At 70.4% G+C, this 43,365-nt stretch carries 33 protein-coding genes (1 of these 33 running past the window's edge); 15 read left to right on the top strand and 18 right to left on the bottom strand.

Annotation, left to right across the window (positions count from 1 at the left end; translation table 11 throughout):
- Positions 1-194 precede the first annotated feature (194 nt).
- Complete coding sequence (locus tag MKD38_RS22695; protein ID WP_252680258.1) at positions 195-1,919, bottom strand: AMP-binding protein; 1,725 nt, start codon at positions 1,917-1,919, stop codon at positions 195-197.
- Positions 1,920-2,261: 342 nt separating this feature from the next.
- Between MKD38_RS22695 and MKD38_RS22690 the strand changes: the two genes are divergently transcribed.
- The 11 genes from MKD38_RS22690 (at position 2,262) to MKD38_RS22640 (ending at position 16,555) form a co-directional block, all read left to right on the top strand.
- Positions 2,262-2,957: a TetR/AcrR family transcriptional regulator gene (locus tag MKD38_RS22690; RefSeq protein WP_252680256.1), complete on the top strand. Its 696-nt coding sequence runs from the start codon at positions 2,262-2,264 to the stop codon at positions 2,955-2,957.
- 87 nt (positions 2,958-3,044) lie between these two features.
- Positions 3,045-3,413, top strand: coding sequence for a VOC family protein (locus MKD38_RS22685; RefSeq protein ID WP_252680254.1), 369 nt, complete (start codon positions 3,045-3,047; stop codon positions 3,411-3,413).
- Between the two features lie 128 nt (positions 3,414-3,541).
- Positions 3,542-4,339 carry a cell envelope integrity protein TolA gene (gene tolA, locus MKD38_RS22680; RefSeq protein WP_252680252.1) on the top strand — a complete coding sequence of 266 codons (798 nt, stop codon included), beginning with the start codon at positions 3,542-3,544 and terminating at the stop codon, positions 4,337-4,339.
- 201 nt (positions 4,340-4,540) lie between these two features.
- A complete protein-coding gene (locus MKD38_RS22675) occupies positions 4,541-5,101 on the top strand; it encodes a cysteine dioxygenase family protein (RefSeq protein ID WP_252680250.1) in 561 nt (186 codons plus the stop codon).
- A 56-nt stretch (positions 5,102-5,157) separates the two neighbouring features.
- Positions 5,158-5,616, top strand: coding sequence for an Lrp/AsnC family transcriptional regulator (locus MKD38_RS22670; protein WP_018004094.1), 459 nt, complete (start codon positions 5,158-5,160; stop codon positions 5,614-5,616).
- A 329-nt stretch (positions 5,617-5,945) separates the two neighbouring features.
- Positions 5,946-7,913, top strand: a complete 1,968-nt coding sequence (gene rpoD / locus MKD38_RS22665) for an RNA polymerase sigma factor RpoD (protein WP_252680248.1) — start codon at positions 5,946-5,948, stop codon at positions 7,911-7,913.
- 38 nt (positions 7,914-7,951) lie between these two features.
- Positions 7,952-8,533 carry a DUF2760 domain-containing protein gene (locus tag MKD38_RS22660; RefSeq protein ID WP_252680246.1) on the top strand — a complete coding sequence of 194 codons (582 nt, stop codon included), beginning with the start codon at positions 7,952-7,954 and terminating at the stop codon, positions 8,531-8,533.
- A 17-nt stretch (positions 8,534-8,550) separates the two neighbouring features.
- Entirely contained in the window at positions 8,551-10,398 is a 1,848-nt protein-coding gene (locus tag MKD38_RS22655; protein WP_252680275.1) for an Hsp70 family protein, read from the top strand.
- Positions 10,391-13,219: an Hsp70 family protein gene (locus MKD38_RS22650; protein ID WP_371925732.1), complete on the top strand. Its 2,829-nt coding sequence runs from the start codon at positions 10,391-10,393 to the stop codon at positions 13,217-13,219. The genes MKD38_RS22655 and MKD38_RS22650 overlap by 8 nt, the downstream gene beginning before the upstream one ends.
- 75 nt (positions 13,220-13,294) lie before the next feature.
- On the top strand, positions 13,295-14,068 hold the full coding sequence (locus tag MKD38_RS22645; RefSeq protein WP_252680244.1) for a protein-L-isoaspartate(D-aspartate) O-methyltransferase: 774 nt from the start codon (positions 13,295-13,297) through the stop codon (positions 14,066-14,068).
- A 66-nt stretch (positions 14,069-14,134) separates the two neighbouring features.
- Positions 14,135-16,555, top strand: coding sequence for a spermine/spermidine synthase domain-containing protein (locus MKD38_RS22640; RefSeq protein ID WP_252680242.1), 2,421 nt, complete (start codon positions 14,135-14,137; stop codon positions 16,553-16,555).
- Positions 16,556-16,585: 30 nt separating this feature from the next.
- Here the strand turns inward: MKD38_RS22640 and MKD38_RS22635 are convergent, their stop codons facing one another.
- The 13 genes from MKD38_RS22635 to MKD38_RS22575 all read right to left on the bottom strand — a co-directional run bounded on the left by MKD38_RS22635 (position 16,586) and on the right by MKD38_RS22575 (position 34,155).
- Positions 16,586-17,464: a class II glutamine amidotransferase gene (locus MKD38_RS22635; RefSeq protein ID WP_252680240.1), complete on the bottom strand. Its 879-nt coding sequence runs from the start codon at positions 17,462-17,464 to the stop codon at positions 16,586-16,588.
- Positions 17,465-17,606: 142 nt separating this feature from the next.
- Positions 17,607-19,304 carry an aspartate-alanine antiporter gene (aspT, locus tag MKD38_RS22630; protein WP_252680238.1) on the bottom strand — a complete coding sequence of 566 codons (1,698 nt, stop codon included), beginning with the start codon at positions 19,302-19,304 and terminating at the stop codon, positions 17,607-17,609.
- Between the two features lie 34 nt (positions 19,305-19,338).
- Positions 19,339-20,712, bottom strand: a complete 1,374-nt coding sequence (locus MKD38_RS22625; protein WP_252680236.1) for a BatD family protein — start codon at positions 20,710-20,712, stop codon at positions 19,339-19,341.
- Positions 20,713-20,723: 11 nt separating this feature from the next.
- The gene (locus MKD38_RS22620) at positions 20,724-22,385 is read right to left on the bottom strand and encodes a VWA domain-containing protein (protein ID WP_252680234.1); all 1,662 of its coding nucleotides are present in this window, start codon (positions 22,383-22,385) and stop codon (positions 20,724-20,726) included.
- The gene (locus MKD38_RS22615) at positions 22,385-23,452 is read right to left on the bottom strand and encodes a vWA domain-containing protein (protein WP_252680232.1); all 1,068 of its coding nucleotides are present in this window, start codon (positions 23,450-23,452) and stop codon (positions 22,385-22,387) included. Before MKD38_RS22615 ends, MKD38_RS22620 begins: the two co-directional genes overlap by 1 nt.
- Positions 23,439-23,954: a DUF4381 domain-containing protein gene (locus tag MKD38_RS22610; RefSeq protein ID WP_252680230.1), complete on the bottom strand. Its 516-nt coding sequence runs from the start codon at positions 23,952-23,954 to the stop codon at positions 23,439-23,441. The genes MKD38_RS22615 and MKD38_RS22610 overlap by 14 nt, the downstream gene beginning before the upstream one ends.
- Positions 23,951-24,973 (bottom strand): DUF58 domain-containing protein, encoded by a 1,023-nt coding sequence (locus MKD38_RS22605; RefSeq protein WP_252680228.1) that lies wholly within the window; start codon positions 24,971-24,973, stop codon positions 23,951-23,953. Before MKD38_RS22605 ends, MKD38_RS22610 begins: the two co-directional genes overlap by 4 nt.
- Before the next feature lie 20 nt (positions 24,974-24,993).
- On the bottom strand, positions 24,994-25,968 hold the full coding sequence (locus MKD38_RS22600) for an AAA family ATPase (protein ID WP_252680226.1): 975 nt from the start codon (positions 25,966-25,968) through the stop codon (positions 24,994-24,996).
- Positions 25,965-28,613 (bottom strand): fused MFS/spermidine synthase, encoded by a 2,649-nt coding sequence (locus tag MKD38_RS22595; protein WP_252680224.1) that lies wholly within the window; start codon positions 28,611-28,613, stop codon positions 25,965-25,967. Before MKD38_RS22595 ends, MKD38_RS22600 begins: the two co-directional genes overlap by 4 nt.
- 69 nt (positions 28,614-28,682) lie before the next feature.
- Positions 28,683-30,440: an arylsulfatase gene (locus tag MKD38_RS22590; protein ID WP_252680222.1), complete on the bottom strand. Its 1,758-nt coding sequence runs from the start codon at positions 30,438-30,440 to the stop codon at positions 28,683-28,685.
- 65 nt (positions 30,441-30,505) lie between these two features.
- Positions 30,506-31,579 carry an HAD family hydrolase gene (locus MKD38_RS22585; protein ID WP_252680220.1) on the bottom strand — a complete coding sequence of 358 codons (1,074 nt, stop codon included), beginning with the start codon at positions 31,577-31,579 and terminating at the stop codon, positions 30,506-30,508.
- A gap of 58 nt (positions 31,580-31,637) precedes the next feature.
- Positions 31,638-32,870, bottom strand: a complete 1,233-nt coding sequence (locus MKD38_RS22580) for a formylglycine-generating enzyme family protein (RefSeq protein ID WP_252680219.1) — start codon at positions 32,868-32,870, stop codon at positions 31,638-31,640.
- Between the two features lie 136 nt (positions 32,871-33,006).
- On the bottom strand, positions 33,007-34,155 hold the full coding sequence (locus tag MKD38_RS22575) for a BamA/TamA family outer membrane protein (RefSeq protein ID WP_252680217.1): 1,149 nt from the start codon (positions 34,153-34,155) through the stop codon (positions 33,007-33,009).
- A gap of 227 nt (positions 34,156-34,382) precedes the next feature.
- On the opposite strand from MKD38_RS22575, the gene MKD38_RS22570 reads away from it, so the two are divergent.
- A complete protein-coding gene (locus tag MKD38_RS22570; protein ID WP_252680215.1) occupies positions 34,383-35,339 on the top strand; it encodes a SphA family protein in 957 nt (318 codons plus the stop codon).
- Positions 35,340-35,535: 196 nt separating this feature from the next.
- Entirely contained in the window at positions 35,536-36,438 is a 903-nt protein-coding gene (gene yihG, locus MKD38_RS22565; RefSeq protein ID WP_252680272.1) for a 1-acylglycerol-3-phosphate O-acyltransferase, YihG family, read from the top strand.
- A 7-nt stretch (positions 36,439-36,445) separates the two neighbouring features.
- On the opposite strand, the gene MKD38_RS22560 is transcribed toward yihG, so the two are convergent.
- The 3 genes from MKD38_RS22560 to MKD38_RS22550 are packed head-to-tail and all read right to left on the bottom strand — an operon-like array spanning position 36,446 to position 39,840.
- Entirely contained in the window at positions 36,446-38,308 is a 1,863-nt protein-coding gene (locus MKD38_RS22560; protein WP_252680213.1) for an NAD(P)-binding protein, read from the bottom strand.
- Positions 38,309-38,315: 7 nt separating this feature from the next.
- A complete protein-coding gene (locus MKD38_RS22555; RefSeq protein WP_252680211.1) occupies positions 38,316-39,641 on the bottom strand; it encodes a c-type cytochrome in 1,326 nt (441 codons plus the stop codon).
- A 13-nt stretch (positions 39,642-39,654) separates the two neighbouring features.
- Positions 39,655-39,840, bottom strand: coding sequence for a DUF2970 domain-containing protein (locus tag MKD38_RS22550; protein WP_012352788.1), 186 nt, complete (start codon positions 39,838-39,840; stop codon positions 39,655-39,657).
- A gap of 158 nt (positions 39,841-39,998) precedes the next feature.
- Here MKD38_RS22550 and MKD38_RS22545 point away from each other — a divergent pair, with 158 nt between their 5' ends.
- Positions 39,999-41,414 (top strand): aminotransferase-like domain-containing protein, encoded by a 1,416-nt coding sequence (locus tag MKD38_RS22545; protein ID WP_252680209.1) that lies wholly within the window; start codon positions 39,999-40,001, stop codon positions 41,412-41,414.
- Here the strand turns inward: MKD38_RS22545 and MKD38_RS22540 are convergent.
- A complete protein-coding gene (locus MKD38_RS22540) occupies positions 41,411-42,889 on the bottom strand; it encodes a glycine betaine ABC transporter substrate-binding protein (RefSeq protein ID WP_252680270.1) in 1,479 nt (492 codons plus the stop codon). The genes MKD38_RS22545 and MKD38_RS22540 overlap by 4 nt on opposite strands.
- Before the next feature lie 230 nt (positions 42,890-43,119).
- Between MKD38_RS22540 and MKD38_RS22535 the strand changes: the two genes are divergently transcribed.
- A protein-coding gene (locus MKD38_RS22535; protein ID WP_252680207.1) for a LysR family transcriptional regulator crosses the window boundary here: on the top strand, positions 43,120-43,365 show its 5' portion. Its footprint extends 774 nt past the window's final position; only the first 246 of its 1,020 coding nucleotides appear in the window; it begins with the start codon at positions 43,120-43,122; its stop codon lies off the right edge, out of view.

Below are 43,365 nucleotides of genomic sequence, written 5' to 3'. Positions count from 1 at the left end.
TCGCGCGCGGCCGCGCCGCCGCCTTCGGCTAGCTTTGCGATCTTTTCCTGCAGGTCGGCAACCAGATCCTGCATTGCCTGCGCATTGGTCCTGAACGACTCGGAGCGGGCGTTCAGCTTGGTTTCAATTACCGCCATAGGGGCCTCGGGCAGTCGGTTATCGGTTGTGTAGGGTTTATCTGTCGGGCCCGGAGCTCAGGCCGTCCTGGATTCATCGAGGTTCAGTTCACGCACCATCTGGTCGCGCATCACGAACTTCTGCACCTTGCCGGTCACGGTCAGCGGCATCTCGTCGACAAAGCGGATATAGCGCGGAATCTTGTAGTGCGCGATCTGGTCGCGGCAGAACGCGCGGATCTCGTCTTCGGTGGCGCTCTCGCCCGGCTTCAGCACGATCCAAGCGCACACCTCCTCGCCATACTTTGGATCGGGCACGCCGAACACCTGCACCGCCTGCACCTTGGGATGGCGGAACAGGAATTCCTCGATCTCGCGCGGGTAGATGTTCTCGCCGCCACGGATCAGCATGTCCTTGACCCGGCCGACGATATTGCAGTAGCCCTCCTCGTCAATGGTGGCGAGGTCGCCGGTGTGCATCCACCCGTCGCGGATGGCTTCGGCGGTGCGGGCCTCGTCGTCCCAGTAGCCGAGCATGACCGAATAGCCGCGCGTGCACAGCTCGCCTTTCTCGCCCACCGGCACGGTGGCGCCGCTGGCGTCGACGATCTTGACCTCCAGGTGCGGCTGGATCCGCCCCACCGTGGTGGTGCGCTTGTCGAGCGGATCGGTGGTGCTGCTCTGGAACGACACCGGGCTGGTCTCGGTCATGCCGTAGGCGATGGTGACTTCTGACATATGCATCTGCGCCACCACGCGCTTCATGGTCTCGATCGGGCACGGCGATCCGGCCATGATGCCGGTGCGCAGCGAGGAGAAGTCGTAGTCGGCGAAACGCGGATGGTCCAGCTGCGCGATAAACATGGTCGGCACGCCGTGCAGCGCGGTGCAGCGTTCTTCGCTGACTGCGCGCATGGTGGCCTCGGGGTCGAAGGCCTCGCCCGGGAACACCATCGCCGCGCCGGTCGACACACACGCCAGCACCGACAGCACCATGCCGAAGCAGTGGTAGAACGGCACCGGGATGCAGAGCTTGTCCTGCTCGGAGAAGCGCATCGCCATGGCGATGAAGCGCGCGTTGTTGACGATATTGCGATGCGTGAGCGTGGCACCCTTGGGTGCACCGGTGGTGCCGCTGGTGAACTGCACGTTGATCGGGTCATGGCGGTCGAGCTGCACCGTGATGCGGTCGAGCTCCGCGCGCGCCACGCCGGCGCCGCGCGCCAGCACCTCCGCATAGCGGATCATGCCGGGGGTGTCGCCCTCGCCCATGCGGATCACCCAGCGCAGCGACGGCAGCCGCGCGGCCTGCAGCGCGCCCGGTGCGCTGGTGGCCAGTTCCGGCGCCAGCGCCTGCAGCATGTCGAGGTAGCGCGAGGTCTTGAAGGACTCGGCGGCGACGATGGCCTTGACGCCGACCTTGTTCAGCGCATATTCCAGTTCCGCCAGCCGGTACGCCGGATTGATATTGACCAGCACCAGGCCGAGCCGGGCTGTGGCGAACTGGGTCACCAGCCATTCCACGCGGTTCGGCGCCCAGATGCCGACGCGATCGCCCCGGGCCAGGCCAAGCGCGTGCAGCCCGGCTGCCAGCGCATCGATGGCTTCGGCAAACTCGCGCCAGTTCCAGCGCACCCCCTGCTCGCGAAAAACCACGGCCTCGCGTTCCGGGAACGCTGCCACGGTCTGCGCCAGCAGCGCCGGCACGGTCTGCTCGGACAGCGCAATGCTGGTGTCGCCACGGACATGCGACAGCCCGCCGATCGGCAGAATGGTGGAAAGCGGCTCTCCCTGCATCTTCATCGTTGTCTCCAAAGCGCTCGGTTTCGACTTGAGTTGAGCACAACTCAAGGTCACGAATATCGCCGGGGTGATTCACCCGTTCAGGGTTAACCCCGTGAAGCTGCTGTCAGTGCTGCCGGGTAACCGATCGGCTTCCGGTCTCGTCACATCGGAATGACGGAAAGGTATACGGCGCAGCCGGAAAATTCAACATTAATTTGAGGCTAACTCAACTTCGGGTCGAAATGGAGTACGATGTGACGGCATTGCGCCGCGACCGACTGGTCCGCGCAGCCGCAGTTCCGCGCCCTGCACCGGGTACGGCCTATCATTCGCGCTTTCGCCTGCCGGGGATCCGACATCATGGAAGACAACGCCGCCACCCGCCGGGTCCCGTCCGGTGCCAGGGCGGAACAACGCGTCCGCGACATCCTGCGCGTCAGCCGGGAGGTGTTCGCCGAACTGGGCTACGACAAGACCACCACCACCGAGATTGCCCAGCGCCTGGGCGTGTCCGAGGCCACGGTGTTCACATACTTCCAAAGCAAGCGCAAGCTGTGCGTGCGGGTCATCGAGGACTGGTACGACGAAATCATCGACGCGGTCGAGCGCGGCATGCCGCGCGATCAGAGCACCAGGGCCCAGCTGGCGTTCTACGTGAAGACGCACCTGCGCCTGTTCCTGATCCAGGGCACCGGGCTGTGCGCGCTGGTGCTGTCGGAAGGACGGGCCAAAGGTCCGGACCTGGGGCAGGAATTCGTGCCGCTGCAGCGGCGCTATACGGCACCGCTGATGGAACTGCTGGCGCGCGGCCGCGAACAGGGCGAGATTCGCGCCGACCTGCCGCTGAGCCTGCTGCGCTCCGCCATCCTGGGGCCGATGGAGCATATCCTGTGGGATGCCATCGCGCGCGAGCGCGAGGTCGATATCGACAAGACCGCGGCGGGCATGGTGGCACTCCTGTGGCCCGCGCTGCAGCCGGCGAATCTCGAACTGGAGGCGCTGCGCGCCTTCCACGGCGAAGTCGGCGCGGCGCTGAGGAAGCTGGACGGCGCCTGACCGGAGCGCCGGGCACCGCGCGCAAAATCCTTGTACGCTGGAGGCAGCGTTGTTCCCCGGCGTTGATCCAAGCACGGAGATTGCGACATGGCCATCCAGCTCAACCACACCATCGTCTTCTCTCACGACAAGCAGGTCTCGGCCGACTTCCTGTGCGAGGTCCTGGGCCGCCCGCCGGCCGAGCCGTTCGGGCCCTTCCTCGGCGTGGCGCTCGACAACGGCGTGACCCTCGATTTCATGGACGCGCAGGGCGAGATCGCCATGCAGCACTATGCCTTCCTGGTCAGCGATGCCGAGTTCGACCACGGTTTTGCGCGGGTCCGCGCGCACCAGCTCACGTACTGGGCCGACCCGTACCGGCACCGCCCCGGCGAGGTCAATACCGATGACGGTGGCCGGCGCATCTATTTCGAGGATCCCAGCAAGCACTTCCTCGAGATCTTCACCAGGGGCTGAAGCCGGCGCGGCCCTGCCGTGCCTTTGGCGAGACACCGGCAGGCGCCGCCCCTACCGTCCTTGCACTTGGTTGATGCGGTTGCGCCTCATAGAATGAAATGGCCTGGTTTCCGCCGCCTCCAAGGACCATGCAGACCGCCGCCTATCCCTACCAGCCCGTGCGCGAGCGGCGCACGCTGACCTGCTTCCTGCTGGCCCTGCTCATGCACCTGTTGCTGGGGGCCCTGCTGTACTACGGCGTGCGCTGGCGCAATGCCGTGCCCACCGGGGTCGCGGCGGAGCTGTGGGAGCCCGTCCCCGAGGCCACCGCGCCGGAACCTGTGGTCAAGCCCGCGCCGACGCCGCAGCCCGTCGAGGAGGAAGACGCCGATATCTCGCTGCAGGAAAAGCAGCGCAAGGCCAGGCAGGCCGAGCGCGAGGCTCAACGTGAGGCCGAACAGCAGCGGCAGCGCGAAAGCCAGGCCCGCGCCGACGCGGCGCGCAAGGAGGCGCAACGCAAGGCCGCGGAAGCGCAGCGCCAGGCCAGCAATGCCGAGCGCCAGGCCAGCAATGCCGAGCGCCAGGCCGAACTGGCGCGCCTGCGCGCGCAGGCGGGCGGTGCCGGCGCCGCGGCCAACACCGGGGCCGGCTCGGGATCGTCGGCCAGGCCGTCCTCGGGCTATGCCGAGCGCGTGCGCCAGCGGGTCAAGCCCAACATCATCTTCAACGAGGATGTCGCCGGCAATCCGGCGGCGGTGGTGGCCGTGCACATGGCGCCCGACGGCTCGCTGCTATCGACGCGGCTTGCCAAGTCCAGCGGCAATGCCGGCTGGGACAACGCGGTGCTGCGCGCGGTGCAGCGCTCCGACCCGCTGCCGCGCGACAGCAACGGCGTGGCGCCGTCCAACATCCTGATCACCTTCTGGCCCAGGGACGAGGGCGGCTAGGCCCTCGCCGCCCCAGGCCGCAACCGCGTCCCGTAGCGGGCGTTATCGCATCAACGGCGACCGGATAGAACAAAATTCCAATAACCTGGCCATTATAGGAATGGGATTACAATTCAACCCTGCCTGGAAGGACAAATTGCATGCCTGTGCTACCGCCGGTCCATATCATGAATAGACAAGAACAAGCCGACGAAGCCCGCCATGACGACCGCCTCCCCCATTACCGCCTCCCCTCTTGCCGCCCGGCCGGCCGGCGCCCCGCTCGACCGGCTGGCGCTCGACCTCGCCGACATCTTCAGCAACAGCGCGCGCCTGGTTGCCAGCCACATCGCGCAGCACCTGCCCGACACCGAAACGCTGCTGACGGCGTTGCCGCCGGGGGCCTTGCTGGGCTCGGCCGACACCTATACCCGGCACCTGGTCTACGGCGATCCGCTGGAACGCTTCTCGGCCATGGTGCTGGTCTGGCGCCCTGGCCAGGCCAGCCCGGTGCATGGCCACCGCACCTGGTGCGCCTATCGCGTGCTGCGCGGCACCCTGACCGAGCAGCACTACCGGTGGGATCCCGCCAGCCGGCACGCGCGCCATGCCAACACCGTCACGCGCAGCGCGGGCGATACCTTCAGCGTGCCGGGCGGCCTGCAGCATATCCACGCGCTCGGCAACGCCAGCGACGAAATCGCGGTTTCCCTGCATCTCTACGGGGTCAGCCGCGACCATATCGCGACCGGCGTGAACCTGCTGGTGCGCGCCGACCCCTAGCCGCCCCGCTGCGCGCCTGGTGCGGGCGCCCTTTCCTCCTCTGACCGCCACGCGCCATGGACCGCTACGACAAACAGATCCTCGCCCTGCTGCAGGAAGACGCCACCCTGCCGGTGGCGGAAATCGGCGAGCGGGTCGGCCTGAGCTCGACGCCGTGCTGGCGCCGCATCCAGAAGCTGGAGGAAGCCGGCCTGATCCGCAAGCGCGTGGCGCTGCTCGACGCCGGCAAGCTCAATGCCGGCGTCACCGTGTTCGTCTCCGTCCGCACCAGCCAGCACAACGTGAAATGGCTCAAGCAGTTCCACGGACTGGTGTCGTCGATCCCGGAAGTGACCGAGTTCTATCGCATGGCGGGCGACACCGACTACCTGCTGCGGGTGGTGGTGCCCGATATCGCCGCCTACGACCGCGTCTACAAGAAGCTGATCCAGGGCGCCGAGCTGGCCGACGTCAGCTCCAGCTTCGCGATGGAGCAGATCAAGTACACCACCGCGCTGCCCCTGGACTATGCCTGAGGCGGCACTTGGCCGGCCGTAGCGCGGCGGCCGGGCCGGCCGGCACTGGCAATTTCCGCCACAGCAGCGGCTTCTGCCGCGCTTTTCAGCGCTTGCTGTTGCAAATACCCCGCATTCCGGCAGACTAGCCGCCACGCATTCCGGGCCCGATACCTGCTGCGACGCAGCAATGGCTGTAGAATATGCGGCCCCTATTCAAACGGCCGCGGCGTACGGTTATCCGCCCCGCCCCCGCCGAACCCCACGCGAGCCTTGACAGCAGGTTGGAATCACGCGCGCCCTCGTGCGCACTGCCGTCGAAACGCGATGCACGAAGGAAACAGCAGTCAATGACAAGTGGCGCACAACGAACCGCAGCCAAAGCACGAGCAGCAGCAGTCAAGGACAACGGCCAGGCCAGCCCGGCCGCGGCAAACACTGATCCGTCGGCCGACGCCGCCGCGCGCAGCCAGCAGCTGCGCGCGCTGATCCAGCTCGGCAGGCAGCGCGGCTACCTGACGCACGCGGACATCAGCGACCACCTGCCCGAGAACTTCACGGATACCGCCGCGATGGAAAGCATCGTCGGCACCTTCGCCGAGATGGGCGTGAAGATCTACGAGCAGACCCCGGATGCCGAGACCCTGCTGCTCAGCGACGGCCCGGTGGTGGCCTCCGACGAGCAGGCCGAAGAGGAAGCCGAGGTCGCGCTGGCCACGGTCGATTCCGAGTTCGGCCGCACCACCGACCCGGTGCGCATGTACATGCGCGAAATGAGCTCGGCCACGCTGCTGACGCGCAAGCAGGAAGTCGAGATCGCCAAGCGCATCGAGGACGGCCTGAACAACATGGTCCACGCGATCTCGGCGTGCCCGTTCACCGTCGCCGCGATCCTGGAGCTGTCGGCCAAGGTCGCCGCCAACGAGATCGGCATCGACGACGTGGTCGACGGCCTCAGCGACGAGACCATCGCCGAGCCGGCCGCCGCCGCCGCGGATGACGCCGACGACAGCAGCCTCGACAGCCCCGACGAGTCCGACGAAGACGACGACGACAGCGCCGATGAAGGCAGCAGCGGCCAGCAAAGCGCCGAAGCCGACCTGGCCCGGCTGCGCGACGAGTGCATGAAGCGCTTTGCGCGCGTCGCCGAGCAGTTCGAGCGCATGCGCGCCGAAAGCGAAGCCGGCCGCGCCGCCGCACCGGCCTTTGCCGCCGCGCGCGACGCGGTGCGCGAGGAGCTGCGCACGATCCGCTTTACCGCCCGCACTATCGAGCGCCTGTGCGCCAACGTCCAGTCCATGGTCGACGAGGTGCGCGCGATCGAGCGCCAGGTGGTGCAGCTGCTGGTCGAGCGCTGCGGCATGGAGCGCGAGGACGTCATCGCGCGCTTCCCCGGCAACGAGACCAACCTGGCCTGGGGCCAGGGCCTGGCCGCCGAAGGGCGCCCCTACAGCGCCGCGGTCGCGCGCGCGCTGCCGGACCTGGAAGCGCACCAGCAGAAGCTGATCGACATCCAGGCCCGCGCGGCGCTGTCGCTGGCCGAACTGAAGGCGGTCAACCGCAAGATGCTGGCGGCCGAGCGCCAGATGCGCCAGGCCAAGCACGAGATGACGCAGGCCAACCTGCGTCTGGTGATCTCGATCGCCAAGAAATACACCAACCGCGGCATGCAGTTCCTCGACCTGATCCAGGAAGGCAACATCGGCCTGATGAAGGCGGTCGACAAGTTCGAATACCGCCGCGGCTGGAAATTCTCCACCTACGCCACCTGGTGGGTGCGCCAGGCGGTCACGCGCGCCATCGCCGACCAGGCCCGCACCATCCGCGTGCCGGTGCACATGATCGAGCAGATCAACAAGCTCAACCGCCTGTCGCGCGAGATCATGCAGCAGACCGGCAAGGAGCCCGATCCGGCGGTGCTGGCCGAGCGCCTCGACATGACCGAGGACAAGGTGCGCTCGATCATGAAGATCGCCAAGGAGCCGGTGTCGATGGAGACCCCGGTGGGCGAGGACGGCGACACCAGCCTGGGCGACATGATCGCCGACTCGGACACCGCCACGCCCGCCGACGCCGCGCTGCAGGCCGGCCTGCGCGCGGTGGTGCGCGAGATGCTCGACGAGCTGTCGCCGCGCGAAGCCAAGGTGCTGCGCATGCGCTTCGGCATCGACATGTCGACCGACTACACGCTGGAAGAAGTCGGCAAGCAGTTCGACGTCACGCGCGAGCGCATCCGCCAGATCGAAAGCAAGGCGATGAAGAAGCTGCGGCATCCCAGCCGCGCGGACCAGTTGATCACCTATCTGCGCGACGCCTGAGCGGGCCTCCGCCATCCGCGCACAGAGGAGTGTTATCCATGCCTGACCCGAACCTCTCTTTCTTTGGCAGGCTCTCGCTTGCCATGGGCACGTTCTTCGCGATCCTTGGCAACCGCGAGCTGGCCGCCGGCATCAAGCGCCTGCGCGCGGGCGTGCAAGCGGCTGAGGCACCTGCCCCTGCGCCGGCTGCTGCACCGGTTTCCGCGCCGGTTGCCGAGCCCGCGCCCGCGCTGAAGGAAGCCAGCCCGGTGGCCGCGCTGCAATTGCTCGGACTGCTGCAGCGCGACGCCCGCTTCGTCGACTTCGTCGAGGAAGACATCGCGCGCTATGCCGACGCCGAGATCGGCGCCGCCGCGCGCCTGGTGCACGATGGCTGCCGCGCGGTGCTGCGCGAGCATTTCACCATCCGCCCGGTGCGCGAGGAAGCCGAGGGCAGCCGCGTGACGCTGGCCGACGGCTTCGACGCCAGCGCAGTCCGCCTGACCGGCAACGTGGTCGGCAGCGCGCCGTTCCATGGCGCCATCAGCCATCGCGGCTGGAAGGTCGAGGAAGTGCGCCTGCCGCGCCTGGCCGAGCGCCACGACGCCAGCGTGATCGCCCCCGCCGAGGTCGAGCTATGAGCGAGGCCCGCTATGCCATCGGCCAGGCCCGCTATGCCATCGGCATCGACCTGGGCACCACCCACAGCGCGGTCTCCTACGTCGACCTGGCCGCCAGCGATGGCGAAAAGACCAGCCAGCGCGTGCTGCCGATCGCGCAGCTGACCGCGCCCGGCGCGGTCGAAGACCTTGACCTGCTGCCCTCGTTCCTGTACCTGCCGCACGCCAGCGAACTGGCCCCCGGCGACCTGAACCTGCCGTGGAGCGCCGCGCGCGACTTCGCGGTCGGCGAGATGGCGCGCAGCCGCGGCGCGGGCACGCCGATCCGGCTGGTGTCCAGCGCCAAGAGCTGGCTGTGCCATCCCGGCGTCGACCGCCGCGCGGCAATCCTGCCCGCCGATGCGCCGCCCGAAGTGCCCCGCGTGTCGCCGCTGGAGGCTTCGGTGCGCTACCTGACGCACCTGCGCGAAGCCTGGGACCAGGCCCATCCCGACGCACCGTTCGGCGAGCAGGACGTCACCGTGACGATCCCGGCCTCGTTCGATCCTGCCGCGCGCGAGCTGACCGCCGAAGCCGCCGCGGCGGCCGGCTATGCCCGCATGACCCTGCTCGAGGAGCCGCAGGCCGCGCTCTACAGCTGGATCCAGAAGAGCGCCGGCCAGTGGCGCAAGCAGGTCAGGGTCGGCGACATCATCCTGGTGGTGGATGTCGGCGGCGGCACCACCGACCTGTCGCTGATCGCCGTGATCGAGCGCGACGGCAACCTGGAGCTGCATCGCATCGCGGTCGGCGACCACATCCTGCTGGGCGGCGACAACATGGACCTGGCGCTGGCGCACGTGGTGGCGCGCAAGCTGGCGGCGCAGGGCACGCAGGCCGATCCGTGGCAGCTGCGCGCGCTGACCTACGCCTGCCGCGCCGCCAAGGAAACGCTGCTGACCGACCCGGCCACCGACAGCGTGCCGCTGGTCGTGCCCAGCCGCGGCGCGAAGCTGATCGGCGGCTCGATCCGCACCGAGCTGACCCGCGCCGAACTGACCCAGACCATTCTCGAAGGGTTCTTCCCGCAAGTCGACGCCGCGGCGCGCCCGGTCACCCGGGCCCGCGCCGGCCTGACGCAGCTGGGCCTGCCGTACGCGCAGGACGCGGCCATCACGCGCCACCTGGCAGCGTTCCTGGGCCGGCAAGCGGGCGCGCTGGCCGAGATCGAAGGCCTGCAGGCCATGCAGCCCGAAGGGGCCAGCTTCCTGCGCCCCACCGCCGTGCTGTTCAACGGCGGCGTGTTCAAGTCGGGCCTGCTGGTCGAACGCATCCTGCAGACGCTCAACGGCTGGCTCGCTGCCGAAGGCGCGGCGCCGGCGCGCCTGCTCGACGGCGCCGAGCTGGACCTGGCGGTGGCGCGCGGCGCGGCCTATTACGGCTACGTGCGGCGCGGCAAGGGCGTGCGCATCCGCGGCGGCACCGCGCGCGCCTACTACATTGCGGTGGAATCGTCGATGCCCGCGGTGCCGGGCTTCGAGCCGCCGATCCAGGCGCTGTGCGTGGCCCCGTTCGGCATGGAAGAAGGCACCGAGGCCGAGCTGCCGCCGCAGGAATTCGGCCTGGTGGTCGGTGAACCGGTGCACTTCCGCTTCTTCGGCTCGTCGGTGCGGCGCCAGGACCAGGTCGGCACCCTGCTCGACTTCTGGGGGCCGGAGGAACTGCAGGAGCTGGAAGAAATCCAGGCGACCCTGCCCGCCGAAGGCCGCACCGCCGGCGAAGTGGTGCCGGTCAGGCTGCATGCGCGCGTGACCGAGGCCGGCACGCTCGAACTCGAGGCCGTGCCGCGCGCCAGCGGCGAACGCTGGAAGGTGCAATTCGACGTGCGCGGCAACGCCGATGCCTGAAGCCGCGGCAGCGGCGATCAAGCAGTCGACGAAGCAGTCGATGAAGCAATACATCGTCGGCATCGACCTTGGCACCAGCAACACGGTGGTGGCCTACGCCCGGGCCGGCTCCGACGATATCCGCGTGTTCGACATCGACCAGTTGGTCGCGCCGGGCGAGGTCGCGCCCCGCCCCCTGCTGCCCTCGCTGCGCTACCACGCGGCGCCGGGCGAGCTCAATGGCGATGACCTGCAGCTGCCCTGGCAATCGGCCGCCGCCGCGGCCGCACGCCGCACCGTGTTCGGCCGCCTCGCGGCGACGCTGGGCGCGCAGGTGCCGGGCCGGCTGGTGGCCAGCGCCAAGAGCTGGCTGTCGCATGCCTCGGTCGACCGCACCGCGCCGATCCTGCCCTGGGGCGGCGAGGAGGACCTCGACAAGATTTCGCCGGTAGTCGCCAGCGCGAGCTATCTCGGCTACGTCTGCGCGGCCTGGAACCACCGCTTTCCCGACGCGCCGCTCGAACAGCAGGACGTGGTGCTGACCGTGCCGGCGTCGTTCGACGAGGGCGCGCGCGCGCTGACGCTCGAAGCCGCGCGCCTCGCCGGCCTGCCCACGCTGCGCCTGCTGGAAGAGCCGCAGGCCGCGCTCTACGACTGGCTGTTCCACCATCGCCACACGCTGGAACAGGACCTCGCGCAAACCCGCCTGGTGCTGATCTGCGACGTCGGCGGCGGCACCACCGACCTCACGCTGATACGCGTGGCGATGCAGGACGGGCAGCCGCAGCTGACACGCATCGGGGTGGGCAACCACCTGATGCTCGGCGGCGACAACATGGACCTGGGGCTGGCGCACCAGGTCGAAGCGCGCCTGGGCGACGGCGCACCGGCGCAGCCGCGCCTGTCGGCCGCGAGCCTGTCGCAGCTGGTGGCACGCTGCCGCGCCGCCAAGGAACAACTGCTGGGCGCGGATGCGCCCGAGGCCGTCAACGTGACCCTGCTCGGCGCTGGCTCCCGGCTGGTCGGCGGCGCGCGCTCGGTGCCGGTGACGCGACAGGAAGTCGAACAGCTGGTGGTCGACGGCTTCTTCCCCAGCGTGCCGGCCAGCGAACGGCCGCGGCGCGCGCGCGGCGCCATCGTCGAGTTCGGCCTGCCCTATGCGGCCGATCCCGCCGTGACCCGCCACGTCGCCGCCTTCCTCGGCCAGCACGCGGCGCAGGCCCGCGCCGCGCTCGGCATGGAAAACGCGCCGGACGATGCCCTGCCGGTGCCCGACACCCTGCTGCTCAACGGCGGCGTGTTCCGCGCGCAGGCGCTGGCGGACCGCATCGCCGACACGCTGGGCGGCTGGCGCGGCGCGCCGCTGCAGGTGCTGCATAACGCCGATCCGGACATTGCCGTGGCCCGCGGCGCGGTCGCGTATGCGCGCGCGCGCGCCGGCCAGGCGCCGCGCATCGGCGGCGGCTCGGCGCGCAGCTATTTCCTGGTGCTCGACGATGGCGCTGTCGGCCAGCAAGGCATCTGCCTGCTGCCGCGCGGCACCGAGGAAGGCCACGAGATCCCGCTCAGCGACCACACCTTCGCCTTGCGGCTGGGGCACCCGGTGCAGTTCCACCTGGTGTCATCGGTGGCCGAGACGCCCTACCAGCCCGGCGCGCTGACCGACCTGTCCGGCGGCGACTTCGTGCGCCTGCCGCCGATCGCCACCGTGGTGCCCACGCGCGGCGCCGGCGGCCCACGCGAAACGCCGGTGCAGATCACCACGTCGCTGACCGAGGTCGGCACGCTCGAAGTCCATTGCATCAATACCGGCGATGCCGCGCAGCGCTGGCGCCTCGAGTTCCAGCTGCGCGGCAACGACGCCGCGGCGGCGCCCCCGGCGCCAACGGCCCACCCGTCGCTGCCGCAGGCTTTGGAACTGATCGACCGCACCTTCGGCGCGCGTTCGCAGGAGGTCGGGCCGAAGGAAGTCAAGCGCCTGCGCGCGCAGCTGGAGCAGATCCTGGGCGCGCGCGAGCAGTGGGACAGCGCACTGCTGCGCGAGCTGTTCGGCGCCTTGTGGGAGCGCGCCAGGCGCCGCCGCCGCACGGCGGACCATGAGCGCCTGTGGCTGAACCTGGCGGGCTATTGCGTGCGCCCCGGCTTTGGCTATCCGCTCGACGAATGGCGCGTCGCGCAGCTGTGGTCGCAGTACGACCAGGGCATCCAGTACGTCAACGAAAGCCAGAACTGGTCGGAATGGTGGACGCTGTGGCGGCGCGCCGCCGGCGGGCTCGACGAAAGCGCCCAGCTGCGCCTGCTGGAAGACATGGCCTTCTACCTGCAGCCACCAGGCAGCGCGCACTTCAAGAAACCGGCCGGGCCCACCCGGGGCGGCTATGCCGACATGGTGCGGCTGGCCGGCTCGCTCGAGCGCCTGCCCGTCGACGCCAAGACCGAGCTGGCCGACTGGCTGCTGACCCGGCTGCGCAAGCCGTCCGAGAACAACCAGGGCTGGTGGGCGGTGGGCCGCATCGGCGCGCGCATGCCGTTCTACGGCAGCGCGCACAGCGTGGTGCCGGCCGACACCGCCGGCCAGTGGCTGGACGCCATCCTCGCGCTCGACTGGAAAAAGGTCGAGCCGGCCGCGTTCGCCGCGGTGCAGATCGCCCGCATGACCGGCGACCGCACCCGCGACCTGCCCGACGAGCTGCGCGCGAACGTGGTGCGCCGGCTGGAAGCCGCCAACGCGCCGCCCGGCTGGATCGCGATGGTGCGCGAGGTAGTGGAACTCGACGCCGCGGACGAGGGACGGGTATTCGGCGAGGCGCTGCCGGCCGGCCTAAAGCTGATCGCGGGCTAGCCCGCCCAGGGCCGGCGAGTGCCCGCAAGCGCCTCGTTTGCCACTTGCCGGCGCCGGCGCAGCCGATGACCTACGATGACGGTAGGCTCCCTGGGGTCCATCGTGCAGCCGTCCAGCCGTCATCCCTTTATTGCCTTGCTCGCCGTTGCCGCCATGGCATCGGCCGGGCTGTGCCGCGCGGCCGACGATGCACGGCTGAAGCAGCGCGCGGAGATGGTCAGCGAGATTGCCGCGATCGACGCCGGCGCCGGCGTGCAGAACCGCAGCCACGGCATCGCCCCCGGCGTGATGGCCGTAATGGGCCAGGTGCCCCGCCATGAGTTCGTGCCGGACCCGCAGAAGCCGCACGCCTACGAGAACCGGCCATTGCCGATCGGCCATGGCCAGACCATTTCGCAGCCGTATATCGTGGCGCTGATGACCGACCTGCTGCGGGTCCAGCCGGGCGACAGCGTGCTCGAGATCGGCACCGGCTCCGGCTACCAGGCCGCGGTGCTGAGCCAGCTGGCGCGCGCGGTCTACACCATCGAGATCATCGAGCCGCTCGGGCGCCAGGCCTGCGAGCGCCTGAAGCGGCTGGCCTACCGGCAGGTGGCGTGCAAGGTGGGCGACGGCTACTACGGCTGGGACGAGCATGCCCCCTATGACGCCATCGTCGTCACCGCCGCGGCCAGCCACGTGCCGCCGCCGCTGATCCGGCAGCTCAAGCCGGGCGGGCGCATGGTGATCCCGGTGGGCGCGCAGTTCCTGACGCAGTACCTGTTGCTGGTCGAAAAGTCCGCGGACGGCAGCGTCAGTACCCGGCAGATCCTGCCGGTGCGCTTCGTGCCGCTGGTCGGCAAGCACTGAGGCGCGGCACCCGGCGGGCCGCTTCATGCGATGAGCCCGATAAGCACGACGAGCGCGACGAGCGCGGTGCCACGCCCGCCGCTGTTTGCCCTGGCCCTGCTCTCCGCCGCCGCGCTCGGCTACGAAATCCTGCTGATGCGGCTGCTTTCGATCATCCTGTGGCATCACTTCGCCTACATGATGATCAGCGTGGCCTTGCTCGGCTACGGCGCCGCGGGGGCGCTGGTGGCACTGGCGCAGCCGGTGCTGGTGCGGCATTTCGTGCCGGTGTTTGCCGGCGGCGCGCTGCTGTTCGGCATCAGCGCCCTGGCCTGCTTCGAGCTTGCGCAGCGGGTCGGCTTCAACCCGCTGGAAATCCTGTGGGAGCTCACACAGCCGCTGCGCCTGGTGGCGATCTACCTGCTGCTGTTCGTGCCCTTCCTGTGCGCGGCCACCAGCGTGTGTTTGAGCTTTGCGCGCTTCCCGCTGCAGGTGCCCCGGCTCTACAGCTTCGATATCCTTGGCGCCGGGCTGGGCAGCCTGGGCATCATCGCCGCGCTGTTCGTGCTGGCTCCGGTCGATGCCCTGCGCCTGGTCAGCATGGCGGGCATGGCGGCCGCGGCGCTGGCCTGCTTCGAATGCCGCTCCTACCGCTCCAATCGCCCCTGGCTGCCGGCGCTGCTGCTGGCGATGGCAGCCGTGCCGGCGGCCATCCCCGGCAGCTGGATGGCATTGCGGCCGTCGGAGTACAAGGAGCTGAGCCAGGCGCTGCGCGTCGGCGACGCGCGCGTGGTGGCGCAGCGCTCCAGTCCCCTCGGCCAGGTCACGGTGGTTGAGAGTCCGTCGATCCCGCTGCGCCATGCGCCGGGGCTCAGCCTGAACGCCACCGCGGAACCGCCGCCGCAGCTTGCCGTGTTTACCGACGGCGACGGCCTGAGCGCGCTCAACCGCCATGACGGCCGGCGCGAGCCGCTGGCCTACCTGGGCGACCTGACCTCGGCGCTACCGTACCACCTGCTGCAGGCGCCGCGCGTGCTGGTGCTGGGCAGCGGCGCCGGCGCCGACGTGCTGCAGGCGCTCTACCACGGCGCCAGCGCGGTCGATGCCGTCGAGCTGAACCCGCAGGTGATCGCGCTGGTGCAGGACCGCTTCGGCGCGTTTTCGGGCCAGCCGTACAGCGCGGCCGGGGTGCAGGTGCATGTCGGCGAGGCGCGGGGCTTCCTGGCGGCCAGCCGGCAGCGCTACGACCTGATCCAGGTGGCGCTGCTGGATTCCTTCAGCACCTCGTCGGCGGGCCTGTATGCGCTCTCCGAAAGCTACCTCTATACCGTGGAAGCGTTCGAGGAATATCTGCGTCACCTGCGGCCCGGCGGCCTGCTGGCGATCACGCGCTGGGTCTCGCTGCCGCCGCGAGATATCCCGAAACTGTTCGCCACCGCCGTGGCGGCGATGGCGCGCGCGGGCGTGCCCGATCCGTCGCGCCGGCTGGTGCTGGTGCGCGGCTGGAACACGGCCACGCTGGTGGTCAAGCAAGGCGATTTCCAGCCCGCGGAAATCGGCGCGCTGCTCGACTTCAGCCGCGCGCGCTCGTTCGACGTCGAATACCATCCCGGCATCCGGCCTGGCGCGGCCAACCGCTACAACGTGCTCGACCAGCCGGACTTCTTCGCCGCCGCGCAGGCGCTGCTCGGCCCCGAGCGCGAGCTGTTCGTGTCGCGCTACAAGTTCGACGTGCGCCCCGCCACCGACGACCGGCCCTACTTCTTCCACTTCTTCAAATGGCGCACGCTGCCGGAGCTGATCTCGCTGAAGGCGCAGGGCGGGCTGCCCTTGCTGGACTGGGGCTATCCGGTGCTGGTGGCGACGTTGCTGCAGGCCACGGCCGCGGCGCTGCTGCTGATCGGCGTACCGCTGCGGGTGCTGCGGCGGCGCGCGCCGGCGCCACTGGTACCGGCCGCGCGCACCGGCTTCTACTTCGTCGCGGTCGGCCTTGGCTTCATGTTCGTCGAGATCGCCTTTATCCAGAAATTCATCCTGTTCCTGAGCCATCCGCTCTATGCCGTGGCGGTGGTGCTGTGCGCGTTCCTGTGCTTTGCCGGGCTGGGCAGCCGCTTTGCCCCACGCCTGCCCGTGCGCGCCGGCCCGCGGCGCGGCCGGCGCCAGGTGGCGCTGGCAATCGGCGGCGTATGCGCCGTGGCGTTGCTCTACCTGGCGGCGCTGCCCGTGGTGTTCCCGCTGCTGATTGCGTGGCCGGATCCCGCCCGCGTCGCCATTGCGGTGGCGCTGATCGCGCCGCTGGCCTTCCTGATGGGGATGCCGTTCCCGCTCGGCCTGTCCGGGCTCGCCGCGCGCGACAACAAGCTGGTGCCGTGGGCCTGGGGCATCAACGCCTGTGCCTCGGTGGTGGCGGCGGTGCTCGCCACGCTGCTGGCGATCCACGCCGGCTTTACCGTGGTGGTGCTGGTGGCGCTGCTGCTGTATGCCGCTGCCGCGCTGGCGTGCCCCTGAGGCTAGCCTGGTGCCGCTGGGCCAGCCCCCTCAGCCCGCGGCCGCGTCGCCCTGGGCCGGATGCAATGCCGGCTGGCTCGGCAGGCGCGGCACGAAGCGGTGGCGGTCGATCTCGCCGCCGCGCGCCACCAGGATGGTGCCCTCGGGAATCTCCTCCCACACGCCCTGCACGTCGATCAGCGGCTCCGACAGCACCAGGAAGGCGTCGTCGCCCGCGGCGGCGATGCGCGGGTCGTCCGGATAGAGTTCGCGCAGCTGCCGGAACGAGGTGCTGTGGAACAGCGAGCGCGAGTTGGTCTCGCTCGAATAGCGCACCGCCACGATCTGCCGGCCGTCGGTCACGCACACCGTCATGTTGAGCGGGAACTGCACGTCGTGGCGCTGGCCGACGTCCTCGATCAGCCCGGCCATCTGCTCCAGCGCGCCGACCGGGTCGCGCTCCAGCCCGAAGGTCAGCGCCAGGAAGAACATCACCTCGGAATCGGTCGAGCCCTCGATCCAGCGGAACAGGTGCGGCGCCACCGCCATCATCAGGTCGCGCCGCACCAGCGGATAGTCGCGGATCAGGCCGTTGTGGACGAACAGCCAGCGGCCGAAGCGGAACGGATGGCAGTTGGTTTCCTGCGTCGGCGTGCCGGTGGCGGCGCGCACGTGCGCGACGAACATCGGCGCGCGCACCGCCCTGGCGGTCTCGCGCAGGTTGGTGTCGCTCCACGCCGGGTGCAGGCAGCGGTAGCGGAACGGCACCTCGGCATGGCGCCCGTACCAGCCGACGCCGAAGCCGTCGCCGTTGGTGGTGGTATGACCCAGCCGGGAGTTCAGGCTCTGGTCGATCAGCGAGTGTTCCGGCTGGAACAGCACCGTCTCCAATGCAACGGATTTGCCCGAATAAGCCAGCCAGCGGCACATATTGCTCCTCCTTGTCCTTTGCGGGTGCGGCGCGGTGCCCTCCGCCCCACACTCCAGTTGTAGGACGGCGCGGCGCGAACGGCAAAGAAATGGCCCAAATGGCGCGTCGGGCACCTGCCGGCGCCCGGGGCCAGCAGCGCCCTCAGGTGAAGCGGTAAGCCAGCGAGATGATGATTGGTCCCAGCACCGGCAGCAGCACGTTGGCGATGGCATAGGTGATGGTGTAGCCGAGCAGCGGTACCGAACTCTGGCTGGCGGCAAGGATTGCGCTGATCGCCGGGGTGCTGACATGTTGCCCGGCGATCGCGCCGACCAGTAGCGGGCCCTCGATCCTGAGCAGCTTGTGCCCGATCCACAATGACAGGCACGCCGGTCCGAGCGACACCGCCAGCCCGATCAGCGGCAGCACCGCGCCGTGCTCGCGGATCAGCGCGATCGCATCCGGCCCGGCCGACAGCCCGACGCAGGCGACGAACACCGCCAGCCCGAGGTCCTTCAGGATCTGCACCGCGGACGCCGGAAAGGTGCCGAGCGACGGCTTGCGCGACTGGAGCCAGCCGAACACCAGCCCGCTCAGCAGCGCCCCGCCGCCGCTGCCCAGCGAGAGGTGCATGCCGCCCGGGCTCACGCTCAGCGTGCCCACCAGCAGGCCGGCCACGATGCCCACGCACAGGAACACCAGGTCGGTCACCTCGGAGGCCTTGGCCTCCACGCCGATGCCCGCGATGGCCTCGGACAGCGACGGCTCCAGGCCGACGATGGTGATCACGTCGCCCAGCTGCAGCGGCGTCGAGCGCGTGATCGGCAGCGACAGCCCCGAGCGCCGCACTTCCAGCACCCAGACCTCGCGCAGCCGCCGCGGACCGGCCAGGCGCGCGAGCTCGCCGAGGGTCTTGCCGTTGACGCGGCGCTTGTTCACCACCACCTGCTTTTCCACCAGCTGGATGGCATCGGTGTGCGCCTCGGGCAGCAGCACTTCCGGGCCGGTCAGCGCGGCGGCCTTCAGCAGGTTGCTGCGGATGCCGACCATGGCGAGGATATCGCCGGCCTGCACGGCGTCGTCATCGCCCAGCTCGATGCTGGCCCCGCCGCGCAGCACCTTGACCACCGAGGCCCGGCCGCCGACCTGGTGCTGCAGCTGGCTGACCGTCATGCCGGCGGCCTGGTGCACCGAGTAGGCGCGCCCGATCAGCCGCGGCAGCGCCGGCTGGGTGGCGACGTCGTCGTCGGACGCGGCCTCCATGCGCGCCGCGACCTCGCGCGCGGCCTGGCGCAGGTCGATGCCGAGCAGTGCCGGCGCGATCTGGCTGGTGAAGAACACGATGCTGATCAGCCCGACCAGGTAGGTCAGCGTATACGCGGTGGCGATATTGGCCTCGTAGCGGCCCACGGTAGCGGCATCCAGGCCCAGGTGCTTGAGCGCTTCGGCGGCGGTGCCCACCACCGCCGACTCGGTCGCGGCGCCGGCGGCCAGCCCCGCGGCGGTGCCCGGATCGAAGCCCAGGTACGCTGCCGCGCCCAGCGCGATCGCCAGCACCACCACCGCCTCCACCACCGGCAGCACCATATAGCGCAGGCTCGAGCGGTTCAGGTTGGCAAAGAACTGCGGCCCGCCCGAATAGCCCATGGCAAAGATGAACAGGGCGAAGGCCATGTCCTTCAGTTCGCCATGCATCTGGCAGCCGGTCTGCCCCATGAACAGTGCGACGATCAGCGTGCCGCACACGCCTCCCAGCTGGATCGGTCCGACCCGCGCCTTGCCCAAGAAATAGCCGAGTCCGACGGTGATGAACAGCACCAGTAACGGGTTGGCGGCAAAGGCATCAACGGTACAGGTCATGGGGGCGCGGGTTGGGTTGATGGGGAGCGGCGGGTCAGGGATTGAGCGGTGGCAGCGCCGGCTCGGCACGGCGCCGGCGCACCGGCGCAGGCCTGGCGTGCCGGCCCAGCGCCTGGGCGAGCGGGTTGCCGTCCCAGGCGGACGGAACTGGCGCCGCCCCGTAGAGATGGCGTTGCAGGCCGGTCACGGCTGCGACCAGCCCGGCATCGTCGGCGACTTCGGCCCAGGCCGCGGGCGTGGTGCCGTGGGCGGCGCGGGTCCAGCCGCCCAGCGCCTGGCTGGCGGCGGCCGCATCGCCCGCGCGGCAGGCCCGCAGCGTGGCCGCCAGCCGTGCATCAACGCCCTCGGCGCGGGCGCGGCGGCGCTCGGCGCGGCGTTGTTGCAGGCGCGCCAGGCGCGGCCGCAGCCGCCGCCACAGCAGCGCCAGCACGGCGGCGCCGAGCAGCGCGCCCGCGCCCGACAGCAGCGTGCGCCACGGCAGGCCGCCCTCGCCCGGCAGCGCGCCGGCCGACGGCCCGCCCGGCGCCAGCGACCCGGCGTTGCGCGCCGCGGCTACCTCGACCTTCACCGCCGGCGCTTCGGAGCTGGCCGGCTGCCGCGTGGCGGGATCGGTCCAGTCCGCCGTGACCGCGGGCAGCGTATAGGTGCCGGGCCGCTCGAACACATAGGTCAGCGTATCGATGCGCGTGCCGCCCGCGCCCGGCGCCGCTTGTGCCTGGTCGGACAGCCGCGCATCCCCGCGGAACATGCGCACGCCGCGCGGCGACCCGGCATGCGGCGGCACGATCATCATCGCCTGGGTCTGCGGCGCAAAGGTGGTGACGGTGCGCACCAGCGCATCGCCCGCATGCAGCCGCACCACGCCGTGGTCGGGGTCATGGTCCAGCGTCTGCGTCACGCTGAGCCGCGCCACCGGCAACAAGCGCCGGCCGGCTGTGGCAGCCGCCGCAGCGGTGCTGCTGCCGCCCGTGCCGGCCCGGATCGTGATGACCGGCAAGGTGACGCTGCCCTCGCGCGGCGCGCCGTCGTCGCCGGCGTAGGTCACGCGGATGGTCGCGGCCGGCAGCCGGAACTCGCCGTCCTGCTCGGCGGTGAAGGCGTAGGTCTTGCGAATGCCCGCATAGGCGACGCCATCGATGGTCTCGGTGGAATTCACGGCGCGCGCATCGGGCAAGGTGACCACCGCGCCCGGCACCGCAAGCGGCGGGAACTCCGGCGCCGACAGGAAATAGTTGGGCGCGAGGATGGTGACGTCGATGCCGACCTGCTGGCCCACCAGCACCGGCTGGTGCGCGCCAACGTCGACACGGACGATGGGCCCGGCGGCCGCCCGCGCCGGCCAGGGCCAGAGGCAAGCCGCCAGCAGCACCAGCGGCACGGCGCGCCGCAGCCACGCGCGAGCTGGCATGGCGTGGCGCCTCATCGCGCGCCCTGCGCCGGCGCCGCCTGCCCGTGCTGCAGCGCGAACTTGCGCTGCAGCAGGTCGGTCGGCGTGGTCTGGATCGCGCGCATCCACATCTCGGCATCCTGCGTCAGCACCACCTGCAGCGACTTGCCGCCCGGTGCCGACGGCTTCGCGGCGTCGTACTTGACCTGGTCCGGCGGCAGGTCGGGCGGCTCTTCGCCGTCGTCGGGATCCGGCTTTTCCTTCGGCAACTGCTGCGCCAGCAGCTTTTCCATCAGCGCCAGGTTGGCGGCTGCCTCTGGCCACTGCGGCTGTCGCTTCAGCGCCTGACGGTAGCGCGCGGCGGCCTGCCGGTACTGGCCCTGCCGCGCCAGCGTATTGCCCTGGTTGTAGTCCGCCTGCGCGGAATCGACCCGCGCGAAGCTCTGCACCGCCTGCGCGTACTGGCCGGCGCGATACTGGGCGATGCCACGCCACATCGGGTCGTCGAACAGCGTCGCGGCGCGGGCAAAGTCGCCTTGCTCGAAGGCGCGCCGGCCTTGCTGGTCATGCGTCAGCCACAGGTCGACGAAGCGCCATGGGCGTACCGCACTGGCTTGCGTGGCTGGCGCGGATGACTGCGCGCGCGCCTCGGGCGGTGCGGCAAGCGCCAGCGCCAGCAGCAGGCCCGCGCTCCAGCGCACGGTCCAGCCCTTGCGGAACCACAGCATCGCCAGCAGCGCGAGCGGCGGCACCAGCCACCAGCCTTCATCCTTCCAGCGGGTGCGGTCGCCGGCCTGCATTTGTTCGAGATGGGACTGCACGTGGCGCTGCACCCAGGCCACGTCGTCGTCGCTGTCCGGCGTGAAGGTCGCCACCGCCACGTCGCTGTCATCGCCGAAGCGCTCCAGCGCTTTCACATCGAGCCGCGCAAACACGCGCGCGCCGTCCTGCTCGACAAAGCCGCCCGCGGCATTGCGCAGCGGCCCGCCCTGCTCGGTGCCCAGCGCCAGCACCACCGGCTGGCTGCGGCCGCTGTCGGCCTGGGCGCGGAACGCGGCCGCGGCGGCGGGGTCGACGCCGTCGGTCAGGAACAGGATGGTGCCCGGCACGGGTTCGCGCTTCAGGTCGGCGTCGATCACGCGCAGCGCCTGCGCCATGTCGCGCCCGGGCACCGGCATGATGCGGGTCTGCAGCGCATCGGCGAAGGTCTGCAGCAGGCTGGCGTCGTCGGTCAGCGGCAACACCAGGTGGGTCGAGCCGGCATAGGCATAGATGGCGGTGCGGCCGCCGTCGCGGCGTGCCAGCAGCGCCTTGATCTTGAGCTTGGCGCGCTCCAGCCGCGTGGGCGTGACGTCGACCGCGTCCATGCTCGGCGACAGGTCCACGGCGATCGCCAGCGGCGCCTTGTCGTCGAGGAACGGCGGGCGTTCCTGGCGCCAGCTCGGGCCCGCCAGCGCCACCGTGCCCAGCGCCAGCAGCAGCGCGGTCAGGTGCACCGGGCGCAGCACCAGGCGGCGGCGTTCGCCGAGCATCAGCGCGTCGAGCAGGTGCGGCGCGATGGTATCGCGCCAGCGCCGCCGCACGTCGCCGCGGCGCCGCACCGCCCACACCAGCAGCGCCGCAGGCAGCAGCCCCAGCAGCCACCACGGGCGCAGGAAATGGAAGTGGGCAAGCGGGTCGAGCCAGGCCGGCATCAGCGCCCGCTCCCGGCGGCATCCGCCATCGCGCCCGGCTGGTCCACCGCTTCCGTCGCTTCCGCCACGTCGGCACGGGGTGGCCGGGGCCGCGCGACCCACGCCGAATAGCCGAACATCAGCAGCTGGTACGCCAGCACCAGCGCCAGCGCCGCGCCCAGCGGCCACATGAACAGCTCGCGCCGCGGCCGCCACGACAGCGTCTTCTGGTCATGCGGCGTGATCCGGTCGAGGGTCGCGTAGATGCTCTCCAGGCCGGCCTGGTCGGCGCCGAAGAAATAGCGCCCGCCGGTCTGCGCCGCCAGCCGCTGCAGCACGTCGAGGTCGACCTTCTGCTCGCCCGCGGCGTTGGGGTCGCCGATGCCGATGGTATGCACCACCACCTTGCGTTCGCGCGCGATGCCGCCGGCGCGCTCGGGCGGCATCCGGCTGGCGGTGTCGTTGCCGTCGGTCAGCACGATCATCACCCGCTCCGGCGCTTCGCTGTGCCCGAACAGCTTGATGCCGAGGCCGATGGCATCGCCCAGCGCCGTGCTCGGTCCGGCCATGCCGGGCAGCAGGTCGGCCAGCAGCGCCTGCACCAGCTGGTGGTCCAGCGTAAACGGTGCCAGCGGGTATGGCGCATCGCCGAACACCACCAGGCCGATGCGGTCGCCCGGGCGCCGCGCCACAAAGTTACTGACCACCTGCCGCACCGCCTGCACGCGCGGGATCAGCGCGCCGGACGGAGCGCGGAAGTCGCGCGTGTCCATCGACTGCGACAGGTCCAGCGCCAGCAGCAGGTCGCGCGCCGGCTGCACCTTCTGCACCGGCGCCTCGAGGTACTGCGGCCGCGCCAGCGCCGTTACCACCAGCACCCACGCCAGCGGCGCCAGCACCCATTGCAGCCGGTTGCGGCGCGGCACCACGGCGCCAGCGGCCGGCGTCAGGCCGGCGGCACTGGCGACCTCGCCAAAGAACGGCAGCCGCACCGACGGACTTTCCTCGCGGTACGGCGGCAGCCACCACCACAGCAGCAAGGGCAGCGGCAGCAGCGCGAACAGCCACGGATATTCAAACTGGTACATGGTGCTCCGCGATCCAGCGCCGGCATGCCGCGGCCACGGCGCGCACCTGGGTGTCGGGCCATTGCGCCAGCGCGGCGTCGCCGCGGTACTCGGCGTCTTGCACCAGCGCGGCTAGCTGCGGCGCTACATCCTCGGCCCGCCCCGCATGCGCCTGCAGGAACTCGGCCCAGCCGCCGCCAGCCAGGCTGGCTACCTGCGCACGCGGCCACGCCGCCAGCGCGGTGCGCTTGAGCAGCGCCGCCATCGCGCGCAAGGCCGCGGCGCGGTGTGCGGGGTCCGGGTCCTGCGGCAGCGCCGCCAGCTCCGCCAGCGCCTCGCGCCGGTAGCGGTTGGCGCGGTGGCGCCGCCAGCCGCGCCAGCCGGCCCAGGCCAGCGCCAGCAGCAGCACGCCGCCGGCGATCGGCCAGCCGATGGTCTGCGGCATCCACGACGGCGGCGGCGGCACGGCGAGGTCGGCCAGCGTTGCCAGGGTCGCCGGGGCGGCGCTGTGCGTCAGGCTCATCGCGCCGCCCCCGCGCGTTGCCGCACCGGCGCCTGCTGCAGCGGCCGGCCCAGCAGCCGGCGCAACTGCGGCGCGGTCTCCTCGGCGGCGGACAACGGCAGCAGCGGCACGCCCATGGCATGGTGCCAGTCCAGCAGCGCCCGGGCGCGGGCATCGGCAAACTCGGCGATGCCGCGCCGCGTCGCGGCATGGCCGAAGCCCAGCTCGACCTGCAGCTCGCCGTCGCTGACCACCAGTTGCCCCGAGCCCGGCAGCGCGCCGAGGAACGGATCATGGACCAGGATGGTCAGCACATCGTTGTGCGTCGCCAGCGCCAGCATCAGGTCGCGGGTGCGGGTGTCATGACCGTCGAAATCGCTGACGACGATCACCAGGCAGTCATGGCGCGCCATGCGCGCGGTGCGCTCCAGCGCCGCGTTGAGCTGCCCCGCGGCGCGGCGCGCCGGCGCGTCGGCGCGCAGGGCCTGGTTGAAGCGCGCGATGCCGCCCAGCAGCTGCTGCACCGCGTCGCGGCTGCGGCGCGGCGCAAATGCTTCGATGCGGTCGTCGCCCAGCACCACGCCGCCGACGCGGTCGCCTTCGGCGAGCACGCGCCACGCCGCCAGCGCCGCCGCCTCGGCCGCGCTGACCGACTTCATCGCGCGCCGGCTGCCGAAGAACATGTTGATGCGCTGGTCCACCACCAGCAGCACCGGGCGGTCCTTTTCCTCGGTGTAGACGCGCACATGGGGCTTGCCAGTGCGCGCGGTCACGCGCCAGTCCATGCTGCGGATATCGTCGCCGGGCAGGTACAGCCGCAATTCCTCGAAGGTCAGCCCGCGCCCGCGCACGCGCGAGGCATGGCGCCCGGCCAGCACGCTGTGCACCGGCTGGCGCGGCAGGAAATGGAAATCGCGCGCGGCCACCTCGAGCCGGGCCAGCGCCGCGGCATCCACGCTGACACCGGCCAGCGCCTGCGAAGACGGTGCGCGTGCCGCGTCCGGGGCGGCGCGGGCGATGGCGCGGAATGGCAGGCGCATGGGGAAGCCCTCGCGGTGGTTCAGGCCACCGCCACCTGCTGCACCAGGCGCTCGATCACGGCATCGGCGCCGACGCCGGCGGCATGCGCCTCGTACGACAGGATCAGCCGGTGGCGGAACACATCGCCGACCACGGCCTGCACGTCCTCGGGCGTGACGAAGTCGCGCCCGTGCAGCCACGCATGCGCGCGCGCCACCTTGTCGAGCCCGATCGAGCCGCGCGGGCTCACGCCCACCTGGATCCACTTGTCGAGGTCGTCGTCGACGGGCTTGGGCGCGCGCGTGGCGTGCACCAGCGCAACGATGTAGCGCTCGACCGCCTCGCTGACATGGATGCCATGGATGGCTGCGCGCGCGGCGAAGATGGTCTCGGGCGCCAGCCGCACCGGAGCGCTTGCGCCCGCGGCCGCGCCACCCGCCTCTTCCGTGCGCGCCAGCCTGACGATGTCGGCCTCGGCCTGCGCTTCGGGATAGCCCACGCTGACATGCATCAGGAAGCGGTCCATCTGCGCCTCGGGCAGCGGGTAGGTGCCCTCCTGTTCGATCGGGTTCTGCGTCGCCATCACCAGGAACAGCGGCTCGAGCTTGTGGGTGGTGCCGCCGACGGTGACCTGGCGCTCTTCCATCGCCTCCAGCAGCGCCGCCTGGACCTTGGCCGGCGAGCGGTTGACCTCGTCGGCCAGCACCAGGTTGGCGAACACCGGGCCGGCCTGGAAGCGGAACTCGCCCTTGCCGCCTTCGCTGAAGTAGATCTCCGAGCCGGTGATGTCCGCCGGCAGCAGGTCCGGCGTGAACTGGATCCGCGACAGCCGCGCATCGAGGTTGCGCGCCAGCATCTTGATGGCGCGGGTCTTGGCCAGCCCCGGCAGGCCTTCCACCAGCAGGTGGCCGTCCGCCAGCAGGCCCAGCAGCAGGCGCTCGATCATGCGCTGCTGGCCCACGATCGATTCGCCCATGCGCTGCTGCAGGGCCAGGACGTCGTCGCGTGTGCTCATGGGGCGTTCCTTGGAGTGTTCTCTGATGCAGCCGGGGCGCGGCGGGCCTGCCCGCCGACGAACCACGCGTAGTAGGGATTGTCGGGATCGGCGCGCATGGCCTGCGTGACATGGCTGGCCCACGCCTCGCGGTCGCCGCGGTAGGCGTCGAGGCCGGCGCGGTAGAACGTATGCAGGATCTCGCGCTCGTGGCGCAGCTCGCGCCAGAAGGCATCGTCGGCGCCCGCCAGCGGCGGTTCGCTCTGCAGCGACAGCAGCCTCGACAACGATTCCGGGAAGGCATCGGGGCGGACCCAGCCGGCATATTCGATGCGCGGGCGGTCGTCGGTCACCGGCGGGGCGTCGGCCGCATACCAGTCGAGCCCGGCGCGGTCGGTGACCCAGGTGGCCAGCAGCGCCGCCGCCGAGCGCACGCCGACCGCCTGCAGCGCGGCGGCGACCTCGGGCTGCGCAAAGCGCGCGCGGACCTGCGCCACCTCCAGCGCCAGCGGCGACATCGAACCGACCAGCAGCATCTCGTGCAGCTCGGTGGTCCACAGCGAGGCGTGCGGGAACACGTCGAGGAAGCTGCGCACCAGCATGCGCGTATCGGCGTCGTTCTGCGTCGGCAGCGGCAGCCACTGCGCCACCAGGCCGCCGGGCTGCAGCCGCGTTGCCGCGAGCCGGTAGAAGTCGGTCGAATACAGGTTGGCCACGCCGGCGGCCGATGGCGGCGGCGGCTCCAGCGTGACCAGGTCGTACTGCTGCGGGCTCTGCAGCAGTTCGCGCCGGCCGTCGCGCAGGCGGATCTCCACGCGCGGGTCGGTGGCGACGCCGAAATTCCCCTTGAAGCTGGGCACCGCGCGCGCGACCGGCGGCAGCAGCTCCGCCACCACGCGCCGCTCCAGCCCCGGCCACGCCAGCGTCGCGCCCGCCGTGATGCCGGTGCCGAGCCCGATCACCAGCGCCGACTTCGGCGCACCGTTATGCACGATCAACGGCAGCAGCGCCTGCAGCCGCATATAGCGCTGCGAGGTCATGGCATCGCCGGAATTGGACACGCCCTGGATGTAGAGGCGCCGGAAGCGGTTGGTGGCGGAGCTTTGCTCGACCACCGCCACGGTGGCGCCGCGCCCTTCCTCGTAGAACACCAGTTCGCCGCCGCGCGCCCGCGCCAGCAGCGTGGCGAGGCGGTCGGGCGGCGCCAGCGCGGCGGCGATCACCGCGAGCACGCCCAACATCGGCACCGCCCAGCGCGCCGCGGGCCGCACGCCGCTGCCCAGCGCCACCGCCACCACCCCGACCACCGCCGCCGCGACCGCCAGCAGCGCCAGCGTACGTACCAGTCCCAGGTACGGCACCAGCACGAAGCCGGCCAGCGCGGTGCCGGCGATGCCGCCAAGCGTGTTGAGCGCGATCACGCGGCCCACGCCCGCGCCGATGCGCCGGCTGTCGACACTGACGCGCAGCACGAACGGGAACGCCGCGCCCAGCAGCAGCGTCGGCACGAACACCACCGTCAGCGCCGCCAGCGCAAAGCGCGCGCAGGCCGCCAGCAGCGGGCTCGCGGTCAGGCCCTGCACCCACGCCGACAGGCTGCCCTGTGCGCGCAGCAGCCATTCGCCCAGCAGCACGAATTCCAGCAAAGCCACCAGCCCGGCCGCCGCCACCAGCAGCCCGAAGACGCCCCACGGGTCGCGCGCGCGGTCGGCATGGCGCGCCGCCAGCGCGCTGCCGATGGCCAGTCCCGCCAGGTAGGTGGCCAGCACCACGGTGAAGGCAAAGGTGCGCGTGCTGAGGAACTGCACGATGGCCTGCGACCAGACCACCTCGTAGCCGAGCGCGATGCCGCCGGCGGCGGCATACAGCAGCAGCGCGAGCCGGCCGTTGGCGACCTCGCCGGCGGCGGCGGCATCTTGCGCTGCGTGGGCGCCGGCGGGAGCGGACGGGCGCGTTGCCCGCCGCGCCAGCAGCCACGCTGCCAGCGCCGCGACGCCGTTGAGCGTGCCCGCGGCGATCGCGCTGCCGAGGATGCCGAGCGCGGGCACCAGCACAAAGCCCGCCAGCAGCGTGCCGGCGATCGCGCCGGCAGTGTTGGCAGCATAGAGCCGCCCGCCGTGGGTGCCGACGCGGCCCGGGGCCGACCCAAGCACGCGCATCAGCACCGGCAGCGTGCCGCCCATCGCGGCCGCCGGCAGGATCACCAGCACGAACGGCAACGCCCACGCCAGCAGGCCCACCCGGCTTTCCAGCCAGGCAAACGGCGCGGCGGCCTGCGCCAGGGCCAGCGTCGCGCCGACCCCCAGCACCAGCACCGCGAGTTCCAGCCAGGCATACAGCCGCAGCGGATGGCCATGGCGGTCGGCGATGCGGCCGAAGACCCAGCCGCCCAGTGCCAGGCCGCCAAAGAATGCGCTCACGGCGGTGGTGACGGCGTGTACCTCGACACCCACCACCAGCGCGAGCTGCCTGATCCAAAGCACCTGGAACACCAGCCCCGCGGTGCCCGAGGCAAAAAGCAGCAGGGCAGGCACCAGCGCGGCGTCATGCCACGCCAGCTTGTCCTGCCCCGCCTGCGCGGCGGCCCGGGCGCCCTGCCCGCTGGTGGCCGTCGCATGCCGCACCTTATCCTTGCCGGAGCCTGCGCCGGCGCGCGCTTCTACCATGGTGCGATCCCTGTGGAATGGGCCAGCCGGCCTTTGCAGTGGAAGCCGGCTGGCCGGTCACGCCGGAGGCTACTTGCCGCCGGCCGCGCCCCTGTCGATCGACGACATCACCGCCTCGGTCATCTGGTCGATGGTGAAACTCGCCGGCCGCTGGCTGGGCGGGTAGTCCTTGAACGTCTGCAGGAACGGCGCCACCCGCGAGGACGCATAACCGATCATGTAGGCGTTCTTCGCGGTCCAGTCGTAGTACTGGTCCGAAACCGTATCGGCCCGCTCATAGGGGTCCATGCGCAGGTTGAATGCCTTGGGCACCCGCAGGCAGGTGAACGGATTGGCCCAGACCTGGAAGCCACCCGGCTGGCGCTGTTCGCAGAACACGAACTTCCAGTCGTTGTGGCGCATCGCCACCAGCTGGCCGTCATCGTTGAAATAGAAGAAGTCCTGGCGCGGCCCGGTGTTGGTCTGCCCGGTCAGGTATGGCAGGAAGTTGTAGCCGTCCAGATGCACCTTGAACGATTTGCCGCCGATGCTGGTGCCCTTGAGCAGCCGGTCCTTGATATCGGCATCGCCGGCCGCGGCCAGCAGCGTCGGGAACCAGTCGAGCCCGGAAATCATCGTGGTGGACACCGTGTTGGGCTTGACCCGGCCCGGCCAGCGGATGATCGCCGGCACCCGGAACGCGCCTTCCCAGTTGGTGTCCTTCTCGCTGCGGAACGGCGTGGTCGCGGCATCGGGCCAGCTGAACTGGTTGGGGCCGTTGTCGGTACTGTAGATCACGATGGTGTTGTCGGCGATCTTCAGGTCGTCGAGCGCCTTGAGCAGCTTGCCGACGTGGCCGTCGTGCTCGATCATGCCGTCGGCGTACTCGTTGCCCGGCATGCCGCTCTGCCCCCGCATCGACTCGCGCACGTGGGTGAACACGTGCATGCGGGTGGTGTTCATCCACACGAAGAAGGGCTTGTCGGCCTTCACCTGCTTGTCGATGAAGCCGATCGCCGCCGTGGTGGTCTCGTCGTCGATGGTCTCCATGCGCTTGCGGTTCAGCGGGCCGGTGTCCTGGACCTTGCCGTCGGCAAAGGAGTGGATCACGCCGCGCGGCGCGTTGGCCTTGACCCAGGCCTCGTCGTTCTTCGGATAGTACGGGCGCTCCGGCTCCTCCTCCGCGTTCAGGTGATAGAGGTTGCCGAAGAACTCGTCGAAGCCGTGCGCGGTGGGCAGGTACTCGTTGCGGTCGCCCAGGTGGTTCTTGCCGAACTGGCCGGTGGCATAGCCCAGCGGCTTGAGCGCCTGGGCAATGGTCACGTTCTGCGCCTGCAGGCCCACCGGCGCGCCCGGGATGCCGACCTTCAGCAGGCCCGTGCGCAGCCCGACTTCACCGGTGATGAAGGTGGAGCGGCCGGCGGTGCAGCTGTTCTCGCCGTAGTAGTCGGTGAACAGCATGCCCTCCTGGGCAATGCGGTCGATGTTCGGGGTGCGGTAACCTACCACGCCATGGCTGTAGGCGCTGATGTTGGTCTGGCCGATGTCATCGCCAAAGATCACCAGGATGTTCGGCTTCTTGCCGGAGGCGGCCGGTGCCGCCAGCGCGGGCGCGGAGGCCGCGGCAACCGGCGCGCTGGTCGCCACTGGCGGATTCTCGCGGGCCGGTACCGGTGCGGCCGCGCTCGGTGCCGGCGTCGCGGCGGGCGCCTGCGCCGCCGGCTGCTGCGCCTTTGGCGCGGTTTCCTTCTTGTCGCAGCCTGTCACCGCGACCACCACGGCGGCCACGGCCAGCAGCGCCAGCCTGGACCTCCGCCCTCTGACTATGCGTTCTTCAACTCTGTGCATGTCCCGCCTCCGTTCATTGACCCGTTACGGTCGGTTTGCCGCTGGTTTGCCGCTGATACGTGTGGTCATGGCTTGCCGGCCGGATAGACCTGCTGCCAGTCCCGCTTCATGCTGACCACCGTCCAGCCCTTGACGCGGGCCGCGTCAAGGGCCTTGTCGAGCTTGCCCACCCTGGACTGGCGGTCATAGGCGAACTCGCGCTCGGCATCGTCGTGATGCACCAGTACTCCCAGGCGCGGGCCTTCGCCGCCCGTGGTGTACTCCAGCATCTGCAGGTCGCCGTCGGAGTTGCCCACGGCGAGGATGGGCCGGCGGCCGATATGGCGGTAGATGCCGACCGGCTTGCCCGGCCCGTCATCGATGAAATCCAGCTTGGGGTCGCGCACCAGCACCGGCTTGCCGTCGCGCACCTGGTAGCGCACCGCCTGCGAAGAGCCGATCACCTGTTCGGGCGGGATGCCGTAGATGGCCTGGCTCCACGGCCGCATGAAGTCGATGGTGCCGCCCGAGACAATGTAGGTCTTGAAGCCATTGGCGCGCAGGTAGGACAGCAGTTCCAGCTGCGGCTGGTACACCAGTTCGGTGTAAGGCCGGTTGAATTTGGGATGCCGGGACTTTGCCAGCCAGTCGCGGATGGTGCGGTCGTACTCGTCGACGGTCATGCCGCTGTTGGCCCTGGCGATCAGCGTGGCCAGCTGCTTTTCGTTGCGCATCAGGCCCTGCATATCGTTGGCCATCAGCGCCTTGAAGGCCGGGTTGTTGCGCCACTCCGGGTGCTGCGGCGCCGCGGCGCGGATCTGGTCGAGCAGGAAGAAGAACTGGAAGTACAGCGGCTGCTCGCTCCACAGCGTGCCGTCGTTGTCGAACACGGCCACGCGCTCCTCTGGCGGCACGAAGCCTGGCGAGCCCGGTCGCGTCACGTCGGCGACGAACTTCAGCAACGCCTGCCGCGCCGCGCCGTCGCGCCACGACGGCAGCGCCGACTGTGCGGTCTGCACCGGCTGCGCGGCCGCATCCTGCGCCGTCGGCGCGGTCGCGGAGGTCGAGCAGCCGGCCAGCGCCAGGCCGGCCAGCGCCAGCGCGGCGATGGCCTTGCGCGTGTGGCTGGCAAGGATTGCGGAAGTCGCTGCCATGGTCATATTGCTCGCTCCTGACGCGGATTGTGCTTCTGGAAAGAATCGTGGTCCGCGCGCGTCGTCAGCGCGCTGCGGGCCCGACATGGCCGGTCATGGCCACCGTTGGCCGGCGTTGCATTTCCGCCCAGCGGCCTTCGTCCATCACCAGGCGGAAGCCGAGGTGCGACATGCTGTTGAAGGGATCGGTGCCGCGCCGTGCGCTGGGGCGGTAGCTCAGGCAGAAATCCTCGTTGCACAGGAACGAGCCGCCGCGCGTGACGCGCTTGGGCGCGTTGACCGGCACCCCCGGTTCGGAAGGGTCCCACGACGCCAGCGGGCCCGCCGGGTTTTCGATCGGCTGCGCCCTGCCGGCTTCGCGCCGGAACTGGTCGGCGCGGTACCAGTCCGCGACCCACTGCCAGGCATTGCCGGTCATGTCGGCAAGGCCGTAGCCGTTGGGCGGAAAGGTGCCGACGGGGCTGGTGCCCAGCGCGCCGCCGGCCTTGGGGCTGACCACGGGGAACGGCTGGTTCTGCTGCCCCTGCCAGACATTGGCCATCTGCCTGCCGTCGGGGGCAAACTGCTCGCCCCAGGCATAGGTCGCCTGCTCGAGCCCGCCGCGCGCCGCGAACTCCCATTCCGCCTCGGTCGGCAGCCGCTTCCCGGCCCACCTGGCATACGCCTGTGCGTCTTCGTATGAAACCTGCACCACCGGGTGGTTGTCCTTGCCCTCGATCGAGCTGCCGGGACCGGTCGGATGGCGCCAGTCGGCGCCGGGCACATAGCGCCACCAGCGCGAATAGTCCTGCAGCGGCACCGGCCTCGGCGTGCCGACGAAGACCATGCCGCCCGCGACCATGGCGCTGTCGGGCGGGCGCGGCGTGCCGGGCGGCAGCTGCACGCGCAGGGTTTCCCAGTCCGGCGCGCGCTCGGCGGTGGTGACATAACCGGTGGCTTCGACGAACTTGCGGAATTGCGCGTTGGTGACGTGGTGCTGGTCCATCCAGAACCCATGCACGCGCACCTTGTGCGCCGGCTTTTCATTGGGCTGCGCCATCTTGCTGTCGCTGCCCATCAGGAAGTCGCCTCCCGGCACGCGCACCATGCCGGCGGGACCCGTCTTGCCATCGCCGACGACAATTGCCGGCGCGGCCGGGATCCGTCCCTTCAGATACCAGTAGCTGCCGCCAAGGCCGGCCGCGAGCCCGACGCCGAGCAGGCCCGCCAGCAGCCACGCCCGCCTGCCGCCGCTCCGTGCGGCCGCCAGGGCCGCGGGGCCTGCACCGGGATTGCCGCTATCACGTGGTCCGCTCATTCCTATTGTCTCTGTATGCAAAACACTGCGCCGATCAGCGAAAACAATGATCTCAGATGGGTTCGGCAATCAGAAGTCAGCTTTTTATGATTTCAGGCAGCAGTGAATTAAGTTTTTTTCTCATTCCGCTGTCGCCTCAGCGCCAGGCGCTGCCGACCTGGATATAGAACGCGTTCTGGCCCTTGCTGTGCGCCACATCGAGGCCGATCGACACCCCCAGCTTGCGCGCGATCATGTAGCGAAAGCCCGCGCCGACGCTGTAGATGGTCGAAGCATCGGAAAAATCGTGCCAGCGCCCATAGGCCTTGCCGACGCCGGTAAAGCCCAGCAGCGACCAGCGCGGGGTCACGTCCCAGCGCAATTCCATTTCCGCCGCCAGCGCATTGCGGTCCTGGTAGCGCCCCTTCTGCACGCCGCGCAGGTCGACGTACGGCTGCGCATAGAACGGCACGTCGCCGCTGGAAAAGCGCGTATCGGCACGCAGGCCGAGGATCACGGTGCGCGCCAGCGGCAGCCAGGTAAAGCCGCGCGCGTTATACATGTTGAACGACTGGGTACTGCCGAAGCCGCCGCGCGCGAACTGCGCCTCGAGTTCGGCATAGCTGCCGTGGCTGGGGTAGAAGATGTTGTCGCGCGAGTCGTAGTCGATCACCAGGCCGGCCTTGCCGATGCGCTGGGTCCGGTCGAAGCTGCCCAGCTCGCCGGCATCGCCAAACTTGAAGGTCGCGGTCGAATCGAAATACACATAGCGCGGGCCCACGTACCAGCGGGTGTCGGCGATGCGCACCAGCAGCTGCTGCACCAGGAACACCCCGCGCAGCTCATAGGCACGCGGCTGGTCGCGCAAGCCGTAGTAGTCGAGGTTGGCATCGACCTTGGCCAGCGCGCCGAGATAGCGGTAACGGTCGCCGTCCCAGGTGTGGAAATGCGCGACGCCGGCGCCCCAGGTGCCATTCTCGGTATACGCGCCGCCGATGCCGGTGATGTTGGGCGGCGCCGGGCCCTTGCCGCTGGCCCTGGCGCTGGCGGCCGCGTCGGCCATCGATTGCGAGAAGAACATCAGCCCGAGGCCCGCACCATAGCCGACCGCGGGCTCGGTGATGATGGTGGGCACGGGCAGCGCGCCGCTGTGGTTGAGCAGGAAGTCGCTCATGTCCAGCGCGCCATCTTCCGGGTCGAAGAACGACAGCGGCTTCTTTGCGCCAGCCGCGTCGGCCTGCGCCCATGCGCCGCCGCACCAGCACAAGGCCAGTGCGAACATCAGCGCGGCAAGGCGTCTTGTCATGGCGGGACGAATCATCAGCAAGCATCATCGCCGGGCGGCTTCGGCCTTGTGAAGTAAATATTTGCGATGCCGTAATGAAAATTTTTGCGTGCTTTTTTTGCGTGTTTTCGCGCCAACAGGGACGCGGGGGTTTGCTGCTAGTATGCAATGTCAAAAAACCGGCGCGGGCGCCGACCGCATGCCCTGCCCGGTCTGTCCTGCCCGGTCTGTCCTGCCTGTTGATGCCCATGCCAAAGACCCTCGCGCAACGGCTTGCCTTGACTGCCTCGCTGCTGCTGGCCTGCGCTGGCGCCCACGCCACCGAAGGCGCGCTCGGGCGTCCCGTGACCGGCACCAGCGTGCTCCCCAATGCGGGGGTGGTGTCGCCCGAACCGGCGCTGATCGTCAACATCGGCGAGATCTATCTCGACGGCTCGATCGGCGGCAGCCGCACCGTGCCGATCGCGGGCAAGGCTTCGGCGGGGATCGATGGCAAGATCGCCTTCACCCTGGCCACGGTGATGAAAGTGTGGGACACCGACACCGGCGCCTGGAACTTTGCCTCCAGCTTTACGCTGCCCTATGTGTGGACCAAGGTCACGGCCAACCTTGCCGTCGGCGGCCGCGGCATGAGCACGCAGGACACCGCCTCGAACCTGTTCGACATCTCGTTCGCACCGGTCATCGCCGGCTATCATTTTTCCAAGACCGAACATGTGGCGCTGAGCCTGAACGTGTGGGCACCGACCGGCAAGTACGACCCCAATGCGCTAGCCAATCCCAGCCTCAACAACTGGACCTTCATTCCGCAGGTGGCCTACACCAGGCTGTTCCCCGAACACGGGCTCGAGTTCGACGCCGTCGCCGGCATCCAGTTCTATACCCGCAACCACGCCACCGATTACCAGAACGCGCCGCTGTTCACGCTCGACACGATGCTGCTCAAGCGCTTTGCCAACGGCGCCGGCGTGGGCCTGATCGCCGGCACCACGCAGCAGCTGGGCGACGACAGCGGCCCGCTGGCAGACCGCCTGAACGGCTTCCGCGGCCACGACTGGGCGGTGGGGCCGATCGTCACCTACGACACCAAGATCGGCGCCAAAAGCCTGCTGTCGCTGGGCCTGCGCTGGGTGCCGTCGGTGGCGAGCAAGAACCGGCTGAAGAGCACCAACACCTTCATGGGCACGGCGACGCTGGTGTTCTGAAGGCATCACGCGCCAACTTGAGATACCCACGCGCCAGCGTCCGCGTTGATCAAGCGCAAGCTCCAATCCCTTTCCTGCCTGCAAACTGGCGCCCATGACGACGTTGCCCTCTTCTTCCCCCGCTTCCGGCGCTCCCTCCGACGCCAGCCAGCCCATCTCCGCAGCCCCCGCCTTGCCGCCGCGCCGCCGCGCGCTGGTGCCGCGCGGCCGCTTCGCCTTTGTCACCGGCATCCTCAGCTGGACCCTGCTGATCGCCAGCACGCTGTTCTGGTGCGCGCTGCTGTTTCCGCTGGCGCTGCTGAAGCTGGCGCTGCCGTTCGCCGCGGCCCGGCGCCGCATCGACCCGCTGCTCAACGGCATCGCCACCGCCTGGATCTCGGGCAACACCGGCTGGTTCGCGTGGATCCAGCGCGAGCCCTGGGACATCCGCGGCAACGAGGGGCTGCGCTATGCCGACTGGTACCTGGTCAACTGCAACCACCAATCGTGGGCCGATATCTTCGTGCTGCAGCGGGCGCTGAACCGGCGCATCCCGCTGCTGAAGTTCTTCCTGAAGCAGCAGCTGATCTATGTGCCGGTGATCGGCCTGGCCTGGTGGGCGCTGGACTTCCCGTTCATGAAGCGCCACGGCAAGGCCGAGCTGCGCCGCAACCCGGCCTTGCGGCGCCAGGACCAGGAGACCGCGCGGCGCGCCTGCGCCAAGTTTTCGCTGGTGCCGACCAGCGTGATGGTGTTTGCCGAAGGCACGCGCTTTACCGCGGCCAAGCACGCCGCGCAGGATTCCCCCTACCGCCACCTGCTCAAGCCCAAGGCCGGCGGCCTGGCGGTGGCGCTGAACGCGATGGGCGACAAGTTCCGCTCGCTGATCGATGTCACCATCGTCTACCCCGAAGGCGCGCCGGGCTTCTGGGACCTGGCGTGCGGGCGCGCGGGTCCGGTGCTGGTGCGGATGCGGCAGCTGCCGGTGCCGCCGTCCTTCTGCGACGCCGACTACGGCGGCGACAAGGCCTTCCGCACCGAATTCCACCACTGGCTGGCACGCCAGTGGCAGGCCAAGGATGCGGAGATCGACGCGCTGACGCCGCCGCGCCAGGGCTGATCGGCCGCTAGCCGGGCAGCCGCTCGACGGCGCGCTTGCCCTGCGCCACCGCCGCCGTCAGCGACGGACTGCCGGCGTTGTCGCTGTTGGCGATGCTGATGTTGCCGACGCCGGCCAGCCCGGGCCACGCCGCGTCGGGCGCCACGTTCTCGCCGGCCAGGCTGTCGGGCATGTAGCTGTAGCCATGCGCCCAGCGGTTGACGGTGATGCCGCGGATCACGTCCTTCGAGGCAAAGCCCTGGTGTCCGAGCATGCGGTCGAGCTGGGCGCGGATGTCGCGCTCCATCGCGTCGAACGGCGTGCCCAGCAGCAAGGCGCGGCCGGCGCGGAAGCGGTCGCGCGCCGGCATGCCGCTGTCGGGCACGGTCGGCACATAGAGCATGTGCAGCACCGCCGGGTCGGACGGCTCCCGGCCCGCGGGCGGCTCCAGCCAGAGATCGGTGTAGGGCAGCGCCGGCGCATGGATGCGACGCGTGCGCAGCGCCGCGAACGCCTGCCAGTGGTCCAGCGCCACCTTGGTATAGACCAGCGGCGCCTTGGCCTCGTTGTGCAGGGTGGCCTTCTGCTGCGCCGGCAGCGACGGCAACAGGTACGGGATCATCATGTTGTAGCCGGCCAGCACCACGTGGCGCGCCTCGACCCGATGCAGGTTGCCGCTGAAGCCATAGGTGACGCGCGTGATCGGGCCATCGGGCTCGACCGCGATCGCGGTGCTGTTCAGGCGCAGGCGCACCGGGTCGCCTTCGCGGTCCAGGCGGCTGTAGTCGAACGCGGCCGCTACCACCTGCGCCGGCGCGCCCACGCGCGCCACGCCGGGGATCAGGCTCTGCACCAGCAGCCGCGCCAGCGAGGCATTGCCATCCGCAAACCACAGCCGCGAAGCGGGCGACTTGCCCAGCCGCGCATTGCCCGCCGGCGCCGGCATGTTGGCGCCTGCCGGCAGGCCGATGGCGATGGCGTCGGCCACCGAAATGCCGTCGGCATCGAGCGCGTAGGCATCGAGGCTGCGGCTGCGCAGGAAGCGTTGCCCGGCCAGGCCGATGCCGGCCTGGTCGCGCAGGAAGGCGGCATAGCGCATGGTGCGCAGCGCCGCGCTGCGTTCGGCGCCGGACAGCGCCGGCAGGTAGTCGGTGGTGCCGGCGGCCAGCCGCGCCAGCGCGGCGCGGTCCGCAGCGGGCAAGGGCGCGCTGTCCAGAAAGCGCGACAGCGCCGCCGGATCGGGGCCCCCCGCGGGGCCGCCCGCGCGCGCGCCGCTGCGCGCGTCGATCGCTTCGCCGAAGGGATCGCCCGCCACCCACTGGTCGCGCCCGAAGTGCTCGGCGTCGAAGAACACCGCGCGGCCCATGCCGAGCGCGGCATACGGGTCCGCGGCCACGGCGGCGGGCGGCTGCGCGGCATCGAGCCCGAGCCCGGCCAGCAGCTCGCGCACCGCGGCGTCGCCGGCCGCGCTTGCCGGCATCTCGGCGCTGCCACCATAGGTCACCAGCCGCTTGCCGCGCACCGTGAACTCGTTGCGCTTGGCGTGGCCGCCGAAATCGTCGTGGTTGTCGAGGATCAGGATGCGGCGGTTGGCGCCGAAGCGGCGCCGGTAGAACCACGCCGCCGCCAGGCCGCTGAGACCGCCGCCCACCACCACCAGGTCAAAGGCCTCGCGCGCCAGCACCGCGGGATACTTCGCGCCTTCGCGCGCCAGGCTGTGGGCCAGCGTGTAGGTGCCGGCATGGTTGCCGCGCAGCCCGGTCAGCGCCGGCGGATAGGCGGCGGACGGCGTGGCAGCGGACGGCTGCGCGTGCAGCAGCTGCGCCGGCGCCAGCCCCGCGGCAATGGCCAGCGCGGTGCCGTTGAGGAAGTCTCTTCGGGTGATCGTCATCGGCGACTCATGGTTGGGCGTCGGCCTGGCGCTGCGTGGCCAGGGCCCGGCGCCGCGCGGCCACGTCGGCCTCCGCCACCGGCGCGGCGCGGTTGCCCCAGCTGCCGCGGATAAAGCTCAGCACATTGGCCAGTTCCTGGTCATCCAGGGTCCAGCCATAGCCGGGCATGTGGTAATCCGACGGCGCGGTGGCCACCCGTGCGGTGACGGCGCCGTCGAGCAGCAGGTTGACCAGCGATGCCGGATCCGGATCGGCCACGGTCGGGTTGCCGGCCAGCGGCGGAAAGACGCGGGCGAAGCCCTTGCCGTCGGCACCATGGCACGGCATGCAGAACACCGCGTACTGGCGCGCGCCGGGCAGGTCGAAGCGGCCCTGCCGCAGCTGCCGCGCGGTGGCGGGATCGTGCCGGAACGGCTTGACTTCGCCGCGCGCGCCAGGCAGGGACTTGAGGTAGGCGGCAACCGCGTCGAGGTCGGCCGGACTCATGTACTGGGTCGCGGTGGAAACCACCGTCGACATCGGGCCGAACGAGGTCGCATGCGCATTGCGCCCGGTGCGCAGGAACTCGGCGATGTCCGCGCGCGACCAGGCCCCCAGCCCGGTGACCTGGTCGCCGGTCAGGTTGGTGGCGGACCACCCTTCCACGCTGGCCCCGGCCAGGAAATGCCGGCTGCGCTCATCCAGACCCTTCTCGGCGAACAGCGTGCCGCGCGGCGTATGGCAGGCGCCGCAGTGCGCCACCGCCTGCACCAGGTAGGCGCCGCGGTTCCAGGCGGCAACGCGCGCCGGATCGTTGCGGACCGGGTCGTCATCGAGAAACAGCACATTCCACACCGCCAGCAGGCCGCGCATGCCGAACGGCCAGCGCATCTGCGGCGCGGGATTGCGCTGCGCCACCGGCGCCACCTCGGCGCGCAGGTAGGCGTACAGGGCCGCCACGTCGCCGGCTTGCATGCGCGCATACGACGGATACGGCATGGCCGGATACAGGCGCTTGCCGTCGCGCGCCACGCCGTGGCGCACGGCGCGGTCGAACTCGGCCAGCGTGTAGGCGCCGATGCCGGTGCCGGCATCGGGCGTGATATTGGTCGAATAGAGCGTGCCGACCGCGGTGCGGATCGGCAGCCCGCCGGCAAAGGGCTTGCCGCCGGTGCTGGTATGGCAGGCGGCGCAGTTGGCGATGCGTGCCAGGTAGCGGCCGCGCTCGACCTGCTGCGCGTCGCCGGCGGCCTGCGCCAGGCCCGCGGGCAGCAGCACGGCCAGCGTCAGCCCGGTCAGCTGGCGCAACGCGCGGGAGAAAGCAAGGCCATGCCCGTGGAAAGGGAAGCGCATGGATGCAGTCAGGTCATGCCGCCGACACGGCCCAGTTGGCCGCCAGCACCAGGCAGGCCACCAGTCCGGCGGCGACGGCCACGCCGGTCACGATCAGCGGCACCGGGCGCAGATTGTCCAGGTCGCGCTGGTGCTCGCTGCCCTGGCGCAGGCCGAAGAAGCCCCACAGCACGGTCCGCAACAGCCTCAACGGGTTCATGGCATCTCCTGGCACAACGGCAACGGGTATCGGGACGAGAGCCCGATTATGGTCCGTCGCCGCCAGCCATACCAGCATCAGATAACCGGAAAAATTACGTATCAGTTGGTTGCGCCCGGGCGATAATCCCCTTACCGCCGCCGCCCCAGTGCCCCACCATGAAACGGTACGAAGCCCTAGCCGAAACCCTGGCCGCCGATATCCGCAACGGCAGCCTGCCCCCGGGCACGCGCCTGCCGTCGATCCGCAAGACCGTAGCCCAGTACGGCGTCAGCCCGTCGACCGCGTTCCAGGCGTATTACCGGCTGGAAGAGCGCGGGCTGGTGCGGGCGCGCGAGCGCTCCGGCTACTACGTGGCGGGTCCGGCGCGGCGCGAGCTGCCGCAGCCGCAGGCGCGCCCGTCGCGGCAGGTGTCGACGCAGGTGGACATTTCCAAGCTGGTGTTCGCCGTGCTCGAAGGCGCGCGCGACCGCGAGCTGGTGCAGTTCGGCTCGGCCTTTCCGTCGCCCGAGCTGTTCCCGTGGGAGCGGCTGGGCAAGTCGCTGGCGCGCGCCGGCCGCGCGCTCGACCCGTGGTACTCGGTCAACGACCTGCCGCCGGGCAATGCCGCGCTGCGCCGCCAGATCGCCTTGCGCTACCTCGGCGCGGGCGCGCCGCAGCCGGCCGAGGACCTGGTCGTCACCAACGGCGCGCTCGAGGCGCTGAACCTGTGCCTGATGGCGGTGACGCAGCCGGGCGACGTGGTCGCGATCGAATCGCCCGGCTTCTATGCCTCGCTGCAGGCGCTGGAGCGGCTGCGGCTCAAGGCCGTCGAGATCCCGGTCGACCCCGCCGAAGGCATCGACCTGGGCGCGCTCGACACGGCGCTGTCGCGCCATCCGGTCAAGGCATGCTGGTTCATGACGCAGTTCCAGAATCCGCTCGGCGCCAGCATGTCGGAGGACAAGAAGAAGGCGCTGGTGGCCCTGCTCGCGCGCCACCAGGTGCCGCTGATCGAGGACGACGTCTATGGCGAGCTCTACTTCGGCAACCGCTGCCCGCTGCCGGCCAAGGCCTTCGATACGCACGGGCTGGTAATGCATTGCAGTTCGTTCTCCAAGACCCTGGCACCGGGCTTCCGCATCGGCTGGGTCGCGCCGGGCCGCTTTGGCGAGGCGATCCAGCGGCTCAAGCTGATGACCACGCTGTCGGCCGGCGTGCCGACGCAGGTGGCGCTGGCCGAATACCTGCAGCACGGCGGCTACGACAAGCACCTGCGCAAGCTGCGCCACGTGCTGGAGATGCAGCAGGGCCGCATGATCGACGCGATCGGCCAGCATTTCCCGGAAGAGGTGCGGGTGTCGCGGCCGGAGGGCGGGTATTTCCTGTGGGTGGAATTCGCGGCCGGGTTCGATGCGCTGGCCTTGCACCATGCCGCGCTCGAAGCCGGCATCGGCATCGCGCCGGGGCCGATCTTCTCGGCCCGGCAGGGGTATCGCAACTGCATCCGGCTCAACTACGGCCACCTGTGGAACGACCAGGCCGAGGCCGCGGTGGCGACGCTCGGGCGCCTCATCGCGCAGCAGTCCGGCTAGCGCGCGTCGCGCCGGCGGCGCAGCGCCCACTCCAGCGCCTCGAACCCAGCCTGCACCACCAGCGCCAGCACTGCCGCCGGGATCGCGCCGGCGAGCAGCAGCGTGGTGTCGTTCAACGCCAGCCCGGTGGCGATGCGCTCGCCGAAGCCGCCGGCGCCGACGAATGCCGCGATGGTGGCCGTGCCCACGCTGATGATGGCCGCGGTCTTGACGCCGGCCAGCAGCACCGGCAAGGCCAGCGGCAGCTCCACGTAGCGCAGCACCTGCGCGCCGCGCAGCCCCAGCGCGCGCGCCGCATCGCGCATGCCCTGCGGCACCTGCTCCAGCCCGGTGGCGGTATTGCGCACGATCGGCAGCAGCGCATAGAGAAACAGCGCCACCATCGCCGGCCACACGCCGATGCGGCCCAGCAGCGGGATCAGCATCGCCAGCAAGGCCAGCGACGGCACCGTCTGCAGCACGCTGACCGCGCCCAGCACCGCCTGGCCGGTGCGGCGGCGCCGCGCCGCCAGCATCCCCAGCGGCACGCCCACCAGCGTCGCGGCACCGACCGCGCCCGCCACCAGCCCGACATGGCGCCGCGCCAGCCGTGCGGTGTCGGGACCGAACAGCGCGGTCAGCAGCCGGCTGCGCTGTGCGTCAGCGACATGCGCTGCCTGCGCTCCGCCTCCGTCCAGGAAGGCGCGCGCGATCGCGGCGAACGGCTGGCCATCGAGCTCCGCCGCCGCGTTCATGGCGATCATGTCGTCGGCGCTGACGCGCCCGGCCAGCCGTTGCAGCGCCTGCCACGCCTGCGGGAAGCGCTGCGGCACGTCGAGGCGGTACACCACCACGGCGTCGTAGCGCGGGAAGTAATGCCGGTCGTCCGTCAGCACGCGCAGCCGGTACTTGCGGATCTTGGCGTCGGTGGAATAGATGTCGATGGCGTCGACCTGCCCTGCCGCCAGCGCCTCGTAGGCGACGCCGTGGTCGAGACCGAGCGGGCGTTGCGGCAAGGCATAGCGGCTGGCCAGCCCGGGCCAGCCGTCGGCGCGGCCGAGGAACTCGTGCGACAGCCCGAGCCTGAGCCCGGGCTGCGCCGCCAGATCGCTCAAGCGCTGCAACGACCCCGCGCGGGCGTCGGAGACGGCCAGCGCATAGGTGTTCTCGAAGCCCAGCGGAATCGCCGCGCCCAGCCCCAGCGGCGCCAGCGCGCGCCGGATCTGGTCGAGGCCGGCACCGGGCGGCAGCTTGAGGATTTCGGCGGCCAGCGTGCCGGTGTAGTCGGCGTAGAGATCGATGCTGCCGGCCTTCAGCGCCGCGAACACGATCGCGGTGTTGCCCAGGCCGGGCTGGTGCTGCGCGGTGCCGGGCGGCCCGGCGGCCTGGCTCAGCAGTTCGCCAAGGATGTATGACTCGGTGAAGCGCTTGGAACCGACGCGCAGCGGCTCCGCCGCGCGGGCCGGCAGGCTCGTTGCCAGTGCCGCAGCCAGCACCCAGGCCACGGCGAAGCCGAGCCGGTGCCACCGCCTCCCCCTTGCCTGACTTCCACGAATCCCGGCCAACACGTCCGTCCCGATCTGGCGCCGGTGTGCGCCCGGCATCGCTACATCATAGGCCGCGTATGAACTTATCCCGAAATAGTATTTGCATTACGCATGTTGAAGGCGTGAGAATCCAGTTTAGACATACAACTCGTTTCCGCATCCCGATCCGCCCGAGCGCCATGGAAATCCGGCAACTGGAAGCCTTCGCCGCAGTCGTCACCACCGGTAGCGTCACCGCCGCCGGGCGGCTGCTCGGCCGCTCGCAGCCGGCGATCACGCGGCTGATCCAGGAACTGGAGGCCGAACTCGGTTTCGCCCTGTTCACCCGCAGCGGCCCGCGCGTCAGCCCGACCGAGCAGGGTTTCCTGCTCTACGACGAGGTCGAGCAGACGCTGGCGGGCATGCAGCAGATCCGCACGCGCGCC

The organism is Cupriavidus sp. WGlv3 (assembly GCF_023952475.1).
Lineage (GTDB): Bacteria > Pseudomonadota > Gammaproteobacteria > Burkholderiales > Burkholderiaceae > Cupriavidus > Cupriavidus phytorum.
The sequence above is the reverse complement of the archived record's forward strand: the minus strand, read 5'-3'. Positions and strand labels throughout refer to the sequence as shown.

Bases quoted from the DNA above. Each gene is read 5' to 3' on its own strand.
- MKD38_RS22695 (WP_252680258.1), bottom strand. From the start codon at position 1,919: ATGAAGATGCAGGGAGAGCCGCTTTCCACCATTCTGCCGATCGGCGGG.
- MKD38_RS22690 (WP_252680256.1), top strand. From the start codon at position 2,262: ATGGAAGACAACGCCGCCACCCGCCGGGTCCCGTCCGGTGCCAGGGCG.
- MKD38_RS22685 (WP_252680254.1), top strand. From the start codon at position 3,045: ATGGCCATCCAGCTCAACCACACCATCGTCTTCTCTCACGACAAGCAG.
- tolA (WP_252680252.1), top strand. From the start codon at position 3,542: ATGCAGACCGCCGCCTATCCCTACCAGCCCGTGCGCGAGCGGCGCACG.
- MKD38_RS22675 (WP_252680250.1), top strand. From the start codon at position 4,541: ATGACGACCGCCTCCCCCATTACCGCCTCCCCTCTTGCCGCCCGGCCG.
- MKD38_RS22670 (WP_018004094.1), top strand. From the start codon at position 5,158: ATGGACCGCTACGACAAACAGATCCTCGCCCTGCTGCAGGAAGACGCC.
- rpoD (WP_252680248.1), top strand. From the start codon at position 5,946: ATGACAAGTGGCGCACAACGAACCGCAGCCAAAGCACGAGCAGCAGCA.
- MKD38_RS22660 (WP_252680246.1), top strand. From the start codon at position 7,952: ATGCCTGACCCGAACCTCTCTTTCTTTGGCAGGCTCTCGCTTGCCATG.
- MKD38_RS22650 (WP_371925732.1), top strand. From the start codon at position 10,391: ATGCCTGAAGCCGCGGCAGCGGCGATCAAGCAGTCGACGAAGCAGTCG.
- MKD38_RS22645 (WP_252680244.1), top strand. From the start codon at position 13,295: ATGACGGTAGGCTCCCTGGGGTCCATCGTGCAGCCGTCCAGCCGTCAT.
- MKD38_RS22635 (WP_252680240.1), bottom strand. From the start codon at position 17,464: ATGTGCCGCTGGCTGGCTTATTCGGGCAAATCCGTTGCATTGGAGACG.
- aspT (WP_252680238.1), bottom strand. From the start codon at position 19,304: ATGACCTGTACCGTTGATGCCTTTGCCGCCAACCCGTTACTGGTGCTG.
- MKD38_RS22625 (WP_252680236.1), bottom strand. From the start codon at position 20,712: ATGCCAGCTCGCGCGTGGCTGCGGCGCGCCGTGCCGCTGGTGCTGCTG.
- MKD38_RS22620 (WP_252680234.1), bottom strand. From the start codon at position 22,385: ATGCCGGCCTGGCTCGACCCGCTTGCCCACTTCCATTTCCTGCGCCCG.
- MKD38_RS22615 (WP_252680232.1), bottom strand. From the start codon at position 23,452: ATGTACCAGTTTGAATATCCGTGGCTGTTCGCGCTGCTGCCGCTGCCC.
- MKD38_RS22610 (WP_252680230.1), bottom strand. From the start codon at position 23,954: ATGAGCCTGACGCACAGCGCCGCCCCGGCGACCCTGGCAACGCTGGCC.
- MKD38_RS22605 (WP_252680228.1), bottom strand. From the start codon at position 24,973: ATGCGCCTGCCATTCCGCGCCATCGCCCGCGCCGCCCCGGACGCGGCA.
- MKD38_RS22600 (WP_252680226.1), bottom strand. From the start codon at position 25,968: ATGAGCACACGCGACGACGTCCTGGCCCTGCAGCAGCGCATGGGCGAA.
- MKD38_RS22595 (WP_252680224.1), bottom strand. From the start codon at position 28,613: ATGGTAGAAGCGCGCGCCGGCGCAGGCTCCGGCAAGGATAAGGTGCGG.
- MKD38_RS22590 (WP_252680222.1), bottom strand. From the start codon at position 30,440: ATGCACAGAGTTGAAGAACGCATAGTCAGAGGGCGGAGGTCCAGGCTG.
- MKD38_RS22585 (WP_252680220.1), bottom strand. From the start codon at position 31,579: ATGACCATGGCAGCGACTTCCGCAATCCTTGCCAGCCACACGCGCAAG.
- MKD38_RS22580 (WP_252680219.1), bottom strand. From the start codon at position 32,870: ATGAGCGGACCACGTGATAGCGGCAATCCCGGTGCAGGCCCCGCGGCC.
- MKD38_RS22575 (WP_252680217.1), bottom strand. From the start codon at position 34,155: ATGACAAGACGCCTTGCCGCGCTGATGTTCGCACTGGCCTTGTGCTGG.
- MKD38_RS22570 (WP_252680215.1), top strand. From the start codon at position 34,383: ATGCCAAAGACCCTCGCGCAACGGCTTGCCTTGACTGCCTCGCTGCTG.
- MKD38_RS22560 (WP_252680213.1), bottom strand. From the start codon at position 38,308: ATGACGATCACCCGAAGAGACTTCCTCAACGGCACCGCGCTGGCCATT.
- MKD38_RS22555 (WP_252680211.1), bottom strand. From the start codon at position 39,641: ATGCGCTTCCCTTTCCACGGGCATGGCCTTGCTTTCTCCCGCGCGTTG.
- MKD38_RS22550 (WP_012352788.1), bottom strand. From the start codon at position 39,840: ATGAACCCGTTGAGGCTGTTGCGGACCGTGCTGTGGGGCTTCTTCGGC.
- MKD38_RS22545 (WP_252680209.1), top strand. From the start codon at position 39,999: ATGAAACGGTACGAAGCCCTAGCCGAAACCCTGGCCGCCGATATCCGC.